This is a genomic window from Aeromonas sp. NJAU223 (genome assembly GCF_051125555.1).
Classification (GTDB): Bacteria; Pseudomonadota; Gammaproteobacteria; order Enterobacterales; family Aeromonadaceae; genus Aeromonas; species Aeromonas veronii_G.
In genome coordinates, this window is the sequence record NZ_CP144204.1 from 157,501 (window position 1) to 214,523 (window position 57,023).

The 57,023-nt window shown below is 61.7% G+C and carries 49 protein-coding genes, 1 tRNA gene and 3 rRNA genes (2 of these 53 only partly in view); 27 read left to right on the forward strand and 26 right to left on the reverse strand.

Features of this window, described 5'->3' with window-relative positions; all coding sequences use genetic code 11:
• The 11 genes from VZC39_RS00715 to VZC39_RS00765 form a co-directional block, all read left to right on the forward strand.
• A 23S ribosomal RNA gene (locus tag VZC39_RS00715) occupies positions 1 to 934 on the forward strand; it begins 1,955 nt to the left of the window's first position.
• Between the two features lie 119 nt (positions 935 to 1,053).
• Positions 1,054 to 1,168 (forward strand): 5S ribosomal RNA (rrf, locus tag VZC39_RS00720).
• 47 nt (positions 1,169 to 1,215) lie between these two features.
• Positions 1,216 to 1,291, forward strand: a tRNA-Thr gene (locus tag VZC39_RS00725).
• A 24-nt stretch (positions 1,292 to 1,315) separates the two neighbouring features.
• Positions 1,316 to 1,430 (forward strand): 5S ribosomal RNA (rrf, locus tag VZC39_RS00730).
• Positions 1,431 to 1,581: 151 nt separating this feature from the next.
• Positions 1,582 to 2,547, forward strand: coding sequence for a transcriptional regulator EbgR (ebgR, locus tag VZC39_RS00735; RefSeq protein WP_434664947.1), 966 nt, complete (start codon positions 1,582 to 1,584; stop codon positions 2,545 to 2,547).
• Positions 2,548 to 2,869: 322 nt separating this feature from the next.
• The gene (gene ebgA, locus VZC39_RS00740) at positions 2,870 to 5,944 is read left to right on the forward strand and encodes a beta-galactosidase subunit alpha (RefSeq protein WP_434664949.1); all 3,075 of its coding nucleotides are present in this window, start codon (positions 2,870 to 2,872) and stop codon (positions 5,942 to 5,944) included.
• Positions 5,941 to 6,396 carry a beta-galactosidase subunit beta gene (locus tag VZC39_RS00745; RefSeq protein ID WP_434664951.1) on the forward strand — a complete coding sequence of 152 codons (456 nt, stop codon included), beginning with the start codon at positions 5,941 to 5,943 and terminating at the stop codon, positions 6,394 to 6,396. Before ebgA ends, VZC39_RS00745 begins: the two co-directional genes overlap by 4 nt.
• A 103-nt stretch (positions 6,397 to 6,499) precedes the next feature.
• On the forward strand, positions 6,500 to 7,945 hold the full coding sequence (locus VZC39_RS00750; protein ID WP_434664953.1) for an amino acid permease: 1,446 nt from the start codon (positions 6,500 to 6,502) through the stop codon (positions 7,943 to 7,945).
• Positions 7,946 to 8,015: 70 nt separating this feature from the next.
• Entirely contained in the window at positions 8,016 to 8,354 is a 339-nt protein-coding gene (locus tag VZC39_RS00755; RefSeq protein ID WP_033131355.1) for a tRNA-binding protein, read from the forward strand.
• Positions 8,355 to 8,521: 167 nt separating this feature from the next.
• Entirely contained in the window at positions 8,522 to 9,970 is a 1,449-nt protein-coding gene (locus tag VZC39_RS00760; protein ID WP_434664956.1) for an amino acid permease, read from the forward strand.
• A gap of 283 nt (positions 9,971 to 10,253) precedes the next feature.
• Positions 10,254 to 11,225, forward strand: coding sequence for a bile acid:sodium symporter family protein (locus VZC39_RS00765; RefSeq protein WP_349920569.1), 972 nt, complete (start codon positions 10,254 to 10,256; stop codon positions 11,223 to 11,225).
• A gap of 88 nt (positions 11,226 to 11,313) precedes the next feature.
• Here VZC39_RS00765 and ovoA read toward each other — a convergent pair whose 3' ends face one another.
• Entirely contained in the window at positions 11,314 to 13,464 is a 2,151-nt protein-coding gene (gene ovoA, locus VZC39_RS00770; RefSeq protein WP_434664958.1) for a 5-histidylcysteine sulfoxide synthase, read from the reverse strand.
• A gap of 326 nt (positions 13,465 to 13,790) precedes the next feature.
• On the opposite strand from ovoA, the gene VZC39_RS00775 reads away from it, so the two are divergent.
• Positions 13,791 to 14,513: a head GIN domain-containing protein gene (locus VZC39_RS00775; RefSeq protein ID WP_434664960.1), complete on the forward strand. Its 723-nt coding sequence runs from the start codon at positions 13,791 to 13,793 to the stop codon at positions 14,511 to 14,513.
• Positions 14,514 to 14,588: 75 nt separating this feature from the next.
• Here the strand turns inward: VZC39_RS00775 and VZC39_RS00780 are convergent, their stop codons facing one another.
• The 3 genes from VZC39_RS00780 to VZC39_RS00790 all read right to left on the reverse strand — a co-directional run bounded on the left by VZC39_RS00780 (position 14,589) and on the right by VZC39_RS00790 (position 17,209).
• The gene (locus tag VZC39_RS00780) at positions 14,589 to 15,095 is read right to left on the reverse strand and encodes a DinB family protein (RefSeq protein WP_349920572.1); all 507 of its coding nucleotides are present in this window, start codon (positions 15,093 to 15,095) and stop codon (positions 14,589 to 14,591) included.
• A gap of 99 nt (positions 15,096 to 15,194) precedes the next feature.
• A complete protein-coding gene (gene fghA / locus VZC39_RS00785; protein WP_434664962.1) occupies positions 15,195 to 16,037 on the reverse strand; it encodes an S-formylglutathione hydrolase in 843 nt (280 codons plus the stop codon).
• A 44-nt stretch (positions 16,038 to 16,081) separates the two neighbouring features.
• Positions 16,082 to 17,209: an S-(hydroxymethyl)glutathione dehydrogenase/class III alcohol dehydrogenase gene (locus VZC39_RS00790; protein ID WP_349920574.1), complete on the reverse strand. Its 1,128-nt coding sequence runs from the start codon at positions 17,207 to 17,209 to the stop codon at positions 16,082 to 16,084.
• A 118-nt stretch (positions 17,210 to 17,327) separates the two neighbouring features.
• Between VZC39_RS00790 and VZC39_RS00795 the strand changes: the two genes are divergently transcribed.
• Positions 17,328 to 18,233 (forward strand): LysR substrate-binding domain-containing protein, encoded by a 906-nt coding sequence (locus VZC39_RS00795; RefSeq protein ID WP_434664965.1) that lies wholly within the window; start codon positions 17,328 to 17,330, stop codon positions 18,231 to 18,233.
• A 405-nt stretch (positions 18,234 to 18,638) separates the two neighbouring features.
• The gene (locus VZC39_RS00800; protein WP_434664967.1) at positions 18,639 to 19,820 is read left to right on the forward strand and encodes a M28 family metallopeptidase; all 1,182 of its coding nucleotides are present in this window, start codon (positions 18,639 to 18,641) and stop codon (positions 19,818 to 19,820) included.
• Positions 19,821 to 19,894: 74 nt separating this feature from the next.
• Here VZC39_RS00800 and VZC39_RS00805 read toward each other — a convergent pair whose 3' ends face one another.
• From VZC39_RS00805 to VZC39_RS00820, 4 genes are all read right to left on the reverse strand, one after another.
• Entirely contained in the window at positions 19,895 to 20,860 is a 966-nt protein-coding gene (locus VZC39_RS00805; RefSeq protein ID WP_349920576.1) for an ABC transporter permease, read from the reverse strand.
• Positions 20,861 to 20,862: 2 nt separating this feature from the next.
• Positions 20,863 to 21,981, reverse strand: a complete 1,119-nt coding sequence (locus VZC39_RS00810) for an ABC transporter permease (RefSeq protein ID WP_434664969.1) — start codon at positions 21,979 to 21,981, stop codon at positions 20,863 to 20,865.
• A 94-nt stretch (positions 21,982 to 22,075) separates the two neighbouring features.
• Positions 22,076 to 23,656, reverse strand: a complete 1,581-nt coding sequence (locus VZC39_RS00815; protein WP_434664971.1) for an ABC transporter ATP-binding protein — start codon at positions 23,654 to 23,656, stop codon at positions 22,076 to 22,078.
• A gap of 87 nt (positions 23,657 to 23,743) precedes the next feature.
• Positions 23,744 to 24,742, reverse strand: coding sequence for a BMP family lipoprotein (locus tag VZC39_RS00820; protein WP_434664973.1), 999 nt, complete (start codon positions 24,740 to 24,742; stop codon positions 23,744 to 23,746).
• 421 nt (positions 24,743 to 25,163) lie between these two features.
• On the opposite strand from VZC39_RS00820, the gene uvrD reads away from it, so the two are divergent.
• Positions 25,164 to 27,335, forward strand: coding sequence for a DNA helicase II (uvrD, locus tag VZC39_RS00825; protein ID WP_434664975.1), 2,172 nt, complete (start codon positions 25,164 to 25,166; stop codon positions 27,333 to 27,335).
• A gap of 534 nt (positions 27,336 to 27,869) precedes the next feature.
• On the opposite strand, the gene VZC39_RS00830 is transcribed toward uvrD, so the two are convergent.
• The 3 genes from VZC39_RS00830 to ydfZ form a co-directional block, all read right to left on the reverse strand.
• The gene (locus VZC39_RS00830) at positions 27,870 to 29,540 is read right to left on the reverse strand and encodes a P-loop ATPase, Sll1717 family (protein ID WP_434664977.1); all 1,671 of its coding nucleotides are present in this window, start codon (positions 29,538 to 29,540) and stop codon (positions 27,870 to 27,872) included.
• Positions 29,541 to 29,798: 258 nt separating this feature from the next.
• On the reverse strand, positions 29,799 to 30,329 hold the full coding sequence (locus tag VZC39_RS00835) for an REP-associated tyrosine transposase (RefSeq protein WP_434664979.1): 531 nt from the start codon (positions 30,327 to 30,329) through the stop codon (positions 29,799 to 29,801).
• A 250-nt stretch (positions 30,330 to 30,579) separates the two neighbouring features.
• Positions 30,580 to 30,777 carry a putative selenium delivery protein YdfZ gene (gene ydfZ, locus VZC39_RS00840; RefSeq protein WP_332503353.1) on the reverse strand — a complete coding sequence of 66 codons (198 nt, stop codon included), beginning with the start codon at positions 30,775 to 30,777 and terminating at the stop codon, positions 30,580 to 30,582.
• A gap of 284 nt (positions 30,778 to 31,061) precedes the next feature.
• Here ydfZ and VZC39_RS00845 point away from each other — a divergent pair, with 284 nt between their 5' ends.
• Positions 31,062 to 31,562, forward strand: a complete 501-nt coding sequence (locus tag VZC39_RS00845; protein ID WP_349920585.1) for a DUF1993 domain-containing protein — start codon at positions 31,062 to 31,064, stop codon at positions 31,560 to 31,562.
• Positions 31,563 to 31,822: 260 nt separating this feature from the next.
• On the opposite strand, the gene VZC39_RS00850 is transcribed toward VZC39_RS00845, so the two are convergent.
• Both VZC39_RS00850 and VZC39_RS00855 read right to left on the reverse strand, forming a co-directional pair.
• Entirely contained in the window at positions 31,823 to 32,272 is a 450-nt protein-coding gene (locus tag VZC39_RS00850; protein WP_434664982.1) for an SRPBCC family protein, read from the reverse strand.
• A gap of 90 nt (positions 32,273 to 32,362) precedes the next feature.
• A complete protein-coding gene (locus VZC39_RS00855) occupies positions 32,363 to 33,307 on the reverse strand; it encodes a LysR family transcriptional regulator (RefSeq protein ID WP_434664984.1) in 945 nt (314 codons plus the stop codon).
• A 104-nt stretch (positions 33,308 to 33,411) separates the two neighbouring features.
• Between VZC39_RS00855 and eamB the strand changes: the two genes are divergently transcribed.
• On the forward strand, positions 33,412 to 33,999 hold the full coding sequence (eamB, locus tag VZC39_RS00860) for a cysteine/O-acetylserine transporter (protein WP_434664986.1): 588 nt from the start codon (positions 33,412 to 33,414) through the stop codon (positions 33,997 to 33,999).
• Between the two features lie 143 nt (positions 34,000 to 34,142).
• Positions 34,143 to 34,811, forward strand: coding sequence for a chromophore lyase CpcT/CpeT (locus VZC39_RS00865; RefSeq protein ID WP_434664988.1), 669 nt, complete (start codon positions 34,143 to 34,145; stop codon positions 34,809 to 34,811).
• Between the two features lie 43 nt (positions 34,812 to 34,854).
• On the opposite strand, the gene VZC39_RS00870 is transcribed toward VZC39_RS00865, so the two are convergent.
• The 7 genes from VZC39_RS00870 to VZC39_RS00900 all read right to left on the reverse strand — a co-directional run bounded on the left by VZC39_RS00870 (position 34,855) and on the right by VZC39_RS00900 (position 41,406).
• A complete protein-coding gene (locus VZC39_RS00870; protein ID WP_434664990.1) occupies positions 34,855 to 35,970 on the reverse strand; it encodes a YeeE/YedE family protein in 1,116 nt (371 codons plus the stop codon).
• A 109-nt stretch (positions 35,971 to 36,079) separates the two neighbouring features.
• The gene (locus tag VZC39_RS00875; RefSeq protein ID WP_434664991.1) at positions 36,080 to 36,721 is read right to left on the reverse strand and encodes a LysE family translocator; all 642 of its coding nucleotides are present in this window, start codon (positions 36,719 to 36,721) and stop codon (positions 36,080 to 36,082) included.
• A gap of 219 nt (positions 36,722 to 36,940) precedes the next feature.
• On the reverse strand, positions 36,941 to 37,750 hold the full coding sequence (locus VZC39_RS00880) for a helix-turn-helix domain-containing protein (protein WP_434664994.1): 810 nt from the start codon (positions 37,748 to 37,750) through the stop codon (positions 36,941 to 36,943).
• A 53-nt stretch (positions 37,751 to 37,803) separates the two neighbouring features.
• A complete protein-coding gene (gene rarD / locus VZC39_RS00885) occupies positions 37,804 to 38,700 on the reverse strand; it encodes an EamA family transporter RarD (protein ID WP_434664997.1) in 897 nt (298 codons plus the stop codon).
• Between the two features lie 122 nt (positions 38,701 to 38,822).
• Positions 38,823 to 38,996: a hypothetical protein gene (locus VZC39_RS00890; protein WP_349920594.1), complete on the reverse strand. Its 174-nt coding sequence runs from the start codon at positions 38,994 to 38,996 to the stop codon at positions 38,823 to 38,825.
• A 124-nt stretch (positions 38,997 to 39,120) separates the two neighbouring features.
• Positions 39,121 to 40,617, reverse strand: a complete 1,497-nt coding sequence (locus tag VZC39_RS00895) for an aldehyde dehydrogenase (protein ID WP_349920595.1) — start codon at positions 40,615 to 40,617, stop codon at positions 39,121 to 39,123.
• A gap of 246 nt (positions 40,618 to 40,863) precedes the next feature.
• Complete coding sequence (locus tag VZC39_RS00900) at positions 40,864 to 41,406, reverse strand: cupin domain-containing protein (RefSeq protein WP_042652930.1); 543 nt, start codon at positions 41,404 to 41,406, stop codon at positions 40,864 to 40,866.
• A gap of 186 nt (positions 41,407 to 41,592) precedes the next feature.
• Between VZC39_RS00900 and VZC39_RS00905 the strand changes: the two genes are divergently transcribed.
• The 6 genes from VZC39_RS00905 to VZC39_RS00930 all read left to right on the forward strand — a co-directional run bounded on the left by VZC39_RS00905 (position 41,593) and on the right by VZC39_RS00930 (position 48,104).
• On the forward strand, positions 41,593 to 42,921 hold the full coding sequence (locus VZC39_RS00905; RefSeq protein ID WP_434665003.1) for an aspartate aminotransferase family protein: 1,329 nt from the start codon (positions 41,593 to 41,595) through the stop codon (positions 42,919 to 42,921).
• 93 nt (positions 42,922 to 43,014) lie between these two features.
• Positions 43,015 to 44,511 carry a CoA-acylating methylmalonate-semialdehyde dehydrogenase gene (locus VZC39_RS00910; RefSeq protein ID WP_434665006.1) on the forward strand — a complete coding sequence of 499 codons (1,497 nt, stop codon included), beginning with the start codon at positions 43,015 to 43,017 and terminating at the stop codon, positions 44,509 to 44,511.
• 82 nt (positions 44,512 to 44,593) lie between these two features.
• Positions 44,594 to 45,316: a glutamine amidotransferase-related protein gene (locus VZC39_RS00915; protein ID WP_434665009.1), complete on the forward strand. Its 723-nt coding sequence runs from the start codon at positions 44,594 to 44,596 to the stop codon at positions 45,314 to 45,316.
• Between the two features lie 162 nt (positions 45,317 to 45,478).
• A complete protein-coding gene (locus VZC39_RS00920; protein WP_349920599.1) occupies positions 45,479 to 46,450 on the forward strand; it encodes a LysR substrate-binding domain-containing protein in 972 nt (323 codons plus the stop codon).
• Positions 46,451 to 46,526: 76 nt separating this feature from the next.
• Entirely contained in the window at positions 46,527 to 47,366 is an 840-nt protein-coding gene (locus tag VZC39_RS00925; RefSeq protein WP_434665013.1) for a PfkB family carbohydrate kinase, read from the forward strand.
• A gap of 285 nt (positions 47,367 to 47,651) precedes the next feature.
• Positions 47,652 to 48,104 (forward strand): Rrf2 family transcriptional regulator, encoded by a 453-nt coding sequence (locus tag VZC39_RS00930; protein WP_005326180.1) that lies wholly within the window; start codon positions 47,652 to 47,654, stop codon positions 48,102 to 48,104.
• A 112-nt stretch (positions 48,105 to 48,216) separates the two neighbouring features.
• On the opposite strand, the gene VZC39_RS00935 is transcribed toward VZC39_RS00930, so the two are convergent.
• Positions 48,217 to 48,729 carry a ferredoxin-type protein NapF gene (locus tag VZC39_RS00935; RefSeq protein ID WP_434665017.1) on the reverse strand — a complete coding sequence of 171 codons (513 nt, stop codon included), beginning with the start codon at positions 48,727 to 48,729 and terminating at the stop codon, positions 48,217 to 48,219.
• Between the two features lie 138 nt (positions 48,730 to 48,867).
• Here VZC39_RS00935 and VZC39_RS00940 point away from each other — a divergent pair, with 138 nt between their 5' ends.
• Positions 48,868 to 49,083: a hypothetical protein gene (locus VZC39_RS00940; RefSeq protein WP_434665020.1), complete on the forward strand. Its 216-nt coding sequence runs from the start codon at positions 48,868 to 48,870 to the stop codon at positions 49,081 to 49,083.
• A complete protein-coding gene (rmuC, locus tag VZC39_RS00945) occupies positions 49,080 to 50,411 on the forward strand; it encodes a DNA recombination protein RmuC (protein WP_434665023.1) in 1,332 nt (443 codons plus the stop codon). The genes VZC39_RS00940 and rmuC overlap by 4 nt, the downstream gene beginning before the upstream one ends.
• 127 nt (positions 50,412 to 50,538) lie before the next feature.
• Here the strand turns inward: rmuC and VZC39_RS00950 are convergent, their stop codons facing one another.
• The 5 genes from VZC39_RS00950 to def form a co-directional block, all read right to left on the reverse strand.
• The gene (locus tag VZC39_RS00950; protein WP_349920604.1) at positions 50,539 to 51,981 is read right to left on the reverse strand and encodes a TrkH family potassium uptake protein; all 1,443 of its coding nucleotides are present in this window, start codon (positions 51,979 to 51,981) and stop codon (positions 50,539 to 50,541) included.
• 92 nt (positions 51,982 to 52,073) lie between these two features.
• Entirely contained in the window at positions 52,074 to 53,450 is a 1,377-nt protein-coding gene (gene trkA, locus VZC39_RS00955; protein WP_434665026.1) for a Trk system potassium transporter TrkA, read from the reverse strand.
• A gap of 69 nt (positions 53,451 to 53,519) precedes the next feature.
• Positions 53,520 to 54,812 carry a 16S rRNA (cytosine(967)-C(5))-methyltransferase RsmB gene (rsmB, locus tag VZC39_RS00960; RefSeq protein ID WP_434665029.1) on the reverse strand — a complete coding sequence of 431 codons (1,293 nt, stop codon included), beginning with the start codon at positions 54,810 to 54,812 and terminating at the stop codon, positions 53,520 to 53,522.
• 45 nt (positions 54,813 to 54,857) lie between these two features.
• A complete protein-coding gene (gene fmt / locus VZC39_RS00965) occupies positions 54,858 to 55,802 on the reverse strand; it encodes a methionyl-tRNA formyltransferase (protein ID WP_434665032.1) in 945 nt (314 codons plus the stop codon).
• A gap of 12 nt (positions 55,803 to 55,814) precedes the next feature.
• Entirely contained in the window at positions 55,815 to 56,327 is a 513-nt protein-coding gene (gene def / locus VZC39_RS00970) for a peptide deformylase (RefSeq protein WP_349920608.1), read from the reverse strand.
• 108 nt (positions 56,328 to 56,435) lie between these two features.
• On the opposite strand from def, the gene VZC39_RS00975 reads away from it, so the two are divergent.
• Positions 56,436 to 57,023 carry the 5' portion of a LysM peptidoglycan-binding domain-containing protein gene (locus VZC39_RS00975; RefSeq protein ID WP_434665036.1) on the forward strand. It continues 501 nt past the right edge of the window, so 588 of the gene's 1,089 nt are visible here — the first part of the coding sequence; it begins with the start codon at positions 56,436 to 56,438; its stop codon lies off the right edge, out of view.

Genomic DNA, 57,023 nt, shown 5'->3' on the forward strand with positions numbered 1-57,023 from the left:
GGTGTAACCATGGCCATGCTGTCTCCACCCGAGACTCAGTGAAATCGAATTCGCCGTGAAGATGCGGTGTACCCGCGGCTAGACGGAAAGACCCCGTGAACCTTTACTACAGCTTGGCACTGAACATTGAACCTACATGTGTAGGATAGGTGGGAGGCTTTGAAGCGATGACGCCAGTTGTCGTGGAGCCGTCCTTGAAATACCACCCTTGTATGTTTGATGTTCTAACGCAGGGCCCTGAATCGGGCTCGCGGACAGTGCCTGGTGGGTAGTTTGACTGGGGCGGTCTCCTCCCAAAGAGTAACGGAGGAGCACGAAGGTTGGCTAATCCTGGTCGGACATCAGGAGGTTAGTGCAATGGCATAAGCCAGCTTAACTGCGAGACGGACAGGTCGAGCAGGTACGAAAGTAGGTCATAGTGATCCGGTGGTTCTGAATGGAAGGGCCATCGCTCAACGGATAAAAGGTACTCCGGGGATAACAGGCTGATACCGCCCAAGAGTTCATATCGACGGCGGTGTTTGGCACCTCGATGTCGGCTCATCACATCCTGGGGCTGAAGTCGGTCCCAAGGGTATGGCTGTTCGCCATTTAAAGTGGTACGCGAGCTGGGTTCAGAACGTCGTGAGACAGTTCGGTCCCTATCTGCCGTGGGCGTTGGATGATTGAAGGGAGTTGCTCCTAGTACGAGAGGACCGGAGTGAACGAACCTCTGGTGTTCGGGTTGTCACGCCAGTGGCACTGCCCGGTAGCTAAGTTCGGAATCGATAACCGCTGAAAGCATCTAAGCGGGAAGCGAGCCCTGAGATGAGTCATCCCTGACCCCTTGAGGGTCCTAAAGGGCCGTTGGAGACCACAACGTTGATAGGTGGGGTGTGTAAGCGCGGCGACGTGTTGAGCTAACCCATACTAATTACCCGTGAGGCTTAACCATACAACACCCAAGAAGTGTTTCTGGCCTTGTAGCAAGTGCATGAACTACTCAAATTCAGTGATAGCGACGAGCCAAGAGCGACATCGTTATTCACGTCAGCTTTCTAGATTAAGAATTTGCCTGGCGGCCATAGCGCCGTGGAACCACCTGATCCCATGCCGAACTCAGAAGTGAAACGCGGTAGCGCCGATGGTAGTGTGGCATTCGCCATGCGAGAGTAGGACACTGCCAGGCACCCATTTCAAGATTGCGCGATGAGCGTGGTCTTTACCGGTTAGTGTGCTGATATGGCTCAGTCGGTAGAGCGCATCCTTGGTAAGGATGAGGTCCCCAGTTCGATTCTGGGTATCAGCACCATTTTCAAAGCAGTAACAGCTTTTGCCTGACGGCAATAGCGCCGTGGAACCACCTGATCCCATGCCGAACTCAGAAGTGAAACGCGGTAGCGCCGATGGTAGTGTGGCATTCGCCATGCGAGAGTAGGACACTGTCAGGCACCCATTCAGAAGAGGCCTCCCATCCGGGAGGCCTTTTTGCTTTGGAATTTCGCCACCGTCACTGTTTCTTTTAGTAAAAATGCTGGGCTGTCAGCGACTTGCCCGTTACTCTGGGGGCATGGGCCGGGTGTCATCGCCAGAGGAGTATGAATGGCCACGTTGAAGGAAATTGCACAGGAGGCGGGGGTCTCTCAGGCGACGGTGTCGCGGGTGCTCAATGAGGATCCGACGCTGAGCGTCAAGGAAGAGACCAAGCAGAAGATCTTCGAGATCGCCGAACGGCTGGAGTACAAGACCAGCAGTGCCCGCAAGGGGCTGCACAAGCACAGGCTGCATTTCCTGGCGGTCTACGCCTATCCCCAGAGCACCGAGGTCAACGACCCCTATTATCTCGCCATCCGCTATGGCATAGAGACCCAGTGCGCCCGCCTGAACATCGAGTTGACCCACTTCTACAACGGGGCCGAGGGGCGGGATCTGACGAGTGTCGACGGCATCCTGGTTATCGGTCATCTGCCTGGTGAGCGCCTGGCTGCGCTCTACTCTCTCTCCGCCAAGCTGGTGTTCATCGATTGCCGCTCCGAGGGGGAGTATGACTCGGTGGATGTGGATCTCGCGCTCATCAGCCAGCAGGTGGTGGACTTCTTCATCGCCCGTGGCCACAACCGCATCGGTTACATTGGCGGCCAGGACGAGCTGCCGGATCTGCGGGAGCTCGCCTTCCTCGATTATGGCCAGCGGCTGGGGGTCGTGCAGCAGGGGGATCTCTATCGCGGGGACTTCTCCAGCGCCTCCGGCTATCGACTGGCGAAGGAGATGCTGGCCGGTGACTGGCCGGCCGCGCTCTTCGTTGCCTCCGACTCCATCGCCATCGGCGTGCTGAGGGCCATTCACGAGAAAGGGCTGGCGATCCCCCAGCAGCTCGAGCTCATCAGCGTGAACGACATCCCGACCGCCAAGTTCACCTTCCCGCCGCTCTCCACCGTGCGCATCCACTCCGAGTTGATGGGTTCCCAGGGGGTCAATCTCCTGGTTGAGCGGCTGCGGGACGAGCGAGACGTGCCCCTGCGAGTACTGGTGCCCAGCCGACTGACATTGCGTGGTACGACACGCTAGATTTAGTAAAATAATATTTTTTTTAACCATGCCCTCTCACAGGGCATGGTTGCTTCCTTCTCCTCCCGCTGTGTATCTCCCTTCCTCCATGATTGAAAATAACATACTGTTATTAAAAGATTTTGTTATCTGTAGCTTCTGATTTTCAACATTTATGCCATTCAGTCAGCACATGCCCTCTTTTATCTTGTAGTTCTGATCACGCTCACAGTTTAGGCGATGAGCTGTGATCCGGTTAAAACTTTACCAATGCAGAGCTGATATTTAGTAAATATTTATCTATGGTTTACCCAGTCTAGGATGTCTTGTTCCGGGAGGACATGTGAATAACTGGGAAAACGTTCAACTCGTCGGTGAAAACCGGCTGGCACCCCGTGCCTATTTCTTCTCTTATGCGGATGCCCATGCTGCCTCGTCCATGCAGCGGGAGCTGAGCCGTCGCTTCCTCTCCCTCAGCGGGCAGTGGCAGTTCCACTACTTCGAGCATCCCCTGGCGGTGCCTGAGGCCTTCTATCACAGCCCCATGAGTGACTGGGGTCAGATAGCCGTGCCGAACATGTGGCAGATGGAAGGTCACGGCAAGCTGCAATACACGGACGAAGGTTTCCCCTTCCCCATCGACGTGCCATTCGTGCCGAGCAACAACCCGACCGGCGCCTATCAACGCAACTTCATGCTGAGCCCGGCCTGGGATGGGGAGCAGATACTCATCAAGTTCGACGGGGTGGAGACCTACTTCGAGGTCTATGTGAACGGCCACTATGTGGGCTTCAGCAAGGGCAGCCGCCTTACCGCCGAGTTCGACATCAGCGCCTATGCCCAGATCGGCAAGAACCTGCTGTCGGTGCGGGTGATGCAGTGGGCGGATTCCACCTATATCGAAGATCAGGACATGTGGTGGATGGCGGGGATCTTCCGCGACGTCTACCTGGTGGGCAAGACCCCCGTCCATGTGCAGGACTTCTTCATTCAGACCACCCTGGCCGACGACAACCAGAGCGCCACCCTGAGTTGCGATATCCAGCTGGAGAACCTGGGGCAGCTTGCCCGGGCTCATCGGCTGACCTGGTCCCTGCTGGATCAGGGCAGCGAGGTAGCCAGCGGTTCTCTCGATAACCTTGCCATCGACGGTGAACTGACCTGTGGCTTCAGCCTGGACTTGGCGGCACCTCATCTGTGGAATGCCGAAGACCCCTATCTCTATCAGCTGCAACTCTCTCTTTATGACGACAGTGGCGAGTTGCTGGAGGTGATCCCGCAGCGGGTCGGGGTGCGCGAGATCAAGGTCAAAGACGGCCTCTTCTACGTCAATGGCCAGTATCTCAAGCTGCACGGGGTGAACCGTCACGACAACGACCACTTGAAGGGGCGCGCCGTCGGCATGGATCGGGTGGAGCGGGATATCGTGCTGATGAAGCAGCACAACCTCAACTCGGTGCGTACCGCCCACTATCCGAATGACCCGCGCTTCTACGAGCTGTGCGACCAGTACGGCCTGTTCGTGATGGCGGAGACGGATGTGGAGACCCACGGCTTTGCCAACGTCGGCGATCTCAGCCGCATCACGGACGATCCCAGCTGGGAGCCGGTGTTCGTCGATCGCATCGAGCGTCACGTCCACGCCCAGAAGAATCACCCCTCCATCATCATCTGGTCGCTGGGCAATGAGTCCGGCTACGGCTGCAACATCAGGGCCATGTACCGCCGCTGCAAGCAGATCGATCCGACCCGGCTGGTGCACTACGAGGAAGACCGCGACGCCGAGGTGGTGGACGTGGTCAGCACCATGTACTCCCGGGTCTCCCAGATGAACTGCTTCGGCGAGTTCCCCATGGACAAGCCGCGCATCCTCTGCGAATACGCCCACGCCATGGGCAACGGCCCGGGTGGCCTCAATGAATACCAGCAGGTGTTCGACCGTCATCCCCACATCCAGGGTCACTACATCTGGGAGTGGTGCGATCACGGCATCCTGGATGAGGACGAGCAGGGCCGCCCGGTCTACAAGTACGGTGGCGACTACGGTGACTATCCCAACAACTACAACTTCTGCATGGATGGCCTCATCTACCCGGATCAGACCCCGGGGCCCGGCCTGCGTGAATACAAGCAGGTGATCTGCCCGGTCAAGATCCGCGCCGCCGATGCAGCCAGCGGCAAGCTGGAAGTGGAGAACCGTTACTGGTTCTCGACCCTGGACGACGTTCGCCTGCTGGTCGAGGTGAAGGCGGAAGGGGAGCTGCTAGTCAGCCAGCAGATCCGGTTGGAGGGCATTGCCCCCGGCGCCATCACGCCTCTGCAACTGGCACTGCCGAGCCTGGATGAGCGGGAAGCCTTCGTCCAGATCCGGGTCATCAAGGCCAGTACCACCCGCCATAGCCCGGCGGATCACGAGCTCGGTCAGTATCAGTTCCAGCTCAAGGCATCGACCCGCCAGCTGCAACCGCTGCGCAACCCCAACGCCACCGCGCTGCAGATTGTCGATGAACGGCTCGCCCTGACCCTGACCGGCAACGGCTTCGCCCTGCGCTTCTCGCGCCTGGACGGCAAGCTGGTGAGCTGGCAGCAGGATGGCAATGAGCTGATTGAGCGCTCACCGCGCCTCACCTTCTTCAAGCCGATGATCGACAACCACAAGCAGGAGTACGAGAGCCTGTGGCACCCGAACCACCTGCAGATCATGCAGGAGCATTTCCGCTCCTTGAGCTGGCGTCAGCTGGGTGAGGCGGTCGAGGTGACGGTGGAGAGCCTGATCGCGCCGCCGGTGTTCGATTTCGGCATGCGCTGCTGCTACGTCTACACCCTGAGCCCGAACGGCCAGCTGCACGTTCAGCTGTGCGGCCAGCCCTACGGCGGCTATGACGACATCATCCCCAAGATAGGCTTCGAGCTGGGTATCCGTCAGGATCTCGAACGGGTGCACTATTTCGGCATGGGACCGGGTGAAAACTACCAGGACAGCCGCCAGAGCAACTGGATCGACAGCTTTCAGAGCACGGTGGCCGAGATGTGGGAGCACTATCCCTTCCCTCAGGACAACGGCAACCGCCAGCAGGTGCGCTGGGCAACCCTGACCAATCGCCACGGCGATGGCCTCTATGTGCGGCCCGATGCCCCCATCAACCTGAGCGTCTGGCCCTATAGCTGGGAGCATATCCACGCCGCCCAGCACATCAATGAGCTGGAGCCGAGCGGCTATCTGACCCTGAACCTGGATCACAAGGTGCTGGGGCTCGGCTCCAACTCCTGGGGCTCAGAGGTGCTGGACTCCTGGCGGGTACGCTTCGAGCCGTTCAGCTTCGGCCTGACCCTGCTGCCCATCGCCCGCGGCAACCTCAATCCGGCCGCGCTGGCCGGGCTCGACCTTGGCATCAACGGCGGGAGGAACCTCGCATGATCACCCTGGATAACCTGACCCTGTTCAAGAACATCTACCGGGAAGGCAAGAAGTGGGGGCGCTGCGTGGAGGCCATCGACAATTTGCCGAACCTCAAGCCCGGCATCTGCCACTCCATCGGTGACTCCCTCACCTACCGCTTGCAGGAGGGGGCCAGCCCGGCCACCTCATTGTTCGAGGGGCAGCGCCGCTACTTCGACATCCATTACTACCTGGAAGGGGAAGAGACGGTGGAGTGGGCCGAGAAACGGGAGCTGCAAACCGAGCGGGCCTACGACGACACCAGCGACCGCGAGTGGTTGGCCGGCGAGGTGCGAGGGCGCCAGCGGGTCGGCAATGGCCAGCTGGTGATCTTCGAGAACCACGAGGCCTACCGCTTCGTCGGGGATGGCGAGGTGCGCAAGCTCATCATCAAGGTCACGGTGGAAGGCGGCTACTTCAAAAACAAATAATCCGCCGCCGCTTTCGTACTGACAACAGCCGCAAGGGCGGGGTTCACCCTACAGCCAATGCCCCGCCCTTGCGCCGACAATAAATACAGGTCTGGAGATGGAAATGTCTGATACCAAACGTAACACGATAGGCAAGTTTGGCTTGCTGTCGCTCACCTTTGCCGCCGTATTCAGCTTCAACAACGTCATCAACAACAATATCGAGATAGGCCTGGCCTCGGCCCCCATGTTCTTCCTGGCCACCATTTTCTACTTCATCCCGTTCTGCCTCATCATCGCGGAATTTGTGTCTCTGAATAAGAACTCCGAGGCGGGTGTCTATGCCTGGGTCAAGAGTTCCCTCGGCGGGCGCTGGGCCTTCATCTCCGCCTACACCTACTGGTTCGTGAACCTGTTCTTCTTCACCTCCTTGTTGCCGCGGGTCATCGCCTACGCCTCCTATGCCTTCCTCGGCTACGAATACATACTCACCCCGCTGGCCACCACGGCCTTGAGCATGGTGCTGTTCGCCTTCGCGACCTATGTCTCCACCAATGGCGCCAAGATGCTGGGCCCCATCACCTCGGTGACCTCGTCCCTGATGCTGCTGCTGACCCTCTCCTACATACTGCTGGCGGGCGCGGCCCTGGTGGGTGGCGTGCAGCCGGCGGATCCCATCACGGTAGAGGCCATGATCCCGGACTTCAGCTGGGCCTTCCTCGGGATCACCACCTGGATCTTTATGGCGGCCGGCGGCGCGGAGTCCGTCGCCGTCTACGTCAATGACGTCAAGGGCGGATCCAAATCCTTCGTCAAGGTGATCATCGTCGCCGGCCTCTTCATCGGCGTGCTCTACTCCGTCGCCTCCCTGCTGATCAACGTGTTTGCCCCCAGCGACACCCTGAAATTCACCGGCGGCTCGGTGCAGGTGTTCGAAGGGCTGGCGGCCCATTTCGGCCTGCCGGAGATATTGATGAACCGCTTCGTGGGCCTGGTCTCCTTCACCGCCATGTTCGGCTCCCTGCTGATGTGGACCGCCACCCCGGTGAAGATCTTCTTCTCCGAGATCCCGGCGGGCATCTTCGGCAAGAAGACGGTCGAGCTGAACGAGCACGGCGTACCCGCCCGCGCAGCCTGGATCCAGTACCTGATCGTACTGCCCCTGATGGTGATCCCGACGCTCGGCTCCAACACCGCCCAGGATCTGATGAACACCGTGATCAACATGACGGCGGCCGCCTCCATGCTGCCCCCCCTGTTCATCATGCTGGCCTACCTGAACCTGCGCCTGAAGCTGGATCACCTGCCGCGGGAATTCAAGATGGGCTCGCGCACCATGGGGATCGCCGTGGTCTCGGTGCTGATCGCCATCTTCTCGGTGGGCTTCCTGGCCTCCACCTTCCCGACCGGTGCCGACATCATGACCATCGTCTTCTACAACGTGGGCGGGATCGTCATCTTCCTCGGCTTCGCCTGGTGGAAATACAACCGATACGAAGCCTCCCTGAGCGCCGAAGCGCGCGCCATAGAGGCGCAGCCTGCCGCCCAGGTTCCCGTCCAGGTGTCATGAGCACCATCCCCCAATCCACCCGGGTGGCCAGTGGCCACCCGCAAACCGTTAATCAGAAAAGGAAAAGAACATGAGCGAGGTGATCGAGTTTGCCGAATTCAAACGGGTCGAGATGAAAGTGGGCAAGGTGCTGGAGGTGGTGCGCCACCCTGGCGCCGACAAGCTCTACATCGTCCAGATCGACGTGGGCGGCGAGCGGCCGCTGCAGACGGTCACCAGTCTGGTGCCTCACTACAGCGAGGCGGAACTGCTGGGCAGCCAGGTGGTGGTGCTCACCAACCTCAAACCCACCAAGATGCGCGGCGAGCGCTCCGAGTGCATGTTGCTGTGCGCCGAGACGCCGGACGAGAGCCAGAGCGTGCTGCTGCAACCCCGGGTGCCCATGGCGCCGGGCACGCCCATCGTCTGAAAGGTATGGCGAGCCGGTGCGGCGCGGCTGCACCGGTTCACCAACGAGGCCGCCCAGGCGGCCCGATCATAACAAGAGAGCAAAGCGCGGGGCCGACAGACCCTTGCCGAACACATCACAGAGTCACAGCGTTACCCGCAGGGAGCGCGAGTCCACTGGAGGACAATATGTCGGATTCAATACGCGGCACCATAGGCAAGTTTGCCCTGCTGTCGATGACCTTTGCCGCCGTGTTCAACGTGCGCAATATCGTCAACAACAACATCGAGCTGGGGCTGAGCTCGGCCCCCATCTTCCTGCTGGCGACCCTCGTCTACTTCATCCCCTTCGTGTTCATCATTTCCGAGTTCGTCTCCGCCAACAGGCAGTCGGAGTCGGGCATGTATGACTGGCTTAAAAAGCCCCTCGGCACCCGCATGGCCTACCTCGGCTCCTTCCTCTACTGGTTCGTGAACCTGTTCTGGTTCGTCTCCCTGCTGCCGAACGTCATCGCCTACGCCTCCTACGCCATGCTGGGGTACGAGTACAGCTTCTCCCCCATGGTGACCTCCCTCATCTCCATCGTGCTGTTCGCGGCGGCGACCCACATCTCCACCAAGGGGGCGAGCTGGCTCGGCAAGATCGCGGAGCTGGTGGCCTACGGGGTGTTCGCCCTGTTCGCCATCTATGTGCTGGGGGCCCTGATGGCCCTCGGCGGCGACCATGCGCCGGCCCAGCCCATCACCTTGGAAGCCATGACGCCGACCATCAACTGGGCGACGCTCGGCATCATGTGCTGGATCTTCCAGGCGGCAGGGGGCGCCGAGACGGCGGCGGCCTACCTCAATGACGTCAAGGGCGGTCAGAAGTCCTTCATCCGGGTGATCATCACCGCCGGTATCGTCATCGGTGCCATGTATGCGCTCGGTTCCCTGCTGGTGAACGTGTTCGTGCCGCGCGAGAGCCTCACCTACGCCGGCGGCATGGTGGAGATCTTCACCGGCATGGCCCAGTACTTCCAGGTCTCCGAGGCGCTGGTGGGCCGCTTCGTCGGCGTGGTGCTGTTCATCGCCATGTTCGGCTCCATGATGATGTGGACGGCGGCGCCGGTGAAGATCCACTTCTCCGAGATCCCCAAGGGGGTCTATGGCGAGAAGACCACCGAGCTCAACGAGCACGGGGTGCCGGTGCGCGCCGCCTGGTGGCAGTTCGTCTTCGTGTTCGTGATGCTGGTGGTGAACGGTTTTGGCTCGGAGTCGGTGCAGCAGATGATGAACACCGCCATCAACCTCACCGCCGGTACCGCCATGCTGCCGCCGATCTTCATCATGGTGGCCTACTTCGTGTTCCGCTGGAAACACGACGACACCCCGCGGGACTTTCGCATGGGCTCGCGCTCCTTCGGCATGGCCGTGGTGTCGGTGCTGATCCTCATCTTTGTGGTCAGCATGAGCGCCTCCGCCTTCCCGGCCGGGGTGGATCTGGTGCGCGCCTTCTTCATCAACGTCTTCATGACGGCGGTGTTCTCGGCCATCGCCTACTGGTGGATCTCCCGCTTCGAGAAGCGCCAGGCCGCCAAACTGGCCGCGGGTGGCAAGCAGCCGGGCAAGGGGAGCACGTTGGCCAAACAGAGCTGACGACATCGCGGCACGTTGTAAAACGGGTGGCCCGGGCCACCCGTTTTTTATGCTTTGTCACCCCGCTGGCCGTGCTGGTTGTTCAATTTCACATGCTGATGATGTGAAAGCGTTTAATTTTATTAAACACGTGGGCGCATCGCTCAACTTTGCACCATCGGATTCTCGGGGTAAGCTGGAGCCTCGTTGCAACGGGAGCTGTCAAACAGCTCCTGTTGTCTTTCCTGTCGTCCCGTGTCCGAACCCTCGGCCAGGCGGGATGCGCCTTCGATGGAGACTCTCCGTGCGTCTGGATCCTTTTACCTGTGTCTTGTTGCTGGTGGTGGCCCTGGCTTCCCTCTTCCCCTGTGAGGGAGAGGTCGCCGTCTGGTTCGGCTGGCTCACCAAGCTGGCGGTGGCCCTGCTGTTCTTCATGCACGGCGCCAAGCTGTCGCGCCAGAATCTGCTGGCGGGGCTCGGCCACTGGCGGCTGCACCTGGTGGTGATGCTCAGCACCTTCGTGCTGTTCCCGCTGCTCGGGCTCTTGCTCACCCCCTTCGTGCCCCAGTGGCTGAGTCCGGCCATCTACCTCGGCTTCCTCTATCTCTGCGCCCTGCCCGCCACCGTGCAGTCGGCCATCGCCTTCACCTCGCTGGCCGGCGGCAATGTGTCGGCGGCGGTGTGCAGCGCCTCGGCCTCCAGTATTCTCGGCATCTTCCTCTCCCCGGTGCTGGTGGGCATGATGATCCAGGTACAGGGGGAGGGCATCGATACCTGGCACTCCATCCAGTCCATCCTGGTGCAACTGATGCTGCCCTTCGTGGTGGGGCATCTCTCCCGGCCGCTGATCGGCCGCTGGGTCGACGCCCATCGCCCCCTCATCGGCAAGCTGGATCAGAGCTCCATCCTGCTGGTGGTCTATGTGGCCTTCAGCGAGGCGGTGGTGCAGGGGATCTGGCATCAGGTGGGTTGGTATGATCTGGCCAGCATAGTGGTGCTGAGCTGCGTGCTGCTGGCGCTGGTGCTGGGCTGGAACGTCTGGATCAGCCGCCGACTCGGCTTCGACAAGGCGGACGAGATCACCATCGTCTTCTGCGGCTCCAAGAAGAGCCTCGCCAACGGCGTGCCGATGGCGAACGTCATGTTCCCCGCCGCCAGCGTCGGGGTCATGGTGCTGCCGCTGATGATCTTCCACCAGATCCAGCTGATGGTGTGCGCCGTGCTGGCACGCCGCTACCGTGAGCGAAACGCCGGGCTTGCCACCCAGGAGGGGTGAGGGCCCGCACGGCCCTGCGCGAGGAGCGTGACTCGCGGATAAGAGAGAGGGAGGCCAGTGCCTCCCTCTCTGCTTTGTGGCATTCGCCTCAGCGTTTGCGCCAGACCGTGAGCTGGGCCAGGGTGTGCTGGTACTTGCGGGCGGTCTCGCGGATGACGAAGGGGACGTCCCGCGGTGGCATATGCTCCTCGAACTCCGCCACCAGCAGCCGTTGCAGCGCCTGATAGGTGGAGAGCGCCTCGCCGTTTTCGCGGATGCCGCCGAGCCAGTTCGCCTTGGGGGTGTAGTCCGTCAGCCAGGTGTAGGGGCTGGTGAGCACCAGCAGGCCGCCGCTGCGCAGGCGCGGGGCGATGTCGCGCAGGAAGCGGGCGGGTTCGCGCAGCCGGTCGATGAGGTTGGAGGCGAGCACCAGATCGTAGTCCGCGTACTTGGGCTTGAGGTTGCAGGCATCCCCCTGGCTGAAGTGGATGCGTCCGGCCTGCTCGCTGCCGAGATCGTGGGAAGAGAGCCGTGCCTCGCAATACTCCACCAGATCTCCCTCCACCGGCATGGCGTAGCGGAAGCTGTCCTGAGCCGCCAGGGCCAGGGCTACGTCGATGAAGCGGGCCGAGTAGTCCACGGCGTCCACGTGCTGGAAGTGGCGGGCCAGCTCGAAGCTGGCGCGGCCGGTGGCGCAGCCGATATCCAGCGCCCGCTGGTGATGGCCGCACAGCTCGCCAGCAAGATCCGCGAGCGTCTTGGCGTAGTTCGGAACTCCGAAGTGGGTCGGACCGTACTGGAAGTCGAGATACTGGGCGACGAGCGTGTCGGTTTCATAAGGATTCACGGTAACGGGTTCCTGATAACGGGAGACCAGATAGCGGAAGCCCGCATGCTGGAAGAAGTGGCGACGGAAGGCATAGCGGGAGGATTTGAGCGCCTCGTTGCCGGTGCTTGCCCAGCTGCCCCCCTTGATGAGGCTGTGCTTGCCGTCGAAGGTGGGGGTGGAGAAATCATCGTAGAGGGGATGCACCTTGAAGCCCTCGAAGCCGTCGATGGCGGTGCTGGTCCACTGCCAGACGTTGCCCACCAGATCGAAGAAACCGGCCTGGGGGCAGGCGTTGACCGGGCAGGGGGAGGCGAAGCGGGCCAGGTTGATGTTGCCGGGGGCCTCCATCCAGTCCGGTTGATCCCCTGCCAGCTGTTCCCGCAGCAGCAGCCATTCGGCCTCGCTCGGCAACTGGATGGAGAGCCCGGTCTGCGCCGACTTCCAGCGGCAGAAGGCGGCGGCCTCCAGCTGATTCACCTCGGCGGGCCAGTCCCAGGGCATGTCGACCTGCTCCGTCATCAGCCGCAGTTGCAACTGATCGGGATCCTCTGGGTTGCCGACCCAGAAACTCGGCATCCGCGCCCCGGCAAACTGGCGCCAGCCCCACCCCTCGTCGTCCCACCAGACTTGCTGCCGGTAGCCGCCGGCCTGCACGAAGGCCAGGTACTCGGCGTTGCTCACCAGCATGCGGCTCGCCTGGAAGGGGGCCAGCTCGATGTGGCGCTCGCCGTATTCGTTGTCCCAGCCGTAGGTGGCATCCTGCTTGCCAAGACGCACCCGACCACCGGCCACCGGCAACAGGTCGTTGGCGGGCACGGCGTCTGGCTGGTGGCAGCGCACCTCGCAGGCGGGCCAGTGACGCTGGGGTCGCACCCATGCCAGAGGCAACTGGCGGATCAGCACGCTGGAGGTCTCGAGGTGGATGCGCTCGTGCTCTATCCCCATCAGGATGACCCAGGCCGGGCTCTGCCAGTCGATGGGCAGGGTGATCGGCATGCGCTCGATGAAGTCCACCACCAGGGTGCGCACCCGGCTGCGGTAGTCGCGCAGCTCGGCGATAGCGGGCCAGTCGTAGTGGGTCTCGTCCAGATCATCCCAGCTCATCTCGTCCACCCCGATGGCGACCATGGCCTCGATGCGGGGATCTAGGCGCGCCTCGATGAGGCGGGCCGCCAGCAGCTTGTTGACGAAGAAGGCGGCGGTGTGGCCGTAGTAGAAGATGAGAGGGTGGCGAAGGGAGATCGCCTTGTTGAACCAGGCGCGCTCGTCCGCCAGGCAGTCGAACAGGGCGTCGTAGAGATCGAAGGTCTGGCAGAAGTAGGCGAGCAGCTCGCGGCGTTTCTGCTCGGGATCCTCGCCGGTCAGCAGCGGAGTGCGGGTCGGGGCGGGCAGGCCGCCGAGTGCGGCGAAGGGATGATGGGCTTGGGTCACGCTCTGACTCCTTGTGGGCAGTGAAGACGGACGGGTGCAGCAGATGCACGAAGTATCACTATTGGCTCAACAGACCGGCGCGACAACAAAAAACTGTCAACGCTCGTCATGATGGCGGTCGCCCGCCGGGCAGAAGCATTCCCATTTGGGCATGGTCAGTTTCACCACTATATAGTCAGAATGGCGCCTTACAACCTGATGACAGAGGCAATAAAAGCAGTAAAACCGATAAAAATCATGCGATTGAGTTTATGGCATGCGGATTGCCATCTTGATTCCCGGATGAGTACAAACAGGCCGAGCGGGCCATCAACAAGGAGAGAGAAATGAAATGGATGCTGGGAGTGATGCTGGCCCTTGGGCTCGGTGGCTGCAGCAAGCTGGATGAGACCCTGGTGCAGGGTGATGGTCCCGTCATCGAGCAGCACCGCCCGCTGGGCGAGCCGGTGACCCGGGTGCTGGCCGGGGTGCCCGCCAACATTCACCTGGTGGTGGGGGAAGCGAGAAGCATAGTGATCCGGGGACAGGAGAATCTGCTGCCCTATCTGGCGTTGACCGAGCGAGACGACAAGCTGGAGCTGAAGGTCAAGGATGGCTATCGGTTTGAGCAGTTCGACCCCATCGACATCACCATCACCCTGCCCAAGGTGGAAGAGCTGGCGCTGGCGGGTCTGGCGCGCGGCGATCTGAGCGGTTTTTCGGGGGATGCGCTGGTGCTGTCGGTGGCGGGGCTGGGGGACATCGTTGCCAGCCAGCTGACCCTGAACCGGCTGGAGGGCAACATCGCCGGGGCGGGCAGCCTGGATCTGGGAACCGGCTCGGCCAGGGAAGTGGAGCTGAACCTTGCCGGTGCCGGCGGCGTGTCGGGGGCTGAGTTCAAGGGAGAGGCGGTCGAGGTCAATATCGCGGGCAGCGGCGACGTGACTGTGAATGCCAGCGAGCGGCTGAAGGTGGGGATTGCCGGCTCCGGTTCGGTGAGCTATCTCGGCAACCCCAGGCTGGAGAGCGAGATCGCCGGATCCGGGGCCATCTCCCGGGTCGGAAGCTGAGTATCCGGTTCGCTCCTGATCAACAAACAGGCCCTGCTGGGCCTGTTTTGTTTTCTGTTGTCGCGAGGTTTTGTCTCAGGCGAGGGGCAGGGCGAGACGCAGATCCGCGTTCAGCCGCATCAGCAGCCATTGCATGCCGGCCAGGTGCTGGTGGTCGTGGCTCACCAGCAGGCGCACGAGACCGTCCAGCGTCACCTCCCCATAGTTGCCATAGCGGGCTCGCCGCGCCCAGACGGAGGTCGGCTGTTCCCTGAGCCAGGCGATCGTCTCGCTGCGGGCGGCGCGAAAACGGGCCAGTTGAGTGGCGGGATCCTGCTGGCGATAGTCGTTGTCCAGCGCCAGCTGGTAGCCATCGAGGGAGGCGAGCTCCGGCAGGCTCTCCGACAGCGTGCGCTGAAAGCGGACCTGATACCCCAGCACCTCTATGTCCAGCAGGTGGCAGAGGTGACCCTGGGCGCTGAAGCGCTCGGAGGGGATGCCGGCCCAGTTGGCGGGCTCCCAGTTCAGATAGTCGGCAGGCACCTGGGCCAGCAGTTGTTCGAACCGATCCGGCATGGCCTGCAGGCTGGTCAAGAGATGCATCCTTGTCTCCCGTTCCTTGGGTGAGGCGGGTCGCCACCGGTTGCGGCGATCCCGCGATAGGTGCCGCTCCGACCAAGATGGGGCCGGAGCGGTCATGGGTTAGTCGCCGAGATGACGCGCGTGGAAGCGCAGGTGCGCCTCGATGAAGCTCGCCACGAAGTAGTAGCTGTGATCGTAACCGGGGTGGCGATTGAGCTCCAGCGGCCAGGACTTGGCCGCGGCGACCTCGGCCAGGGTATCGATGCCGAGCTGCTCGGCGAGGAAGGGATCGTCCAGCCCCACGTCCACCAGGGTCGGCAGGGGCGGGCTGTCGTGATGGCGCAACAGCTGGCAGGCATCCCACTCCTGCCACAGCAGGGGGTTGTTGCCGAGGTAGGCCCCCAGCGCCTTCTGACCCCAGGGGCAGCGGCTCGGGTGGCTGATGGGGCTGAAGGCGGAGACGGAGTGGTAGCGCCCGGGTTCGCGCAGGGCGGCGATCAGCGCCCCGTGGCCCCCCATGGAGTGACCGCTGATGGCGCGCCGGGTCGAAACCGGGAAATGGGTCTCGATGAGCTCGGGCAGCTCCCGGGTGACGTAGTCATACATCTGGTAGTGATCCCGCCAGGGGCTCTGGGTCGCGTTGATGTAGAACCCCGCCCCCATGCCGAGATCGTAACCGGGGTCATCCGCCACCCCTTCCCCGCGCGGGCTGGTGTCGGGCGCCACCAGGGCGATGCCGAGTTCGGCGGCGATGCGCTGGGCACCGGCTTTTTGCATGAAGTTTTCATCGGTGCAGGTTAGGCCGGATAGCCAGTAGAGCACGGGCACTTTCTGGCCGGTGAGGGCCTGGGGGGGCAGGTAGATGGCGAAGCGCATCTCGCACCCGAGCACGGTGGAGGTGTGGCGATACTGCTTGTGCCAGCCACCGAAGCTCTTGTTGCTGCTGATGATGTCCAGATTCATCGACAAACTCCCGGGCCCCGCCTGCGGGCGGGGCCCTCATGGTATCAGTAGTGGATGACGCTGCGGATGCTCTTGCCTTCGTGCATCAGCTCGAACGCCTCGTTGATCTGCTCGAGGCCCATGGTGTGGGTGATGAAGTCATCGAGACGGAACTCGCCCTGCATGTAGCGCTGCACATAGCTCGGCAGCTCGCTGCGACCGCGCACCCCGCCGAAGGCGCTGCCGCGCCAGACCCGGCCGGTGACCAGCTGGAACGGGCGGGTGCTGATCTCCTGACCCGCGCCGGCCACCCCGATGATGACCGACTCGCCCCAGCCCTTGTGGCAGCACTCGAGCGCCGCGCGCATCACCTTGACGTTGCCGATGCACTCGAAGGAGAAGTCGACGCCGCCGTCGGTCATCTCGACGATCACCTCCTGGATGGGCTTGTCGAAATCGTTCGGGTTGATGCAGTCGGTGGCGCCGAGCTTGCGGGCCAGTTCGAACTTGCTCTCGTTGATGTCGATGGCGATGATGCGGCCGGCCTTGGCCAGGCGTGCGCCTATGATGGCGGAGAGGCCGATGCCGCCGAGCCCGAAGATGGCGACGCTCTCACCCTCTTTCACCTTGGCGGTGTTCATCACGGCGCCTATGCCGGTGGTGACGCCGCAGCCCAGTAGGCAGACCTCTTCCAGCGGGGCGGCCGGGTCGACCTTGGCGATGGAGATCTCCGGCAGCACCGTGTATTCGCTGAAGGTGGAGGTGCCCATGTAGTGATAGATGGGCTGGCCGTCCTTGGAGAAGCGGGTGGTACCGTCCGGCATCAGCCCCTTGCCCTGGGTGGCGCGGATCTTCTGGCACAGGTTGGTCTTGCCGGACTTGCAGAACTTGCACTCGCGGCATTCTGGGGTATAGAGGGGGATCACGTGATCGCCGACCTTGACGCTGGTGACCCCTTCGCCGATGGATTCGACGATGCCGCCACCCTCGTGGCCTAGGATGCAGGGGAAGACCCCTTCCGGATCTTCACCGGACAGGGTGAAGGCATCGGTGTGGCAGACGCCGGTGGCGACGATCCGCACACGAACCTCGCCAGCCTGGGGTGGCATGACTTCCACCTCCTCGATGGAGAGGGGCTGGCCCGGGCCCCAGGCGATGGCGGCCTTACACTTGATGCTTTGAACCTGTGCCATGGATGACATCCTCTTGTTGAATGATTGAACGGAAATGGGTTCGGAGATCCAGTGTAGTTTCCCGCCGATTTGGTGATAATAAGGCGAAATATCAAATCACTTTTACAGATAGGTAATAATGTTCGGCTGGGAAGGGATCTGCGAGTTCGTCAGCGTGGCAGAGCAGGGGGGCTTCACCCCAGCGGCGCGCAAGCTGGGGGTATCGGTGGCTCAGGTCAGCCGCCAGGTGGCGCAGCTGGAAGACCGGCTGCAGGCCAAGTTGTTGCTGCGTACCACCCGTCAGGTGCGGCTCACTGAGCTCGGCGAGATCTACTATCGCCACTGCCGCCAGTTGCTGGACAACCTTTACGAAGCGGAGCTGGCCCTCGGCCAGCACCAGGCCGAGCCGCAAGGACTGCTGCGCATCACGGCCCCGGTCTCCTACGGTGAGAGCCGCATCGCCCCCCTGGTGAACGACTTCATGGTGCGCTTCCCCCAGCTGGAGGTGACCCTCAACCTCACCAACCAGCTGCTGGATCTGGTACACGAGGGGTTCGATCTCGCCATCCGGCTCGGTCACCTCAAGGATTCGACCCTGGTGGCCCGCAGGCTGGCGAGTCGGGTGCCCTATGTATGCGCTTCCCCCGCCTATACCGCCCGCCACGGCATGCCCAACAGCCTCTCGGAGCTCTCCCGCCACACCTGTCTGGTGGGCAATGGGGATGAGTGGCACTTCAATCTGGCCGGCCGTCCCCACAGCGTGCGGGTGCGCGGCATCTTGCAGTGCAACAGCGGCCACGCCCTGCTGGATGCAGCATTGAAGGGGATCGGCATCATCCAGCTGCCGGATTACTACGTGAGCGACCATCTGGCCAAAGGCGAGCTTATCGAGCTGTTGCCGGAGCTGAGAGCGCCGGAGGAGGGGATCTGGGCACTCTATCCCCACAACCGCCACCTCTCCCCCAAGGTGCGACTGCTGGTGGACTATCTGGCAGAACGGCTCGGGGCGCCCGGCCAGCCCGCGTTGGTGCGGCCCATCGGCTGACGCGAGCCCCATCAAAAGGCACTGTTCCAATTGCATGTTGAAAGGCCAGTCTTGTTGTAGGTCCTCACAGTGAGGGCCGATGCCATGGATACCCCCACCCTTCAACACCCCAGGCTATCCGCACATGGCACAGTTTGGCTCCCTTTGTCAGCCCCCCAGCCTGGGCTGCCGTCGTCCACTCCGGCGGGCTCGCTGTGTGGAACCGTCCCGCCAGCACAAAGCTCCGCCCGATCCCTTCGAACCGGCACAGTAGACAGCAGATCCTGCAGCGGCCCCCACCGTCCGGGGGGACGGTCGCACCAGATGGACAAATTCACACGAATCCACCCTTGGCTAGACTGGGCCAGTCGTCTTATGACACCCATTTGGCACAGTTGCCTGCAACCCTATCTGGAAGGATCCGATATGAAACCCTTGTTGACCGCCCTCTTGCTCCCCCTGATGCCCCTCGCCGCACAAGCCGCCGACCCCGTCTGGATCACGGTCGGTGCTGACAGCGGCGTCGAACTCAAGCAGGTCAAGGCCAAGCTTGCCCCCCTGTTCAGCGCCAGCGGCGCCCCCATCCAGCTGGCCCAGGTCGAGGCAAGCGAACTCGGCACTCTCTCCCACCTGATGCACGAAGGTCATCAGCGCTGCGGTGGCTACGTGGTGCACAGCACCCTGGCCGACGCGCTGCAGAGCATGGCCCAGCCCATCAGCCAGAACCTGTTCAGCGCCCCGCCACTGACCCAGGGGGCCAGCGTCAATCGGCTGCTGCCCTATCTGGATCAGGGCAACATAGTTGGCACCATCAGCCAGCTCGCCAGTTGGCGCAACCGCTACTACACCTCCACCACAGGGGTGCAGTCGGCGGACTGGGTGGCTGCGCAGTGGCAGAGTCTGAGTAGCGGCCTGCCCTGGGCCAGCGTCAGCCGGGTCAAGCACAGCGGCTACCCGCAGCAATCCGTGGTGCTGACCCTCAAGGGCAGCCGCTATCCGGACGAAGTGGTGGTGCTCGGCGGCCACCTCGACTCCACCGCGGGTTCCGCCCCCAACAGCCGTACCCTGGCACCGGGCGCCGACGACGATGCCTCCGGCATCGCCACCCTGACCGAGGTGCTGAGGGTCATCGCCGAGCAGGGTCGCCAGCCGGAACGCACCCTGCAGTTCATCGGCTATGCGGCGGAAGAGGTGGGGTTGCGTGGCTCCAAGGACATCGCCACCCGCTATAAAGCGGCCAACACCAAGGTGCTGGCGGCGTTGCAACTGGACATGACCAACTACCAGGGCTCGGCGGAAGACATCGTCTTCATGACCGACTACACCGACAAGGGGCTGACTGGCTATCTGGCCCAGCTGCTCGACGCCTATCTGCCCCAGATCCGCTATGGCTACGACAGCTGTGGTTACGGCTGCTCGGATCATGCCTCCTGGCACAATCAGGGCTACCCGGCCGCCATGCCGTTCGAATCGCGCTTCAACGACTACAACCCCCACATCCACACCGCCCAGGACACCTTGCAGAACTCGGATCCCTCGGCCACCCATGCCCTCAAGTTTGCCCAGCTGGCGACCAGCTTCGCCGTTGAGATGGGCAAGATACACTGAGGCCGAAGGCGATGAACCTCGCATAAAAAAGGCCCACTCTCGTGGGCCTTTTGCATGGTTTGCACGTAGGGAAGCTATTCCCGTTCCTTGACGTAGGGGGTGCCGAGGGCCTTGGGGGCCACCGCCTTGCCGATGAAACCGGCCAGCAGGAACACCGTCAGTATGTAGGGCAGCGCCTCGATGGCCTGCACCGGGATCGGGAAGTCGCCGATGCTGACCCCTTGCAGCCGGATGGCGACCGCGTCGAGGAAGCCGAACAGCAGGCAGGCCGCCATGGCGCTCCAGGGTTTCCACTTGCCGAACACCAGCGCCGCCAGCGCCATGAAGCCCTTGCCCGCACTCATGTTCGGGATGAACTGGGCGGTCTGGGCCACGGCGAGGTAGGTGCCACCGATACCGGCCAGCAGCCCGCCGATGATGAGGGCCGTGTAGCGCATGCGCACCACGGAGATGCCCGCGGTATCGACCGCTGCCGGCGCCTCGCCCACGGCGCGCAGACGCAGCCCGAAGCGGGTGCGGAACAGCACCCACCAGGCGAGCGGTACGGCGGCGAAGGCCACGTACTCCAGCAGGGAGTGACCGCTCAGCAGCTCGCTGTAGAGCTGGCCGATAACCGGCACGTCATACAGTTCCTTGGCATAAGGCAGGTCGATGGGGGCGAAGCGGGCGGCGCCGGACAGCGCCGGGGTCTGACCGCCCTGATCGAACCAGTAACGGCCGAGGGTGACGGTCAGGCCGGCGGCCAGTATGTTGATGGCCATGCCGCTCACCACCTGATCACCCCGGTGGGTGATGGTGGCAAAGCCGTGCAGCAGGGCGAACAGGATGGAGACCCCCACCCCGGCACCCAGCCCAATCCAGGCCGAGCCGGTGACGGCCGCTGCCGCCGCACTGGCGAAGGCCGCCGCCAGCAGCTTGCCTTCCAGGGCGATGTTGACCACCCCGGAGCGCTCACAGAACATGCCGGCCATGGCCGCCAAGATCAGCGGCGGCGCGGTGCGGATAGTGGCATCCAGCATCAAGATCAGGGTTTCGAACATGGTCAGGCTCCTTTGACTTGCGCGGCTGAACGGTTGGCAAAGGCCAGATAGCACTGCTCGATGCGCGGACGCAGCATGTGCTCCAGCGCGCCGCAGAACAGGATCACCAGACCCTGCAGCACCACGACGATGTTGCGATCCACCCCGAACTCGAAGCTGAGCTCGGCGCCCCCCTGATAGAGGAAGCCGAACAGCAAGCTGGCGATGATGACGCCGACCGGGTGGTTGCGCCCCATCAGGGCCACCGCGATGCCGGTGAAGCCGAAGCCCTCCACGAAGTTCAACTTGATCTGGTGCAGCTCACCCTGCAGCACGTTGAGGGCAAAGAAGCCCGCCAGCATGCCGGAGATCACCATGGCCAGGATCACCACCTTGGGATAGGAGATGCCCGCGTAGGCGGAGGCGCTCTGGCTGGCGCCCACCGAGCGGATCTCGTAACCCCAGCGGGTATGCCAGATGAAGACCCACACCAGCAGGGCGCAGATCAGCGCCCAGAAGAAGCTGATGTTGAGCGGGCTGTTGGGCATCTCCAGGCCGAAGCCGGCCGCCAGCTCGCTCATCTTCGGCAGCCAGCTCGCCACGGCGAACACCTTGCTCTCGGTGGCCATGGATCCTGGCGGCTTGAAGACATCGACCAGCAGGTAGGCCATCAGGGAAGCGGCGATGAAGTTGAACATGATGGTGGTGATGACGATGTGGCTGCCCCGCTTGGCTTGCAGCCAGGCCGGGATGAAGGCCCAGGCCGCGCCAAACAGACCGCCGGCGATGATGGCCAGTGGCAACAGCAGGGCGAACGGCAGCACATCGCCGAGCAGCAGACAGACCAGGCCGACGCCGAGGCCGCCGATGTAGGCCTGCCCCTCACCGCCGATGTTGAACAGGCCGGCGTGGAAGGCCACTGCCACCGCCAGACCGGTGAAGATGAAACCGGTGGCGTAGTAGAGGGTGAAGCCTATGCCCTCGCCGGTGCCGAAGGCGCCATACCACATTATTTCGGCTGCATCGATCGGGTTGATGTCGAGGTAGTAGAACAGAATGGCCGACACCAGGAAGGCCAGCAGGATATTGATCGCGGGCAGCACACCCACGGATATCCAGGCAGGGATACGGGCTTGGCTCATGGGCGAGCCTCCTTGGCAATCGCGTCGGGGATCTTGGCGGGAACGGGTGCGTTGACCATCATCACGTCCATTGTTTCGCAGGATGGTACGAGTCTCATGAGGTGGCTCCTTCGGGTTGGCTTGCCGCCACTTCGTCGGGAACGATGTTAGCCATCATCAGCCCTATGGTGCGCTCATCCGCCTTGGCGCCGTCCAGTTCACCGACGATGCGACCATCGGCAATGACCAGGATGCGGTCAGACAGACTCATGATCTCGTCCAGCTCCACGGAGACCAGCAACACCGCCTTGCCCTTGTCGCGCATGGCGATGATCTGCTGGTGGATGTACTCGATGGCGCCGATGTCGACCCCGCGGGTCGGCTGGCCGACCAGCAGCACATCCGGGTCCTGCTCCACTTCCCGGGCGATCACCAGTTTCTGTTGGTTGCCGCCGGAGAAGTTCGCGGTCTTGTGCTCGGGATGGGGCGGGCGCACGTCCCACTTGTCCATCTTCTCCTGGCAATCCTTCAGGATCGCCGCCTTGTCCTGCAGCATCCCTTTGTTGTACTGGGCACGCCTGTGATAGCCGAGGATGAAGGCCTCTTTCGCCTCGAAGCGATTGATGAGCCCCATCTTGTGCCTGTCTTCCGGGATGTGGCCGAGGCCGAAGTTGCGCACCATCTCGGGATCGGCGGGCTGGTCGTGATTCACCAGATGGACGGCGCTGCTGCCCTTGATGGTGAAGCTGCCCTTGCTGGGTTTGAGGATGCCGCCGAGCAGGCTGAGCAGCTCGGACTGGCCGTTGCCGGAGACGCCGGCGATGCCGACCACTTCCCCTGCTCGTACCTCGAAGCTGACGGATTTGACCCGCTCCACCTTGGCCTCATCGAAGTAGCTGAGCCCCTCGACCCTGAGCTTGGCCTCGCCCGGCTGGGCGGCACCCTTGTCGACCTTGAGGCGTACCTTGCGGCCCACCATCAGCTCGGCGAGCTGTTCTTTATCGGTATCCCTGGTGGCGACGTGGGCCACCATCTCCCCCCGGCGCATGATGGAGACCTGATCCGTGATGGCCAGGATCTCCCGCAGCTTGTGGGTGATGAGGATGATGGTCGCACCTTGATCCCGCAGCTTTTTCAGTACCTCGAACAGGTGATCCGCCTCTTGCGGGGTCAGTACCCCGGTCGGCTCGTCCAGGATCAGGATACGGGCGCCGCGATAGAGCGCCTTGAGGATCTCGACCCGCTGTTGCAGGCCCACCGGCAGATCCTCGATCTTCTCGTGCAGCGGCACCTCGAGACCATAGTCCCGGGCCAGCTCGCCGAGCAGTTTCTCGGCCGCCGCCAGGCTCTTGCCCAGGTGCCAGCCGTTTTCCGCGCCGAGGATGACGTTCTCCAGCACGGTGAAGTTGTTCACCAGCATAAAGTGCTGGTGCACCATGCCCACGCCGGCGGCAATCGCGTCTTGTGAGCCATGGGGTTTGAAGGGTTTGCCGTCGATCAGCATCTCGCCTTTATCGGCGTGGTAGAAACCGTAGATGATGCTCATCAGCGTCGACTTGCCGGCGCCATTTTCGCCGACGATGCCGTGAATGCTGCCTTTACGAACCTGAAGGTCGATCTGCTTGTTGGCGTAAACCTCGCCAAAGCGCTTATCGATACCTCTTAATTCGATGGCATAGCGATCTGTCTGGTCCATGATGCAGTCCTTGCGGGTCATGAAGTAGAGACTAAAAACCGGCCCGTGCGGGCCGGTCGGTCATAGGTTGAGAGTCGTAGCAGAGACTCAGTACTTGCAGGAGTTGTCGCTCATGTAGTCATGCACCTTGATCTTGCCGGCGATGATGTCGGCCTTGATGGTGTCGACCTTGGCCTTCATCTCCGGGGTGATCAGCGCCTTGTTGTTCTCATCCAGCGCCCAATCCACACCGCCTTCCGCCAGACCCAGAGACTGGATGCCCGGCTTCCACTCGCCTTTGGCAGCGTCATCCCAGGATTTGTACGCGGCCAGACCGACGGACTTGACCATGGAGGTCAGCATGGTGCCCGGTTGCAGGTGGTTCTGGTTGGAGTCCACGCCGATGGCCAGCTTGCCTTCATCCTTGGCAGCCTGATAGACACCGATGCCGGTACCGCCGGCGGCGGCATAGACCACGTCGGCGCCCTTGGCGAACTGGGACTTGGCGAGTTCGGCACCCTTGGCCGGGTCAGCAAACGCTGCCGGGGTGGAGCCGGTCATGTTCTGATAGACGTCGATCTTCGGATTGATGTACTTGGCGCCCTGCTCATAGCCGCACTGGAATTTGCGGATCAGCGGGATGTCCATGCCGCCCACGAAGCCGACCTTGCCGCTCTTGGAGGCGATGGCCGCCAGGGCGCCCACCAGGAAGGAACCTTCATGCTCCTTGAAGATGAGGGACTGGACGTTCGGCTTGTCGACCACCATGTCGATGATGGTGAACTGGGTCTTCGGGAACTCGGTGGCGACTTTCTCGACCGCGGAACCCATGTTGAAGCCGACGGCGACGATGGGGCTGTTGCCACGGCTGGCCAGACGGCGCAGGCCTTGCTCACGCTGGGCTTCGTTCTGGGGTTCGAACTCCTTGACCTTGACGCCCTTGTCCTTGTTGTAGACTTCGACGCCGTTGCGGAACACGGCTTCGTTGAAGGACTTGTCGAATTTACCGGCGGTGTCATAGATGACGGCAGGATCGGAGGCAGCCTGGGCAGACAGGGCTGCGAGGGTGAGGGCGGCCACGGTGGCCAGCTTGAGCACTTTAGTCACGATCGTATCCTTGATTGTTATGTTGAGGGTCCACAACCCGCCGTAGCAGCAGGCTATAAAGCACGCTGGCTAACTGTAAGTGAGCCAACTTGTGGGTCAAGGAGATCATAAAGGAAAAACGTTTGCGTTAACGGTTTGAAATATAAGCAATTTGCTTTATAAGTGTTTGTTTTTAACCTTGTTTTCAGAACTAAATGCTGTGATTAATAGGGCTCAAATGACATTTTTGTTTATATTCATTGGGTTATGCGCAAGCGTTTTCCTGCGGTGATGAAAAACAAGGTTTCCATTGGCGCCAATATATGGCATGTGGCATGCATCTTTGCTCCTGGGGATCGCACCGGGTTCGATCTCAGCGAGATTTGGTCTCTGGCCGCTCAGGCCGTATAATCGCCGCCTGTATAAATAAACAGGAGTGGTGATGGACGTTTCAACCTTGCTCGACGGGCTCAACGACAAGCAAAGAGACGCGGTGGCGGCCCCCCGTTGCAACCTGCTGGTGCTGGCGGGTGCCGGTTCGGGCAAGACCCGGGTACTGGTGCACCGCATCGCCTGGCTGATGCAGGTGGAGCGTTGTTCACCCTTCTCCATCATCGCCGTGACCTTCACCAACAAGGCCGCTGCCGAGATGCGCGGCCGGGTCGAGAAGGTGATTGGCGACGGCGTGCGTGGCATGTGGATAGGCACCTTCCACGGCATCGCCCACCGCCTGCTGCGGGCCCACCACCTGGATGCGGGCCTGCCCCAGGATTTCCAGATCCTCGACTCCGACGATCAGTACCGCCTGATCCGCCGGGTGCTCAAGGCGCTGAATCTCGACGAGAAGCACTGGGCCCCCCGCGCCGTGATGGGCTACATCAACGGCAAGAAGGACGAGGGGCTGCGTCCCGGCGACATCGATCTCTACGGCGACCCCGTCACCCGCACCTATCAGCAGATCTACAAGACCTATCAGGAGACTTGCGATCGCTCCGGGCTGGTGGATTTTGCCGAGCTATTGCTGCGCGCCCACGAGCTGTGGCTCAACAAGCCCCACATCCTCGAACACTACCGCGATCGCTTCCAGAACATATTGGTGGATGAGTTCCAGGATACCAACGGCATCCAGTACGCCTGGCTGCGGATGCTGGCCGGCGACAGCGGCCGGGTGATGATCGTCGGTGACGACGATCAGTCCATCTACGGCTGGCGCGGCGCCAAGATAGAGAACATCCAGCGCTTCCTGACCGACTATCAGGGGGCCGAGACCATACGCCTCGAGCAGAACTACCGCTCCAGCGCCAATATCCTGAAAGCGGCCAACAGCGTCATCGCCAACAACGCGGAGCGCCTCGGCAAGGAGCTCTGGACCGAGGGGGCCGAAGGCGAGCCGATTTCGCTGTATGCGGCGTTTAACGAAGTCGACGAGGCCCGCTTCGTGGTCGGTCGCCTCAAGGACTGGAAGGAGAAGGGGGGCCTGCTCACCGACTGCGCCATCCTCTACCGCTCCAACGCCCAGTCACGGGTGCTGGAAGAGGCGCTGATGCAGGACGCCATGCCGTACCGCATCTACGGCGGCCTGCGCTTCTTCGAGCGGCAAGAGATTAAAGACGCCATGGCCTACCTGCGCCTCATCAACAACCGCGGCGACGACGCCAGCTTCGAGCGGGTCGTCAACACCCCGACCCGTGGCATCGGCGAGCGCACCCTGGAGATCCTGCGGGGCAACGCCCGGGATCAGGGCCAGAACCTGTGGCAGTCCGCCAAGACCTTGCTCAATGACAAGGTGCTGACCGGCCGCGCCGGCAACGCGGTGCGCGGCTTCGTGGAATTGATCGACGCGCTGGAAGAGCAGGTCGCCATGCTGCCGCTACATCAGCAGGCGGACATCGCCATCCAGCATTCCGGCCTCAAGGCGATGTACCTGGCGGAGAAGGGTGAAAAATCCCAGGCGCGGGTGGAGAACCTGGACGAACTGGTCACCGCCTGTCGCCAGTACCAGCGCCCGGACGAGCTGGAGGACATGAGCGATCTCTCCGCCTTCCTCGCCCACGCGGCGCTGGAAGCGGGGGAAGGCCAGGCGGACGAATACGCCGATGCGGTGCAGCTGATGACGCTGCACAGCGCCAAGGGCCTGGAGTTCCCGCTGGTGCTGCTGGTGGGGCTGGAGGAGGGCATGTTCCCGAGCCAGCAATCCACCGAGGAATCGGGCCGCTTGGAAGAGGAGCGGCGCCTCTGTTACGTGGGCATGACCCGCGCCATGGAGAAGCTCTACCTCTGCTATGCGGAGAGCCGCCGCATCTACGGCCGCGAGATGTTCCACAAGCCGAGCCGCTTCATCCGCGAGATGCCCGCCGAGTGCCTCGAAGAGATCCGGCTGCGCACCCAGGTCAGCAGACCTACCCAATACGGCCGCTTCAGCCAGAACGAGGTGCAGCAGAGCTTCGACGCCAGCGGCATCAAGCTCGGCCAGCGGGTGCTCCATCCGAAATTCGGGGAAGGGATCGTGCTCAACTTCGAAGGGGTCGGCCAGCAGAGCCGGGTACAGATCCAGTTCGATGACGTCGGTGCCAAGTGGCTGGTGACGGCATATGCCCGCCTTGAGGTGCTGTAACGTCCCCTCACCCTGACCCTCTCCCAGCGGGAGAGGGGATCATCCCCGAGATAGTCTTTGTCCCCTTTTCCCACCGCGGGAGACGTGCTCTTTCCCTAGATCGTCTTTGCTCCCTTCTCCCCTTGTGGGAGAAGGGTTGGGGATGAGGGAGCATTGGCAAATGGTGTCGGGACTTACCTGATGGCACGGCTGGCGCCATGCAGGACGCGAGGGTGTTGCCCTCGACAGGGTTTCGCCCGCCCTTCGGGCTTGGGCGAGTGACTTTTCTTTGCGTGGCCAAAGAAAAGTCACCAAAAGAAAGGCCACCCCCGCCAATCCGCTGGCTTCGCCAGTGCCCTCGGTTCAGAGCCAACGTCGGACGGACCGCCGCAGACGGCACATCCATGTGCCGACTGCGGCTACGCCATCATCCCTGATGGCGTCCCTGACGTTGCCTCTGACCCTCGGCGGATTGGAGGGGGATCAATACCGTGCCCAGCTCAAACAAGATGGTTGCTTTCGTGGCACAATATATTGTTATAGACGCTGGTTAGATTACGTTTTGCTCATCGAATTTGCGGGTTTGTATTTATTGTACCTTCTACGGTTTCTTCTTTTCCTTGTAGCGGGACTTCCACCTTGTGATTTAACTTCCTCTGCAACTTTACCAATGTCTAGAGCTTTAGATATCCCAGGGTTAAGAATTAACTCTGCAGCCCCTTTTATCTTAGGTGATATATTGTTTATGGTTCTTTCCCTATATGCCCAGTGATAGAAGTTATCACCATCCTCTAACATCTTCTCTCTATAGCCGATAATATTCACATCGTAGAAAAATTGTAGTAATGACTCAGAATCATGTAGGTACTCCTTGGCGTATATTGTTTCACCTGAAGCCCACCCTTTGAATTTATCAAAAGCTTGAATAAAATCCTGCATGGAGAATATTGACTTGCCATTAAGATATTGGAAAAACTTTAGATACACTCCAAAATCACTTTGTTTCATGTAGAATGAAGCATAATTCTTTACCTCACCAAGTAAATAGTCGGAAAACTCCCTTGTTATATTTGCATCACTAAATGGTTTTTTGGGAAACTCTGTTTTGTCGCTATGATAACGTCTTGCTATACGTATATAAGTGAGAATGTCTCTAGGTTTTTGAAATGTATATCTCAATAGGGACTTAAAGGTTTCATCACCATGGCGTTCACCCCCATGATAATTTGACCAAGCCTCATAAGGTGTTATAGGGAATGTTTGCTGTGTGGAGAAGTATCTTCCGCTAACACCAAGTAGATCTGATCCTCTAAAATCTTTCTCTGTTGTTGTCCAATTTAAGAAGACAGAGTTATCTTGTAGGCGAGAGTTAGAGTTATAAAGATTAAGCTTGTGGAAAACGTCAGGTCTAATTAGGAGGGTGATTTTTATACGGCCCTTAGAGTCTTTAATTGAATTAAAAAACTCCGTATTCAACTGCCAGGTTGCTTCAGATAAACCCTTTACACATTCAATATATTCGTTATAAGGAACACCTTCAGGCCTATAGTCAAGACCATCGATGAATATAGTCTGATTTTTACCCAGCTTTAAATTTTTGATAGCATCTTTAAGTTCATGCTCTGTCTCTAAAAGGTGATGCTTTATCTTTTTGGTCTTATCGGTAGTCTGTTCTTTTACCCCCATTTTTACTTTTGCGACATCATTAACACCTGTACTCAACTCGGCATTCTGGGTGCTGAGCAATTCGAAAGCAGACTCAATCTCTGGGTTCAATGCATTAAGGTTCCATTTATCAATGGCCTTTTCTATCTTAGAAAACCTCTTCGTTATAAGATCAAACATTCCTTTCGAATGCTGAACAATCATCTGTGCGACAAGAAGTAGAAGCATGGAGCGCCAAATATTTGCATAGTCGCTATATGCGAGTCTACCATCTTGCTTCATCGCAATAAATCTTTTATATTGCGTTTCAGTCATAGTTGTCAATTTGCACTGATTATTGCCTACCGAATTATTTTCTAAATATACTGCATATGCAGTCTTCCCGGAACCTTTTTCCCCAATCAAGTAATAAGACGTTGGCAATAAGCATCGCTCTAGATCTATAGTTCTTAAAAATACTTTTGAGAAGAATTGTTTTTGGTCTTTACTTGAATAGTTAATTGCGTCATTAAATGGTTCTTTTAGTTCTAAAATACTTTTCCAGTTTTTATTAATGACCATATAACATCCCTGTTGATTAATAAGGTTAGGTTATTTATTTGTCTGAGCAATAACTTTGATGTGTAGTTAGTCTACAGCAGCATAGGTCTTGTCTGAAACCTTTTAATCTGGGGATGTGATATGCAGCAATATTGCCATAGGTCCATAGGTCCATAGGTCCATAGGTCCATAGGTCCGTAGGTCCGTAGGTTCGATTAGCGAAGCGTAATCGGACGATCGCGTATTCGGGCATTCGCGAAGGAAAAATCCTTTAGATGTTCACTCCAATCTCCCCAACACCCCCTCAACCGATCCGCCCCAATCCTGCTGATAGACGCCACTTGCAACATAGCGATGAAAGGTGGAGTAAGGCCAATCAGCTACCCGGGTGACATGACCATGCTTGAGCGGATTGATATGGACGTAATCCATATGGTGGCGGTAATCCTGTTCATCCCGGATCAGATGTTCCCAGTAGTGGCGTTGCCAGATGCCACGTTCCCCGTGACGTAACCGGGTCTGGCTGCGCCGTTCGGCCACCGGCAAGGCGCGGGAGAAGTGGCTTTTAATGAGCCGCCAGCGCAGGGGGAAATCGGTGTCACCCTCGGGCAAAGAGAGCATGCAGTGGAGATGGTCGGGCAACACTACCCAGGCGTGAATGGCGAAGGGGTGAGCCTGTTGCACCTTGGCAACGCTGTGGCGCAGCAGGTCGATCTGCTTCACCAGCAGTCGATTGCCGCGTCGCTCCAGCAGGTTGACGGTAAAGAACCAGGTGCCTCCGGGACACCAAGCCCGACGCCAGTTTGCCATTCTGTTTTCCTCCCTTGGGGTGAAAGCCAAGGATAGCCTTGCAGGAGTTTGATGAGTTGGGTGGTAGGTTACGGGAGACTGTGGTGACACGATGGACTGATGACGCGATCGTCCGATTACGCTTCGCTAATCGAACCTACGCAATGAAAAATTGGGGAAAGTTGAGAGGGGGAAACCAGAAACCCGACCACTGACGGGGCGCGGCGGCCGGGTGAATTGTAAAGAGTAGGGTGACAGGTTATGCGGGGTATCAGCCTAGTCTAATCAACTCGATGGGCGCGTAACGCTCTCGGGTGTTGGCCAGCAGCACGCACTTCTCATGCTCTGCCTGATAGGGGGTCATATTGTCGGTGTGGGCCTCTTTCAGGGTATCGACGGCGCCGGTGGCGGCGATCATCACGCGCTGGCCCAGGGTCAGCACATTGCGGTTTCGGTCATAGATCTTCATTGCATCCTCCTTGTCTGTGTGAGGGCTTGTGCCCAAGGAGCAGATCCAGACTACGCCCCCATAAAAGGGTGATGCATGTCACAGATCAAAAAAGAGGCAAAGAGGAACTCATCGCCGCGTCGGGCTCCGGAGCGTCGGCAGCATGACGTTGGCCGGGCTTGTCATCCCTTGTCGCCTCTGCCGTTGCCCTTGTGCTTTTTACCCGCCAGGGCTCGAACCGGGGAGGGGATGCGCTATAGTGGATGCCGCTCGTTTCACTGCCTTCAACCAACCGGGAATCCATTATGAATCGTGATATTGCAGCCCAGTTCATCAAGATGCTGACCAACCTCGACCAGTGCCTGGCCAAGGCCGAAGCCCACGCAGACGGGAAGAAGTTCAACGCGGACAACTTCGTCGGCGAGCGTCTCATCACCGATATGCTGCCCTTCTCCAAGCAGGTGCTGATCTGCTGCGACACGGCCCGCGCCGTGGTGGCCACCGCCAGCCACAGCGCGCTGCCGGTGATGGAAGATGATCCCAAGACGCTGGCGGATCTGCGGCACCATATCCAGAGCACGGTCGCCCTGTTGCAAAGCAAGCTGGAGGCCGATTTCAGTCAGTATGCGAGTGCGAAATACTTCCCCTACTGGGCCGGTGGCAAGGGCATGGACGGCCATACCTGCGTCCACGAGTACGGCATTCCGAACTTCTACTTCCACCTGACCATGGCCTATGCCCTGCTGCGCAAGGCGGGGGTCAACCTCGGCAAGGGGGATTATCTGGGTGGCCTGAACCTGCAATAAGCACCCACCCATCAGGCTGTTTAACTCGCCATGTTGAACCCAGGCCGTGCTCGACATCCTCACGTGCTCATGTACGTTCCGGTTTCTGCGCACTGGCTGTGTCCAGACTGCCGTCGACAATGACGGCTATTGGGACAGGTTGTCAGCTGTGGTCTGTCGAAATGAAGAGAGCCTGCCAGTTTGGCAGGCTCTCTTGCTTTTGGGCTGTCTGTTTTCGGGAACGGGCAGTGTGTTATCTGCCTTTTTCCCTGTTTTAACGATTATTCGTTCGGTATATCCGGTTCCACCAGTGCGGCCAGCTGGGCCAGGGATTCCTGCCAGCCGAGGTAACACATCTCCACCGGAATGAGGGCGGGGATCCCCGCCTGTTCGATGGCAAGCTCGGTGCCGCACAGCACCGCTTTCAGGTGGATGGTGACCCGCATCTCCCCCGGCAGGTTGGGGTCATCGAAGCGGTCGGTGTAGCGGATGCGCTTGCCCGGCTCCAGCTCCTGATACTCGCCGCCGAAGGCGTGGGAGTGGCCGGTGCCGAAATTGGTGAATGCCATGCGGAAGGTGCCGCCGACCCGGGCCTCCAGGTGCTCCACCTTGCAGGTAAAACCGTGTGGCGGCAGCCACTTGGCCAGCGCCGCCCCTTCGATAAAGGCGCGATAGACCCGATCCGGCGGTGCCTTGAGGACGCGATGCAGTGTCACTGTGCCTGTGCTCATGATGGATTCCCTCTCTGTGGTGTCGGAGCAAGGATAGCCGCTCGGGGGAAGGACAACCGGCGGCCGGGCGTCGTGGCGCCCATGAAGGGGTCAGCTTGTCGTCAGGCGGCGCGCGTCCTGGTCGCCATGAGTGGCCGCATTTGCCGCTGGCGGCTCCTCCTCTGTCAGGCACGCCTGCACGCACGCCATAAATACCCGCATGGCGGGGCTGACAAACTTGCCGGCGTGGTGGGCGCACAGGGCCGTGATGACGAGGGGCGTGGGGGAGAAGGGCAGCTCCTGCAGTTCCCCCGAACTCAGCTCCCGCTCGACGGTGAAGCGGGGCAGGAAGGAGACGCCGAGGTTGCTGGCCACGCAGCGCTTGATGCTCTCTATGCTCCACAGCTCTATGGTGCCGTCCAGGGTGATGCCACGCTGGCGAAGGGTGCTCTCGAACAGCTGGCGGAAGATGCACTGGGGCTCGTTGATGATGAAGCTGACCGGCAGGTGTTGATCCGGGCGGGTGAAGTCGATACCGCTGAGGGCGGGGGAGGCGACCAGCACCAGGGGTTGCTCGCCAAAGCTCTCCATCTGCAGGGCGGCATCGTTGCCGACCCGGTAGAAGATGCCGAGATCGGCCTCGTCCGCCAGCAACGCATCGCGAATGACGTAGCAGTTCAGGGACTGGAGCGACAGGCGCACCCCGGGAGCGAGCCGCTTGAAGCGCGCGAGCACCGCCGGCATCTTGTAGGCCAGCAGGGTTTCGCCGATGGCAACCCTGAGCTCGCCGCTCGGCTCGGCGTCCTGCTGCGCCGCCTGGCGCAGACCGGCCATCACCCGGATCATCTCGTACACATGGGGCATGATATTCTGCCCGGCCTTGGTCAGGCACATGCGACGGCCTATTTTTTCGAACAGTTGCAGCGAAAGATCCTGTTCCAACTGCTGGATATGGAAGGTTATCGTCGACTGGGTGCAGCAGAGCTTGCGGGATGCCTTCACGAAGGAGCCCTCCTCGATCACCGTTTTGAGGGTAATGAGACGTCGCAGATCCATGGGGACTCCAATTCATCGAAATGGTTGAATCTAGAATGCTAAAACATTCGATTTTTTGATGCCAGTGGCCGCGTTAAGGTATCACTCCCATTCGGAGAAACACCATGACCTCGACCCTTGTCAGCGCATTTTTGACCTACACCCTGATCACGGCCATGACGCCGGGACCGAACAATATCCTGGCCCTGAGCGCCGCCAATCAGCATGGTTTGCGCCGCAGCGGCCGGGTGCTGGCGGGCATGAATGCGGGCTTCCTGCTGATCATGCTGCTGTGTGCCCTGTTCACCTTCACCCTCATCAGCCTCTCCCCCGTGCTGGTTGGCTGGCTCAGCTGGGCCGGGGCGGCCTATGTGCTCTGGCTGGCCTGGCGCATTGCGACCAGTGGCTCCAGTCTGTCTAGCGCCGATGGGGCCTTGCCCGGCTTCTGGACCAGCTTCTGGCTGCAGTTCGTGAACGTGAAGATCATTCTCTACGGCATCACGGCGCTCTCCACCTTCGTACTGCCCCACACCACAGAACTTGTCTGGGTGCTGGCCGTCAGCCTGCTGTTGGCGCTGATCGGCTCGTTGGGGAACCTCTGCTGGGCCCTGGCGGGTCATCTATTGCAGCCTCTGTTCCAGCGCCACGGCCGCATCCTGAACCTGACCCTGGCGGCCCTGCTGGTCTACTGTGCGATTCGGATGCTGATCTGACGGGGCACAGGCGCGGGCTGCGTCGCAGTTGTTCGCTAACACCGTGATTTTTCATCGGATTTTGAAGGAGTTGATCAAGGTAGAGGTTATTGCGGGCGTTCGCTCATATAATCGCCGCCATGCAAGCGACTCGGAAGGATTCGATGATAAAGCTGATGACGGCCCTGTTCGGGCTGTTTTATACCTGCCTGGTATGGGCGGCCCCCGCTCCCTTTGTGACGCCGCCGGCCACACCACACCTGAATCAGGTCAGCATGGAACCCCTGCTCTCCTGGTTTTCCGGCGAGTTCTCCAGCCGGGAGCAGGCCAGCTATGACAAGCGCTTCACCAGTGCCGAGCTGCGACTGGTGGAGATCTGGCCCGACTATCGGGGCTTTCGCTGGGTCTATGCCGAGCAGTTCCTGACCGAGCGGGCGGTGCGCCCGTTTCGCCAGCGCATCTACCGCTTCTCGCCGGTACCGGATGGCCGCATCCTGATGGCCGAGTTCACCATGCCGAGGGCCACCGACTTCGCCGGTGCCTGGCGCAGGCCCGAGCTGCTCGATACCCTCACCCCGCAACAACTCTCCCTGCGTCAGGGCTGCGAGATCTGGCTGAGCCGCCAACCCACGGGGGAGTACAAGGGGAGCAGCAAGGTGGGCAGCTGTTCCACCAACTTCGGCGGCGCCAGCACTCTGGTGCAGTACCTCTGGATTGGCCCCGACAGCATCAGGCTGCTGGACAGAGCCTACGACAACGAGGCGCACCAGCGCTGGGGCAGCCCGGGTGAAGGCTATGTCTATCTGCGGCGGGTGAAACAGCGGGGAGAGTGACGGGATGCAGGGCACCCCGTCCATTCATGGCGGGTGAGGGCCGTCAGCGTGCCAGCCCGAACAGGGGACGCAGACGAATGCCGATGAGGCTGCCGCCCAGCGCCATCAACATCCAGACCCAGCCGTGCAGGCTGCCGGAGGCCGTGCCGTCGAAGTAGCCGCCGAGGTTGCAGGCGCTGTACATGGCCCCCATTCCCATCAATAACCCCCCCAATACCGCCGCCAGCGTGTTGCCGAGGCGCGCGGGTGCGAAGCTGGCGCCGCCGCTCAGGCAGCGGGCCAGGGCCGCCCCCAGGATCCCGAGCCAGAACATGCCCACCATGGGGTTCTGGAAGAAGGGCTGCGCCAGCTTGGGGCTGTCTTGATAGAGGCCGAACACGGCGGCGCCGCGCAGGGCCATCTCGTGTACGGCGCCGGTGATGGTCCAGGCCGAGCCGTGCAGGGCGACCACGGCGGAGTTGAGCAGGGCGATGAGGATGCCGCCGGTCAGTACGGTGAAGCGGCCATCGCGCCAGAAGGGGTTGCCGCCGCCGAAGATGGGCTGGATCTCGCCGGTGCGATGCCGCTCGCTCTTGCGAAACAGCCAGAACAGGGCACCGACCAGCGCCAGGTTCAGTACCATGCCGCTCCAGTGATTGCCGGTCAGATCCTTGAACAGCACCGTCTGGCTGGTGAAGGTGGCGTCCAGCGCCGGGCGGAACTGGCTGCTGATCAGGGTGCCGATGCCGTAGCAGACCAGCACCAGCCAGAAGCGGGGTTGCCCCTCGCCGCAGCAATAGAGGGTACCGGTGGCACAGACCCCCGCCAGCTGCATGCCGATACCGAACAGGAAGGCGCCGACGATGAAGGGCACGCCGATGGCCATGATGTTGCCCACCATGGCATCCCCGAACAGGGCATGGCTGAAGGAGAGGAAGCTGGTGAACAGCAGGATCTCGATGGCGATGGTCAGCAGGTGAATGCGCACATAGTAGCTGTTGCGCCGGGTCAGCATCTCGCGCCAGCCGAACACGATACCGAAGCGGCTGAAGGAGAGGGTGAAGCCGAATCCGAAACCGATGAGGGCCATCAGGGCCCATTTCATGCCGAACTGAGCGCCCAGATAGTACAACGCTCCCCCCGCGAGAATCACGATGGGGAGCGACCATTGTCGAGTCATGCCGATATGTCCTTCACATTGTTGTGGTAAAGGCGTGCATCCTAATCCCGCAATGAGTCCAATGCCAGCCCGCTCGGTGGAACCGGGCTGTTTCCATATGCCCTACGCCTCAGACATAAGCGCCGGCCTCGACGACCAGCTCGGCCAGGATGGAGAGGCTAACGGCGCAAAACAGCAGGCCGGTCACCAGGTTGAGCGGACGCTGGATGCGGCCAAGCAACCCCTGGGCCCGGGCGGTGGAGAGGCTCCAGGCCAGCAGGCCGAACCAGGCCAGGGAGAGCAGGAACAGCTCAAGGATCAGCAGGCCCCGGGTCAGGCCATCCACCTGCGGGGTCACCATGGCCGCCAGCAATCCCATGAAGAACAGGAGTGCCTTGGGGTTGAGCAGATTGGTGGCCAGGCCGCTCTTGATGCCCTTGCGCCAGCCCTGACGTTCACCTCCCGCCTTGAACGCCTGCCCGGCCGCGCCCTGCCAGGCGCCCTTGAGTGCCCCATAACCGAGCCAGCCGAGGTAGAGGGCTCCCACCACTTTCACCGCCAGAAACAGCCAGGGGTGGCTCGCGATCAGCAGGCTGATGCCGGTGAGGCTCAAGGTGGCGTGCAACAGGATGGCGATCGCGATGCCGAGCGCCGCCCCGAGGGCGGTGGGTCTATGCAGACTGGTGCGCAGGATCAGGGCGAAATCCGGGCCCGGGCTCGCCAGGGCGACGAGATGGATGAGACCTATGGTCAGGAACAGGCTGGTAAACATGGCATACCTCGACGACAACAGAGGACAGAGCATGGGGCATGAGCCGCGGGGCTGGCTTGTAAAAGATTGCACGGTCGCGGCGGGTGGCGGGCGGGAGCCTCGCCGTAGCATCAGGATGGCAGTGAAAGATGCTGGTTATGTGTTTTTAGTAGGATTTTGTTTCTTAGGGTTGATTTAATCTAGTTCGATGCACTGCCTGCTTGGCAGGGGTCGAGCGGGTTAGCGGCCAACCGATTGCATCTGCTGGCGGTAATCCGCCGGGGTGAGGCCGAACGCCTGACGAAAGCCGTGGTGGAAGTGACTCTGATCGAAGAAACCGACGGCGAGCGCCACCTCGCTCACCGGCAGACCGCTGCCGAGCAGGCGCTTGCCCTGTTCGAGGCGCAGCCGCTTGAGCCAGGCGTAGGGGGTCATGCCGGTCTTCTTCTTGAACTGGCGCAGGAAGGCGAAGCGATCCAGCCCGAACTGGGCGGCCAGATCCTCCAGGCTGTGGTGGCCGTCCAGCTGGCTCAGCAGATAGTCCCGCAGATACCTGAGCTGGGGATCCGCCAGGGCGTGGCGCTCGGGGGAGAGATGCAGCAGCTCGCCGAGCAGACCGAGCAGTTCGCTCTCCGCCCGCAGGCCGTCCGGCTCGGGATTGTCCAGATACATGTGCAGGCGGGCGAAGCCCTGATAGAGGTCGGGTCGGCTCTGCAGGCCCTTGTCGAAGAAGGGCTCAGGGCTGTCCGGCAGCCAGCGGGCCAGCTGCTCGGGGGCGATGGCGAATACCCGCACCTCGTAGCCTTCCGGCAGCAGGCTCAGGCCGTCGTGCATCTCGTCCGGGTTGACGGTGGAGAGCTCGCCGCGCACCAGATTGTGGCTGCTGCCCTTGTGGATGAACTTCTGGCCACCCCGCTGCACCAGACCGATGTGATAGTCCAGGTGGACGTGGCGGCCATAGCTGAACTCCCTGTGATGGGAGTGGGAGAGCTCGACCCCCGGCAGCAGCCGGGATTGCCAGTAGTGGATGCGGGATTGGGGCGCGTTCATGACTTATTGATACCCCAAATCCCGCTCACAGGCTTGTAGATTATTGCGACCCCTCAGGAGGCCGCTGGCTTCTGCCTGCCGTTGCGCAGTCCGTCCAGGGTGAACAGCACCAGGGCACTCCAGATGAAGGCGAAGGTGATCATCTTGTCCAGCGCCAGCGCCTCCCCGTACAGGGTCACCGCCAGGATGAACATCAGGCTGGGGCCTATGTACTGGAAGAAGCCGAGGGTGGAGAGCTTGAGCCGGGTCGCGGCGGCGGTGAAGCAGAGCAGGGGGGCCGTGGTCACGGCGCCGGCGGCGATGAGCAGCAGGTTCAGGTGCCAGTCGTTCTGGGTCAGATGGCTGGTGGGGCTGTCGGCGATTCCCCACAGGTAGATGGCGGCGGGGGGCAGCATGATCATGGTCTCGATCAGTAGGCCGGTCAGGGCATCCAGCGCCAGCTTTTTACGGATGAGGCCATAGATGGCGAAGCTCGAGGCCAGCACCAGGGCTATCCAGGGCAGGGAGCCGAAGGCGATGAGCTGGATGGCGACCCCGATGACGGCGAGCCCCACCGCCCACCACTGCAGGCGGCGCAGCCGCTCGCTCAGAAACACCATGCCGAGCAGCACGTTGAACAGGGGGTTGATGTAGTAGCCGAGGCTGGCATCCAGCATGTGGCCGTTGTTGATGGCCCAGATGAACAGCAGCCAGTTGCCACCGACCGTGACCGAGGTGAAGGCCAGGGTGAGCAGCACCTTGGGCTGACGCAGCACCGCCTGTACCTTGTGCCACTGGCGGGCGAGCAGGGTCAGCACCAGCAGCAGGGCGCAGGACCAGATCATGCGGTGGGTCAGGATCTCGGCGGCCGGTACGGCGGCGATGGTCTTGAAGTAGATGGGGGCCAGACCCCAAAGGAAATAGGCGCACAGGGCATAGATGACGCCCTGGCGCTGGATGTGTTGCTGCATGCGGATAACCTTCACTGGAGAGCGGATGTTGGACAACATCGCAAAAAGTCAGTGTAACGATCCTTTTGGGGGGAAAGAAGTTAATAAATTGGTCGGAGGCGATTTTTACAGCATGACCGGGGTCAGCGTCGGCCCCCGCGGCGGATCTTCTCCACATCCCGCAACAGCCACAGCATGAGTACGATGGCGGAGATCCAGGGGCCCCAGGTCACATAGGCTTCACCCTGACCCATCACGAAGAACAACAGCGGCAATCCCACTACCAGAAACAGGACACTTCCCAGGAAAAACAGCATTTTTATCTTTAAATTTAACGGCTTGCTATTTGATGATTATATCGATTGGCGTTCCTGATGAAAGGATAAAAATGAAAAAGGGGGATTTCTCCCCCTTTGTTGCCTGATCTCGTCATATTCGATGTTAATCGAGCTGGATCCAGGTGCTTTTCAGCTCGGTATACTTTTCCAGGGCGTGCAGGGACTTGTCGCGGCCGTTGCCGGACTGCTTGAAACCGCCAAACGGCATGGTCATGTCGCCGCCATCCCAGTTGTTGACGAAGACGGTACCGGCGCGCAGGGCGCGGGAACCCTTCACCGCCTTGTTCAAGTCCGCCGTCCAGATGGCGGCGGCCAGGCCGTAGTCGGTGTCGTTGCCAAGGGCGATGGCCTCTTCCAGGGTGTCGAAGCCGGTCACTGCCAGCACGGGGCCGAAGATCTCTTCCCGGAAGATGCGCATCCGGGGCGTCACCTCATCGAAGATGGTGGGCTCGATATAGAAGCCGCCGCTTTCCGCATGGGTGCGCTGGCCCCCCAGCAGCAGCCTGGCCCCCTCCTGTTTGCCGACCTCGATGTAGTTGAGCACCTGATCCATCTGGATGCCGTCCACCATGGCGCCGATGCGGGTGCCGGGATCCAGCGGGTTGGCGGCGATCCACTCCCGGGCATGGGCCAGCAGCCGCTCCATGAACTGGGGCTTGATGCTGTTTTGCACCAGCAGGCGGGAGGCGGCGGTGCACACTTCCCCCTGGTTGTAGAAGATGGCGCCCACCGCGCTTCTGGCGGCGGCGTCCAGATCCGGCGCGTCCGCCAGCACTATGTTCGGGCTCTTGCCGCCGCACTCCATAAAGGCGCGTTTCAGATTGGATTTCCCGGAGCACTGCACCAGATGTTTGCCGATGCGGGTGGAGCCGGTGAAGGTGATGCAGTCCACGTCCATGTGCATGGCCAGCGCCTCGCCCACGGTGTGGCCAAAGCCCGGCAGCACGTTGAACACGCCGTCCGGGATGCCCGCCTCTTTCGCGATCCCGGCGATGCGCAGGGCGGTGAGGGGGGATTTTTCGGAGGGTTTGAGGATCACCGAGTTGCCGGTGGCGAGCGCCGGGCCCAGCTTCCAGCAGGCCATCACCAGGGGGAAGTTCCAGGGGACGATGGCGGCCACGACCCCGAGCGCCTCCCGGGTCACCAGCGCCAGGGCGGATTCTTCCACCGGGGCGACCTGATCGTAGATCTTGTCGATGGCCTCGGCGTTCCAGGCGATGCAGTTGGCGGCGGCGGGGGCGTCATAGCCCATGGCATCGCCGATGGGTTTACCCATGTCCAGGGACTCCAGCAGGGCCAGCTCCACCTGGTTCAGGCGCATCAGCTCGGCGAAGCGCTGCATGATAAGTTTGCGCTGCTTGGGGGCCAGACCGGCCCAGCGTTTGTCATCGAAGGCCGCGCGGGCGGCCTGCACCGCCAGCTCGGCATCGGCGGCGTCGCAGGCGGCGACCTTGGTCAGCAACTGGCCGTTGGCCGGGTTGATGCAATCGAAGGTGGCGCCGTTCACGGCGTCCCGGTAGCTGCCGTCGATAAAGGCTTGGGAGGGCAGGGTCAGGTGGGCGGCCTTGTGTTGCCACTGGGCCAGGGTCAGATCACTCATGTTCACTCCTTGAACCGGCAAAGATGGACTCTGCGTATCAATATGCTAAACATGCCGCCGCTTGTAAATCCATCCTGTAACATTTTATTAAACATTCGCCCTCATCAGTCCGGGGAACTGACGAGGGCGCTGGCCGGGATCGGGCCTGTGTCGCAGGCCTGACCGCCGTGGCGAGCGGTCAGGGGCTGACGGGAGGATCGGGTGCCGCCAGCCGGGCTGGCGTGATGTGGCAGCCTCTGTTTGTGGTCAGAAGCTGGCGGGGGTGTTGGCGGAGATCAGCACGCACTCCTGCTCGCCGACGTTGCGAAAACGGTGGGGGGTGCGGCTGTCGAAGTAGTAGCCATCCCCCGGTGCCAGCAGATGGATCTGCTCGCCGACGGTGACCTCGACCTGGCCCTGGATGACGATGCCGCATTCTTCCCCTTCGTGGCTCAGCATGTCGTCACCGGTATCGGCACCGGGCGGCAGGATCTCCTGCATCATGCCGATGGCGCGGTTGGCGCGGCTGTGGCCCACCAGTCGGTAGCTGATGGGGTGGGTGCCGAGATCCGGCATGTCGTCCGCGCGGAAGATCACCTCGGAATCCATCTCCGTCTCATCGGTGAAGAAGCTGGCGAGCGACATGGGAATGCCTTCCAGCACCTTGCGCAGCGAGGCCACCGAGGGGCTCACCTGATTTTTCTCGATCTGGGAGATAAAGCCGTTGGTCACACCGGAGCGCTTGGCCAGCTCACGCTGGGAGAGGGCCGCCTTGGTGCGAACCGCCTTGAGGCGGTGACCGATATCCATCGATAGACACTCCTTGACTGTTTACTATTATTAAAATTGTGTTAAATATCTTATACCACCTCGCTGCTATCATCTAGCCGGGGTGACACCAAGCGGGGCGATAGACGGCCCCTTTTTACGGATCTAGGTGTTTAATTTAATAGGCATAGGCCAAGTGTTACTAAACGCCTTAAGGATGAGGTGACCATGAAACCTGTCAGCGACATCAATACCCCCGACATGTCCGCCTTCTGGATGCCCTTCACCGCCAACCAGCAGTTCAAGGCGGCGCCGCGCATCCTGAAGTCGGCAGAGGGGATGTATTATCACTCAGAGGATGGCCGCAAGATACTGGATGGCACCGCCGGTCTCTGGTGTTGCAACGCGGGTCATGGTCGGCGGGAGATAGCCGAGGCCGTCTCCCAGCAGATTTCCCACCTCGACTTTGCCCCCACGTTCCAGATGGGTCATCCGTTGCCGTTCGAGCTGGCCAACCGGCTGGTGGAGATCGCCCCCAAGGGGCTGGGCCACGTCTTCTATACCAACTCTGGCTCGGAATCCGTGGATACAGCGCTGAAAATCGCCCTGGCCTGGCAACGGGCCCGGGGTCAGGGAACCCGTACCCGGCTCATCGGCCGCGAGCGCGGCTATCACGGGGTGGGCTTTGGCGGCATCTCGGTGGGCGGCATCCCCGGCAACCGCAAATGGTTCGGCACCCTGCTGGGTGGGGTGGATCATCTGCCCCACACCCTCAACATAGGGAAAAATGCGTTCACCAAGGGGTTGCCAGCAGAAGATCTCACGCAAGCCGATGAATTGGAGAAGATCGTGTTCCTGCACGATGCCAGCAACATCGCCGCCGTCATCGTCGAACCCATCGCCGGCAGCACCGGGGTCATCATGCCGCCCCAGGGTTACCTCAAGCGGCTGCGCGAGATCTGCACCAGGCACGGCATCCTGCTGATCTTTGATGAGGTGATCACTGGATTCGGTCGCCTCGGCTCCCCCTTCGCCGCCCAGGAGTTCGACGTCATCCCCGACATGATCACCTGCGCCAAGGGCCTCACCAACGGGGCCATCCCCATGGGGGCCGTGCTGGTGAGCGATGGCATCTATGACGACATGATGGCCGCGGGCAAGGGCGCCATCGAGCTGTTCCACGGCTACACCTACTCCGGTCACCCGGTGGCGGCCGCCGCGGGTCTGGCGACCCTGGAGATTTACCGCAATGAAAACCTGCTCAGCCGCGCCGCCTCCCTGGCGGGCTACTGGGAGGAGGCAGCTCATTCCCTCAAGGGCTGCAAGCATGTCAAGGATGTGCGCAACTACGGTCTGGTGGCGGGGATCGAGCTGGAGTCCATCCCCGATGCGCCGGGCAAGCGAGCCTACGAGGTATTCGTGCGCTGCTTCGAGAAGGGGGCCCTGATCCGGGTCACCGGCGACATCATCGCCCTGTCGCCTCCCCTCATCATCGAGCGCAGCGAGATCGACGATCTCTTCACCCTGCTGCAGGACGCGCTGCAAGCCCAGGATTGATCACCCATTCCCATTTTCGGGGCACCCGATCGGGTGCCCCTCCTTGCGCCCGGGCCATGGCCGCACAGGTATACCCCATTTCACGGAGGATTTATGGCTTACAGGATCAACAACTTCATCGACGGTGAGACCACGGAGAGTCGCAGCGAGCGCGTCGGTGCCATCTTCAACCCCGCCACCGGCCAGCAGCAGGGCCAGGTGGTGCTGAGCAGCGCCGATGAGTGCCGGCAGGCCATCGCCAGCGCCGAGCGCGCCTTCGCCGACTGGTCCCAGACCCCGCCCCTGGTACGGGCCCGGGTGATGTTCCGCTTCAAGGAGCTGATGGAGCAGCACAGGGACGAGCTGGCCCGGCTCATCAGCCGCGAGCACGGCAAGGTGTTCTCCGACGCCCTGGGGGAGTTGACCCGGGGGCTGGAGGTGGTGGAATTTGCCTGCGGCATCCCCCATCTGCTCAAGGGGGAACACTCCCTCAACGTGGGCCGCGGGGTCGACAGCCACTCCATGATGCAGCCGGTGGGAGTCTGCGCCGGCATCACGCCGTTCAACTTCCCGGCCATGGTGCCGCTCTGGATGTTCCCGGTGGCGCTGGCGTGCGGCAACAGCTTCATCCTCAAGCCGTCGGAAAAAGATCCCTCCCTCTCCCTGCGCATGGCCGAGCTGCTCAAGCAGGCGGGCCTGCCAGACGGGGTGCTGAACGTGGTCAACGGCGACAAGGAGGTGGTGGACGTGCTGCTGACCGACCCGCGGGTGGCGGCGGTCTCCTTCGTCGGCTCCACCCCCATCGCCCAGTACATCTATGCCACCGCCTCGGCCCACGGCAAACGGGTGCAGGCGCTGGGCGGCGCCAAGAACCACATGCTGGTGATGCCGGATGCGGATCTCGATCAGGCGGTCGCCGCCCTGATGGGGGCAGCCTACGGCGCCGCCGGTGAGCGCTGCATGGCGATCTCGGTGGCCCTGGTGGTGGGCGACGAGACTGCCGATGCCCTGGTGGCCCGGCTCTCACCCCTGGTGGCGGCCCTGCGGGTCGGTCCGGGCCTGGGTCAGACCCCGGAGAACGAGATGGGGCCCCTCATCAGCCGGGAACACCTGGCCAAGGTGCGCGGCTACGTGGATCAGGGGGTGGCCGAAGGAGCCGAGCTGGTGGTGGATGGCCGCTCTCATAGCGGTAGTGAGGGCTACTTTATCGGTGGCAGCCTGTTCGACAAGGTGGGCCCGGAGATGCGCATCTACCAGGAGGAGATCTTCGGCCCCGTGCTCGCCATCGTGCGGGCGCCGGACTACGAGACGGCCCTGCGACTCATCAACGAACATGAGTACGGCAACGGCACCGCCATCTTTACCTGTGACGGTGACACCGCAAGGGACTTCACCACGAGGGTGCAGGTCGGTATGGTAGGGGTGAACGTCCCCATTCCCGTGCCCATGGCGTTTCACAGCTTCGGTGGCTGGAAGCGATCCATCTTCGGGCCGCTCAACATGCACGGGCCGGATGGGGTGCGTTTCTACACCCGGATGAAGACGGTGACTGCCCGCTGGCCCCAGAGCCTGCGCGCCGGCGCCGAGTTCTCCATGCCGACCATGAAATGACAACATGCAGCAGCTAGCCCTGGCATGGCCCGGCGGAAGGGATCCGCCGGCTTGTCCCGCTATCCCTGTGAAGGAGTGACAGATGCGACTGGGAATTCTCGATTGTGACCGGCTTGACCCCGACTTGGTGGGTGATTTTGGCCCCGTTTACTCCGAGATGTTTATGAAGGGTTTCCGGGCGCTGGCCCCGGCGCTGGAATATCGGGTCTGGTCGGCTCTCGACGGCGAGTTGCCGGGGGATCTGACCGAGTGCGATGCCTGGCTCATCACGGGATCCCGTCACGACGCCTACAGCGATCTGCCCTGGATCCTGGCGTTGCGGGAGTGGATCCGCCGCGCCCACGACGTCAACGTCAAACTGGCCGGGGTCTGCTTCGGTCATCAGGTGATCGCCCAGGCGCTGGGGGGCGAGGTGATGAAGTCCACCAAGGGCTGGGGGCTCGGCGTCTCCGTCCATCCCATGCTGGAGTCCGAACCCTGGATGCAGCCGGGGCTCGAGACCATCCGGATCCTGGCGAGCCACCAGGATCAGGTGGAGCAGCTGCCGCCGGGCGCGACCCGGCTGGCGGGCAATGATTTCTGCCCCAACTTCATGTTCCTGCAAGGGGACAACATAGTGGCCATCCAGGGTCACCCCGAGTTTTCGGTGGAGTACAACCGGGCGCTGATCGAGCGGCGCCGGGACCGGTTGCCGGATGCCTACTACCAGCGGAGCCTCTCTTCCCTCGAGGGGGAGGTGGACTCCGCCACCATGATGCAGTGGCTGCTGCAGTTTCTCGGCATCTTGCCGGTCGAGTCCGCCTGACACCGCCGCCGGTTTGTCATATCCCCCCTGCTGATGCTAGATTTTGTAGCAAAATGAAGGATCAAGCGGCGATATGCCAAGTTCGGATGATACACTGGCCGCCATTTGTGGCGGCCTTGTTTTCCGATGTTGGCAGCCGCGCCAGCCTGTGAGGGTGCAATCTTGAAACTACAGCAGTTGAAGTATCTGATCGCGGTGCGGGACCACAACCTCAACGTCTCCGTCGCGTCCGATGCGCTCTATACCAGCCAGCCCGGGGTGAGCAAACAGATCGGCCTGCTGGAGAGCGAGCTGGGGGTGCGCATCTTCGAGCGCCGTGGCAAGCACCTGCATCGCATCACCCCGGTGGGGGAGGAGATCATCAAGTGCGCCGAGGCCATGCTCAACATCGAGAGCAAGATCAAGGCGATCTCCCGGGAGTACCTGGATCCGACCGTGGGGACTCTCAACATCCACACCACCCACACCATAGCGCGGCATCTGCTGCCCAAAAGCGTCACCTATTTCACCAAGAAGTACCCCAAGATCTCGTTCCACCTGCACCCCGTGATGTCGGCCACCAAGGAACAGATCAGCAAGGGCTACTCGGATTTCTCCATCGTTGCCCACGAGATAGGCTTCGACAAGGAGCTGATCGCGCTGCCCGCCTACCTCTGGACCCTCTCCCTGGTGGTGCCTCTGGATCACCCGCTGGCCAAGGTGAAGAAGCCGACCCTGGAGCAGCTCTGCCAGTACCCCATCCTCAGCTACGAGAGCGGTGCCACCGGGCGTCAGGCGCAGGATGCGGTGTTCCAGGCGGCGGGGCTGACCCCCAACTACTACATGACGGTGATGGACGCCGGGGTGATCAAGCGCTACGTGGAGCTCGGCTTTGGCATCGGCATCATCTCCTCCCTGGTGGCCAACGACACCGATGCCCCTGGCCTCGTGGCCATCAATCTGGAGCACCTGTTCGCCCCCTGTCCGGCCCAGATCTGCTTCAGCAAGAGCATTCTGCTGCAGAACTACATGTATGACTTCATCAGTTCTTTCTCCCCCCACCTCACCAAGGAGGTGATCCAGAACGTCATGCAGCAGCCGACCCAGGCGCGCATCGACGAGTTGCTGGCCGGGGTGGAACTGCCCGTCTATTGAATCAGCCGGCCTTCAGCCCCCGTGTTGATGTCTCTGTTCGGGCCCCGGTGGGGCCCTTTGTTTCTTCGAGGTCCCCATGTCCCGCATCCTGCTGCTCGCCAATCTCAACTGTGATCACGTGCTCTCCCTGGCCGAACCCCTGGTGGCGGGGGCGCGGCTGCAGTATGTGGATCAGGGGCGCAGGCTGGGTGGCGGCGCCGCCAATACCGGCATCGGTCTGGTGTGGGCGGGGCACGAGGTGCGCATCGCCTCCCGGGTCGGGCTGGACGAGACCGGCGACTGGCTGCTGGAACAGGCGGCGAGCCACGGGCTGGATTGCGCCCATGTGGAGCGCTTCGGTGGCGAGACCGGGGAGCTGCTGGTGCTGGTGGACTCCACCGGGGAGCGCACCATACTGCGGCGCCCCCGCCGCCCGGATCTGCCCGGCGACCTGCCGACCGAGGGGGTGGACTGCCTCTACGTCAACTACCCCGGCACCGCCATCATCGGTTACATGCGCCAGATGCTCGGCAAGAGCTTCGTGGTGGCCCAGTACCCCAAGGGGGGGCAGGCTCGCCGCCCTTGCCACGTGCTGGTGGCCTCCCGCTCCGACCTCGCCGAGGTGAGCGACCCCTGGCAACACGCGCGCCAGCTTGCCGGTGATCAACTGGAGTGGCTGGTGCTGACCGAAGGCAAGGCGGGGGCTCTGGCCCTGCACGGTGAGGAGCAGATCCGGGTGGCGGCGCGGCCCGTTTCCGTGGTGGACACCACGGGGGCGGGGGACGCCTTCGCCGGTGGTCTCATTCACGGTCTGGCGCGGGGGATGGCCATCAAGGATGCCCTGCAGTGCGCGGTGGACTGGGGGGCCTTCGCGGTCGCCTCCGAGAGTTCCATCCCCTCCCAGGCGCTGAAAAGCTGGCTGAAACAACCTCACTGACGAGCGGATGGCAACCCGATCATGGTGTTGCCCTTCCGACCTGATGACGTGACTTCTCCACCAGAAAGGGCCGAAACCCCGGGTTCAGCCTGCAAGTTTGCGATCAATCAAAGAAAGTGTCGATTTATGTACATCTTCGTCGACACCCGTCCGGGCTGCTCTTAACCTTGTCATTCCACGACTCGGCCGAAGAAGCGGAACCTGTGCGGTTGCACCTGTTATCTCCCCTCCTGGCCCCCGGTTGTCGTCCTGATTTCTGGCTTGTAGTAAGAGGCAAGTGCGACCATGCAACTGACACGATTTACCGACTACGCCCTGCGTACCCTGACGTTTCTGGCGATCCAGCCCGGTGATCGCCTGTCGACCATCACAGAGGTGGCCGACACCTTCGCCATCTCCCGCAATCACGTGGTCAAGATAGTGCACCAGCTCGGCATCAAGGGTTACATCGAGACGGTGCGTGGCAAGCACGGCGGGATCCGGCTCGGACGCTCCGCCGTCTCCATCAACCTGCGGGACGTGGTGATGGACATGGAACACGTGCTCTGTCCGGTGGACTGCAAACGCGAGAATTGCCGCCTCTCCGGAGGCTGCCGCATCCAGGGCATCTTGCGCCGCGCCATGAACGCCTTCCTGGAAGTGCTGGGGGAGTACACATTGGCGGATGCGGTGCGCGACCCCACTCGTTTATGCCACCTGCTTGGCATAGAGCAGGATAATATCCTGACGATGGCCTGAGGGTCATGGCGGAGAAAGGGCCCCTCGGGGCCCTTTTTGCTGTCCGGGAGCGATGTCGGGAGCTGAGAGGATCGGGCCGGGAAGGCGCATCGTGGGCGAGCTGCCGACGCCGTCAGAGCTGGGGGATCAGGGTGATGGCCCCGTGCAGGCAGGCGAGACCGCAGGCGCCGCAGCCGTCGCAGGCCGCCATGTTGACGCTGATGCCGTCGCAGCAGGCCTTGATCGCCTGCTGGGGGCAGGCATCCTCGCACAACAGGCAGTAGAAACCCTGGCGGGCCTGACAGCTCGCTTCGATCCGGACCCGGGTCTGCACCTGGCGGCCGAGCCGCAGATCCAGCGCCCCGGTGGGACAGGCCCTGGCGCAGCTGCCGCAGTAGCTGCACTGGCCGCAGGCGAGATCCAGTACCGGGGTACCGGCGACGGGGCTGCCGTCATACTCGGGACGATCGGCGGGTTTGAGCAGGCCGTTCGGACAGGCTTCGAAGCAGTCGCCACAACGGCTGCACAGAGAGAGGAACTGCGACTCTTCGATGGCCCAGGGCGGGCGCGCCTCCAGGCAGGCCACGGCCGGTTTGGCGGTGTCTCCCAGCGTTTGTCTTAACCAACGGCAGAAAAAATGCATCATGCCCACCCAGAATACCCAATAGGGGTTAATTTTAGCCAGTTATCTGGCGACAAGCCAGAGAATCACACGGCCCAGGATCGCAAGCCGGGTTGCCCTTGTGTAAGCTAGGCGAGTCTTTTTACGTGGTTGAACATACACATGTGGTTATTTCTCTGGCGTGCCTCCCTGCTCTATGCCTTCCCGCTGCTGATGTGGGCCTATTGTCACATCAAGGGCATCGAGTTCACCGAGCTCGATACCGGGGTCAACAGCCACAAGTGGGTGGTGCTGGCCGCCTACCTCATCTATGTCCTGCTCTGGCTGCTGCTTAACCGCTATCTCGAACTCTTCCTGCGCCAGCGAGGCCGTCGATGATACCGGTGACGCTCTGGTTGCCTGTCCTGCTGGCGGGGGGGCTTGCCCTCGGGCTCGGCTGGCTGGTGGGGCGGCGTGGCGCCCGTGAGCAGAGCCTGCTCACCGAGGAGCGCTACCAGGTGCTGCAAGACAGATTCGACGAGTTGCAGGACGAGAAGATGCTGGGCCAGCAGAAGCTTGAGCAGCAGCAGACCCTGTTGCTCAAGCTCACCGCCCGCCTCAAGGACGCCGAGGCCACCCTGCGCAGTGAGCGCCTCGCCAGTGCCGAGAAGCTGCAGTTGCAGCAGCAGGCGGAGGCTCGCCTCAGCCAGCAGTTCGAAAACCTCGCCAATCGCATCTTCGAACAAAACTCAGGCAACTTCCGCGAACTGAACCAGAACAGCCTGGATCTGCTGCTGACTCCGCTGAAAGAGCAGCTGGAGGGTTTTCGCCGCCAGGTGGGGGAGACCCACGCCCAGGAGACAGCCCAGCGCCACAGCCTCAAGTTCGAGCTGGAGCGTCTGGCCGAACTCAATGCCCGCATGACCGAAGAGGCGGCGGCCCTGACCCGCGCCCTCAAGGGGGACAGCAAGCAGCAGGGCAACTGGGGGGAGGTGGTGCTGGCCCGGATCCTCTCCGAGTGCGGCCTGCGGGAGGGTCACGAGTACCACACCCAGGTCAACATCGAGGTGGAGAAGAACAAGCGCTACCAGCCGGACGTGATCGTTCATCTGCCCCAGGACAAGGACATCATTATCGATGCCAAGGTTTCCCTGACCGCCTACGAGCGCTGGTATAACAGCGATGACGAGCTGGAGAAGGCGGTGGCGCTCAAGGAGCACGTCGCCTCGGTGCGCAATCACATCCGCGAGCTGGGCCGCAAGGATTACCAGCAGCTGCCCGGGGTACGCACCCTGGACTATGTGCTGATGTTCGTGGCGGTGGAGCCGGCGTTTCTGACCGCGGTGGAGGCAGACCCCTCCCTGGTGCGTTACGGGCTGGATCACAACATCCTGCTGGTGAGCCCCACCAACCTGATGGTGGCCCTGCGCACCATCGAGAACCTGTGGCGCTATGAGCGACAGAACCAGAACTCGCGCCAGATAGCGGAGCGGGCCGGGCGTCTCTACGAGAAGCTGCGGCTGTTCGTGGAGGAGATGCAGCAGATGGGGGGCAGCCTGCACAAGGCGCAGGAGAGTTACGACAAGGCCATGGGGCGGCTGGTGAACGGTCGCGGCAACCTGATCGCCCAGGCCGAGCGCTTCCGCGAGCTGGGGGTGGAAGTCACCAAGCCCCTGCCGGAGCCCCTGATCAATCGCGCCCTTGAGCGGGAAGATTCCGCCGACTAGCGCGATGTGAGTCGTTCATCCCATGAAGAAGGGCAGCCGTGGCTGCCCTTCTTCATTTTCGCGTGGGAATGCGCCGCGCGATTCGACCCTGCCAATCCACAAACTCGTTGGCCTCGGCCCCGGTCGTTCATTGTTTCCAGAAGGAGGGGAAGAAGAGCACGGCCACCGTCAGGATCTCGAGGCGTCCCAGCAGCATGCCGAACGACAGTATCCACTTGGCCGAGTCCGGCAGGCTGGCGAAGTTGGTGCTGGGGCCGATGACCGGACCCATGCCCGGGCCCACGTTGGCGACGGCGGTGATGGAGCCCGAGATGGCGGTCAGGGGATCCAGCCCGATGGCGGCGAGCAGGGCGGCGATCAGCAAGATGATGGCGAAATAGGCCAGCACGAAGGAGATGAGGGAGCGGATGATGGCGTCGTTGACCGGTCGGCCATTGTATTTTTGCGGGAAGACGGCGGAGGGGTGCATCAGCTGGCGCATCTGCTTCTTGAACAGGGCGAAGGCCACCTGCACCCGGAAGATCTTGAGCCCCCCAGCGGTGGAGCCGGAGCAGGCCCCCAGCGCCAGCAAGATGATGAAGATGATGCTGGTGAGTGGCCCCCAGGCACCGAAGTCACCCAGGCCGAAACCCGTGGTGGTCAGCACCGAGACGATATTGAAGCTGCTGACCCGCAGGGCATCCATGAAGCCGTAGATGTCCCGCACCCACAGATAGAAGGTGACCACCACCGTCACCCAGACCACCAGCCAGAAGAAGCCCTGCACCTGGGCATCTCGCAGCAGGCTGTTGTCACGGCGGGCGAGGGCCTGCACGTAGAGCAGGAAGGGCAGGCCACCGAGGAACATGAAGAGGGTGCCAATCCAGTGCGCCGAGTGGGAGAAGTGGGACATGGATTGGTCCGAGGTGGAGTAGCCGCCGGTGCTGAGGGTGGTCATGGCGTGGTTGACCGCCTCGAACAGGTTCATGCCGCTCACCCAGTAGGCGAGGAAGCAGAGCATGGAGAGCACCAGATAGACCAGCACTATGTTGTTGGCCACCGTCTTGGCGCGCGGAGCGCTCTTGTCGGACCAATCCGAGCTCTCGGTCTGGAACAGCTTCATGCCCCCCACGTTGAGGTAGGGCAGCACCGCCACCGCCATCACGATGAAGCCCACCCCGCCGAGCCACTGCAGGATGGAGCGCCACAACAGGATGCTGTGCGCCATGCCGTCGAGCCCCGACAGCACGGTGGAGCCGGTGGTGGTGACCCCGGACATGGTCTCGAAGTAGGCGTCGGCGAAGTTGATGTGGTTGATGAAGACGAAGGGCAGGGCCCCGAAGATGCAGGCCACCACCCAGACCGAGGTGGTGAGCAGGAACATCTCCCGCACGCCGAGGTGGAACTCCGCCTTGCGGCCATAGTGCAGGCAGAGCAGGGCGGCGCCGTGGGTGATGAGCACGGACTTGAGAAACTCGACGAACCCCTCCGAACCGGTGAACAGGGCCAGCAGGGTGGGCAGCCACATGAAGAGAGCCAGCTTGGAGAGCACAAGGCCGAGGGTGAAGACGATGGGACGCAGCTTGATCATGCAGGATAACCTGGTCGTTGATTAACAAAAAACCCGGACAATTCTCTGCGAAAGTGTCCGGGTCTGGTTGTCGTTGCCTGTTGCATGGCAGATCAGAGGAAGAAAGGACTTGGCTGGAACAGGCGCTCCACTTCCGGGATGTACTTCTTGTCCACCAGGAACATGACCACGTGGTCATCCTGCTGGATCTGGGTACGATCGTGAGCGATCAGCACCTCATCCCCCCGGACTACCGCGCCGATCGTGGTACCCGGCGGCAGTTTGAGCTCACCCACCGTCTTGCCGACCACCTTGGAGGTGTTCTCGTCCCCGTGGGCGATGGCCTCGATGGCCTCGGCGGCCCCCCGGCGCAGGCTGTAGACGTTGGCGATGTCGGCCCGGCGCACATGGGTCAGCAGGGCCGAGATGGTGGCCTGCTGGGGGGAGATGGCGATGTCGATGGAGCCACCTTGCACCAGATCCACGTAGGCGCCGCGCTGGATCAGCACCATGGTCTTCTTGGCACCCATCTTCTTGGCGAGCAGGGCCGACATGATGTTGGCCTCGTCCTCGTTGGTGACCGCGATGAAGACGTCGATCTGATCGATGTGCTCCTCCGCCAGGAGCTCCTGATCCGCCGCGTCACCGCAGAAGACGATGGTGTTCTCCAGCGCCTCGGAGAGCTGCTCGGCCCGCTTCTGGTTGCGCTCGATGAGCTTGACGCTGTAGCGCTTCTCCAGCTGGCGGGCGAGACCCGCGCCTATGTTGCCACCGCCGACGATCATGATGCGTCTATAGGGGCTCTCGAGGCGCTGCAGCTCCGACATCACGGCGCGGATGTGGCCGGCGGCGGCGACGAAGAACACCTCGTCATCCGCCTCTATGATGGTGGTGCCCTGGGGACGGATGGAGCGCCCCTGACGGAAGATGGCGGCGACCCGGGTCTCGATGTTCGGCATGTGGTCCCGCAGGGTGGAGAGGGCATTGCCCACCAGGGGGCCGCCGTAGTAGGCCTTGACCGCCACCAGACCCACCTTGCCACCGGCGAAGTCCACGACTTGCAGGGCACCCGGGTACTCGATGAGACGACGCACGTAGTCGGTCACCAGCTGCTCGGGGGCGATCAGGTGATCCACCGGCACGGATTCCGGCAGGAACAGGCGATCCCGTTCCACCAGATAGGCCGGGGAGCGGATCCGCGCCACCTTGTTCGGGGTGTTGAACAATGAGTAGGCCACCTGGCAGGCGACCATGTTGGTTTCGTCGCTGTTGGTGACCGCAACCAGCATGTCTGCATCCTGGGCACCGGCTTCGCGCAGCACCCTGGGGTGGGCGCCGTGGCCGTTCACCACCCGCAGATCGAACTTGTCCTGCAGCTCCCGCAACCGCTCGCTGTCGGTGTCGACTATGGTGATGTCGTTGTTCTCGCCGGCGAGGTTCTCCGCCAGGGTGCCACCGACTTGGCCTGCGCCAAGAATGATGATTTTCATAGAGAAATCTTGCTCAAGGTTGCTTCGAAACGAAGGCGCCCGCAGGCGCCCCTGCCCTTCATCTGCAGCTTACTGTTTGATCAGCCTGGCGTAGTAGAAGCCATCCATCTCGGCTTCCCCCGGCAGGAACTGGCGGCCCGGGTTGTCCGGGTTGTCCTGTTCGTGCAGGGGCACCAGGCGCGCATCCGGGGTGGCGGCCAGGAAGGCGCGGATCTGCTCCCGGTTCTCCTCGGGCAGCACCGAGCAGGTGGCGTAGAGCAGGGTGCCACCCTGCTTCAGCTTGGCCCAGAGGGCGTTCAGGATGCGGCGTTGCAACTCGGCCAGCTCGCGGATGTCCTGATCCCGGCGCAACCACTTGATGTCCGGGTGACGACGGATGACGCCGGTGGCGGAACAGGGGGCGTCCAGCAGGATGCGATCGAACTGGCCTTCTGGCCACCACAGCTCTGGGGTGCTGGCATCCCCGTGGATCACCTTGGCCACGAGGCCGATGCGATCCAGGTTCTCCTGCACCCGCTTGAGGCGGTGCTCGTCCGCATCGACGGCAACCACCCCGGCGAGCGCGGGTTGGCGTTCCAGCAGGTGAGCCGTCTTGCCGCCGGGGGCGGCGCAGGCATCCAGCACCCACTCGCCCGGCTGCGGGTCGAGCAATCGGGCAGCCTGTTGGGCGGCGCCATCCTGCACCGAGCAGTCGCCCTGCTCGAAGCCCGGCAGCTTGGTCACGTCGCAGGGGCGCTCAAGCAGGATGCAATCCTCGCCCTCTTCACCGGCCGTTGCGTTGATGCCGGCTTCCGCCATGCGCGCCAGCATCTGCTCACGGCTCTGGCGCTGACTGTTGTTGCGGATCCACATGGGGGGGCGCTGGTTGTTCGCCTCCATGATGAATTCCCAGTCGTCGGGATAGGCCTGGCGCAGGCGCTTGGTCAGCCACTCGGGGTGGCCGAGGCGGACGCTGGGGACGCGATCGATGCGCAGCAGGATGACCTCGGCGCTGCGCTGGAAGTTGCGCAGCACGCCGTTGATGAGGCCGCGCAATGAGCTGCCCTTGAGCAGCTTGACGGCATTGACCGTCTCGGCTACCGCGGCGTGGGCCGGAATGCGGGTGTAAATCAGCTGATAGAGACCCACCAGGATCAGGTAATGGAAGATGCGGCTCTTGTTCTTGAGGGGCTTGTCCATCATCTCGCCCACCGCCGCGTCGAGGCGGGGCAGCCAGCGCAGGGTGCCATAGCAGAGTTCTTGCAGGAGGGCGCGATCGCGAGGGGCCACCTTCTCCTGGGCAGCAGGCAGAACGGCGGAGAGGGATTGACCCTGATCCAGCACCTGTTGAATAACGAGAGCGGCCTGTGCACGTGTTTTCATAGCGTTACCTTAAATGCGCAAGTCGGGGCCCGGGCCCCGCTTGTTTCAATTCAATTGCGTGCCGGGGGCAAACCAGTCGCGGCGGGAGTTGAGCAGATCCGCAGCCGACATGGCCTTCTTGCCGGGAGGTTGCAGGGCCAGCAGGCGCAGCACGCCCTTGCCGGTGGCGATGTCGATCCCCTGCTTGTCGGCCTTGAGCAGGGTGCCGGCCGCCTGACCGTGCTCCTGATCGATGACCTCGGCCTGCCACACCTTGATGGTCTGCTCAGCCACCTCGAACCAGCTGATGGGCCAGGGGTTGAAGGCGCGGATGCAGCGCTCGATGGCGACGGCCTCCATGGACCAGTTGATGCGCGCCTCCTCCTTGGAGAGCTTCTGGGCGTAGTTGGCCAGGGCGTCGTCCTGCTCCTCGGCCCGGGTGTCGCCGGCGGCCATGGCATTCAGGGTATCGACCAGTGCCTGGGGGCCGAGCTCGGCCAGCTTGTCATAGAGGCTGGTGGAGGTCTCGTCGGCCGCAATGGGGCAGCTCACCTTGCGGATCATGGCACCGGTATCCAGTCCCACATCCATCTGCATGATGGTGACGCCGGTCTCGGCATCGCCAGCCCAGATGGAACGCTGGATGGGGGCGGCACCGCGCCAGCGCGGCAGCAGGGAGCCGTGCACATTGATGCAGCCAAGACGCGGGGTATCGAGCACGACCTTGGGCAGGATCAGGCCATAGGCCACTACCACCATGAGGTCGGCACCGAGGGACGCCAGCTCGGCCTGAGCCTCTTCATTGCGCAAGGAGGCGGGTTGGTAGACCGGCAGCTGGTGGGCGAGGGCCAGCTCCTTGACCGGGCTGGCGGTGAGCTTCTGGCCGCGACCCGCCGGTTTGTCGGGCTGGGTGTAGACGGCGACGACCTCGTGGTCGGAAGACAACAACGCCGCCAGGTGACGGGCGGCGAAGTCGGGAGTACCGGCAAAAATCAGTTTCAATTTATTCAATGGGGCAGATCCTTAGAGGACTTTGCGATCTTCACGTGCCATCTTTTCCAGCTTCTGGCGAATGCGCTGGCGTTTGAGCGGGGACAAGTAATCCACAAACAGCTTGCCGACCAGATGATCCATCTCATGCTGAATGCAGATGGCGAGCAGATCGTCCGCTTCCAGCTCGAACGGCTGGCCGTTGCGATCCAGCGCACGCACCTTGACCCACTCGGCGCGCGGCACCAGGGCACGGCTGCCGGGAACGGAGAGGCAACCCTCTTCGATGCCGGTGCTGCCGGACTGTTCCAGGATCTCGGGGTTGATCAGCACCAGCTGATCCTCGCGGTCTTCGGAGACGTCGATCACTATGATGCGCTGATGAATGTCCACCTGAGTCGCGGCCAGGCCGATGCCTTCCTCCGCGTACATGGTTTCGAACATATCATCTACAATCTGTTGTAACTCGGGTGTAATGGTCTCGACAGGGGCTGCGATGGTACGCAGACGCTCATCGGGGAAACGCAATACATCTAGAATGGCCATAATTTTTTCTTTGGTTTCGTATAAATGCAGTCAATATTGACGTAATTCTAGTCATTTACGCCGACAAAAAACAGCAACACTTTGCGAGCAGAAATAACAGGGAGTGTTATGTATCTGAAGCAAACCATCCTCGCGTGCCTGACGGCAGCCCTGACGAGCGGCGCTCTGGCGGCGCCACTGGCCTTGAAAGCCGGTCATCCCGACAACTATGTGGTGCAAAAGGGCGACACCCTCTGGGACATCTCGGGCCAGTTTCTGGCCGAACCCTGGCTATGGCCACGGCTCTGGAACATCAATCCCCAGATTGCCAATCCCCACTGGATCTATCCGGGCGATGTGCTGCAACTGAGTTGGGTCAATGGGGAGCCTCGTCTCGGCAAGGCCAGTCAGGGGGGCAAGCAGGTCATCCATCTCTCTCCCAAGAACCGCTATGAGAACAAGGCCAATCCGGTGCCGACCTTGCCGCTCAGCGAGATAGGCCCCTTCCTGCAGACGGATCACATCCTGGCCAACAGTCAGCAGGCGAAAGAGATGCCCTATGTGCTTGGCAACAACGAGAAGCACATCGGCATGCTGGAAGGGGATACCCTCTATGTGCGGGGGACGCTGATCCCGGGTCAGCACTACGGTGTCTATCATCCCGGAACAGTCTACAAGGACAAGCAGACCGGGGAGTCGCTTGGGCAGGAGGCGGTC

What these genes read in the sequence shown, in the direction of transcription:
- ebgR (WP_434664947.1), top strand. Translation starts at nt 1,582, where the DNA reads ATGGCCACGTTGAAGGAAATTGCACAGGAGGCGGGGGTCTCTCAGGCG.
- VZC39_RS00745 (WP_434664951.1), top strand. Translation starts at nt 5,941, where the DNA reads ATGATCACCCTGGATAACCTGACCCTGTTCAAGAACATCTACCGGGAA.
- VZC39_RS00750 (WP_434664953.1), top strand. Translation starts at nt 6,500, where the DNA reads ATGTCTGATACCAAACGTAACACGATAGGCAAGTTTGGCTTGCTGTCG.
- VZC39_RS00755 (WP_033131355.1), top strand. Translation starts at nt 8,016, where the DNA reads ATGAGCGAGGTGATCGAGTTTGCCGAATTCAAACGGGTCGAGATGAAA.
- VZC39_RS00760 (WP_434664956.1), top strand. Translation starts at nt 8,522, where the DNA reads ATGTCGGATTCAATACGCGGCACCATAGGCAAGTTTGCCCTGCTGTCG.
- VZC39_RS00775 (WP_434664960.1), top strand. Translation starts at nt 13,791, where the DNA reads ATGAAATGGATGCTGGGAGTGATGCTGGCCCTTGGGCTCGGTGGCTGC.
- VZC39_RS00780 (WP_349920572.1), bottom strand. Translation starts at nt 15,095, where the DNA reads ATGCATCTCTTGACCAGCCTGCAGGCCATGCCGGATCGGTTCGAACAA.
- fghA (WP_434664962.1), bottom strand. Translation starts at nt 16,037, where the DNA reads ATGAATCTGGACATCATCAGCAGCAACAAGAGCTTCGGTGGCTGGCAC.
- VZC39_RS00790 (WP_349920574.1), bottom strand. Translation starts at nt 17,209, where the DNA reads ATGGCACAGGTTCAAAGCATCAAGTGTAAGGCCGCCATCGCCTGGGGC.
- VZC39_RS00795 (WP_434664965.1), top strand. Translation starts at nt 17,328, where the DNA reads ATGTTCGGCTGGGAAGGGATCTGCGAGTTCGTCAGCGTGGCAGAGCAG.
- VZC39_RS00800 (WP_434664967.1), top strand. Translation starts at nt 18,639, where the DNA reads ATGAAACCCTTGTTGACCGCCCTCTTGCTCCCCCTGATGCCCCTCGCC.
- VZC39_RS00805 (WP_349920576.1), bottom strand. Translation starts at nt 20,860, where the DNA reads ATGTTCGAAACCCTGATCTTGATGCTGGATGCCACTATCCGCACCGCG.
- VZC39_RS00810 (WP_434664969.1), bottom strand. Translation starts at nt 21,981, where the DNA reads ATGAGCCAAGCCCGTATCCCTGCCTGGATATCCGTGGGTGTGCTGCCC.
- VZC39_RS00815 (WP_434664971.1), bottom strand. Translation starts at nt 23,656, where the DNA reads ATGGACCAGACAGATCGCTATGCCATCGAATTAAGAGGTATCGATAAG.
- uvrD (WP_434664975.1), top strand. Translation starts at nt 25,164, where the DNA reads ATGGACGTTTCAACCTTGCTCGACGGGCTCAACGACAAGCAAAGAGAC.
- VZC39_RS00830 (WP_434664977.1), bottom strand. Translation starts at nt 29,540, where the DNA reads ATGGTCATTAATAAAAACTGGAAAAGTATTTTAGAACTAAAAGAACCA.
- VZC39_RS00835 (WP_434664979.1), bottom strand. Translation starts at nt 30,329, where the DNA reads ATGGCAAACTGGCGTCGGGCTTGGTGTCCCGGAGGCACCTGGTTCTTT.
- ydfZ (WP_332503353.1), bottom strand. Translation starts at nt 30,777, where the DNA reads ATGAAGATCTATGACCGAAACCGCAATGTGCTGACCCTGGGCCAGCGC.
- VZC39_RS00845 (WP_349920585.1), top strand. Translation starts at nt 31,062, where the DNA reads ATGAATCGTGATATTGCAGCCCAGTTCATCAAGATGCTGACCAACCTC.
- VZC39_RS00850 (WP_434664982.1), bottom strand. Translation starts at nt 32,272, where the DNA reads ATGAGCACAGGCACAGTGACACTGCATCGCGTCCTCAAGGCACCGCCG.
- VZC39_RS00855 (WP_434664984.1), bottom strand. Translation starts at nt 33,307, where the DNA reads ATGGATCTGCGACGTCTCATTACCCTCAAAACGGTGATCGAGGAGGGC.
- eamB (WP_434664986.1), top strand. Translation starts at nt 33,412, where the DNA reads ATGACCTCGACCCTTGTCAGCGCATTTTTGACCTACACCCTGATCACG.
- VZC39_RS00865 (WP_434664988.1), top strand. Translation starts at nt 34,143, where the DNA reads ATGATAAAGCTGATGACGGCCCTGTTCGGGCTGTTTTATACCTGCCTG.
- VZC39_RS00870 (WP_434664990.1), bottom strand. Translation starts at nt 35,970, where the DNA reads ATGACTCGACAATGGTCGCTCCCCATCGTGATTCTCGCGGGGGGAGCG.
- VZC39_RS00875 (WP_434664991.1), bottom strand. Translation starts at nt 36,721, where the DNA reads ATGTTTACCAGCCTGTTCCTGACCATAGGTCTCATCCATCTCGTCGCC.
- VZC39_RS00880 (WP_434664994.1), bottom strand. Translation starts at nt 37,750, where the DNA reads ATGAACGCGCCCCAATCCCGCATCCACTACTGGCAATCCCGGCTGCTG.
- rarD (WP_434664997.1), bottom strand. Translation starts at nt 38,700, where the DNA reads ATGCAGCAACACATCCAGCGCCAGGGCGTCATCTATGCCCTGTGCGCC.
- VZC39_RS00890 (WP_349920594.1), bottom strand. Translation starts at nt 38,996, where the DNA reads ATGCTGTTTTTCCTGGGAAGTGTCCTGTTTCTGGTAGTGGGATTGCCG.
- VZC39_RS00895 (WP_349920595.1), bottom strand. Translation starts at nt 40,617, where the DNA reads ATGAGTGATCTGACCCTGGCCCAGTGGCAACACAAGGCCGCCCACCTG.
- VZC39_RS00900 (WP_042652930.1), bottom strand. Translation starts at nt 41,406, where the DNA reads ATGGATATCGGTCACCGCCTCAAGGCGGTTCGCACCAAGGCGGCCCTC.
- VZC39_RS00905 (WP_434665003.1), top strand. Translation starts at nt 41,593, where the DNA reads ATGAAACCTGTCAGCGACATCAATACCCCCGACATGTCCGCCTTCTGG.
- VZC39_RS00910 (WP_434665006.1), top strand. Translation starts at nt 43,015, where the DNA reads ATGGCTTACAGGATCAACAACTTCATCGACGGTGAGACCACGGAGAGT.
- VZC39_RS00915 (WP_434665009.1), top strand. Translation starts at nt 44,594, where the DNA reads ATGCGACTGGGAATTCTCGATTGTGACCGGCTTGACCCCGACTTGGTG.
- VZC39_RS00925 (WP_434665013.1), top strand. Translation starts at nt 46,527, where the DNA reads ATGTCCCGCATCCTGCTGCTCGCCAATCTCAACTGTGATCACGTGCTC.
- VZC39_RS00930 (WP_005326180.1), top strand. Translation starts at nt 47,652, where the DNA reads ATGCAACTGACACGATTTACCGACTACGCCCTGCGTACCCTGACGTTT.
- VZC39_RS00935 (WP_434665017.1), bottom strand. Translation starts at nt 48,729, where the DNA reads ATGATGCATTTTTTCTGCCGTTGGTTAAGACAAACGCTGGGAGACACC.
- VZC39_RS00940 (WP_434665020.1), top strand. Translation starts at nt 48,868, where the DNA reads ATGTGGTTATTTCTCTGGCGTGCCTCCCTGCTCTATGCCTTCCCGCTG.
- rmuC (WP_434665023.1), top strand. Translation starts at nt 49,080, where the DNA reads ATGATACCGGTGACGCTCTGGTTGCCTGTCCTGCTGGCGGGGGGGCTT.
- VZC39_RS00950 (WP_349920604.1), bottom strand. Translation starts at nt 51,981, where the DNA reads ATGATCAAGCTGCGTCCCATCGTCTTCACCCTCGGCCTTGTGCTCTCC.
- trkA (WP_434665026.1), bottom strand. Translation starts at nt 53,450, where the DNA reads ATGAAAATCATCATTCTTGGCGCAGGCCAAGTCGGTGGCACCCTGGCG.
- rsmB (WP_434665029.1), bottom strand. Translation starts at nt 54,812, where the DNA reads ATGAAAACACGTGCACAGGCCGCTCTCGTTATTCAACAGGTGCTGGAT.
- def (WP_349920608.1), bottom strand. Translation starts at nt 56,327, where the DNA reads ATGGCCATTCTAGATGTATTGCGTTTCCCCGATGAGCGTCTGCGTACC.